The following is a 57,671-nucleotide window of genomic DNA, read 5'->3' as shown; positions in this document are numbered from 1 at the left end:
AGGGCGAGCCGGATGTGCCGATACGATCGTCATGCCGTTCATGGCCGCCGCAAGACACACCGTCATGGCCCGGGCCTGCGGCCATTCAGCTCAGGATCGCGGCGGCGACGCCGGCGTCTTTCCTCGAGCCAGGCGAACACGGCCCCGCGGGGCTCATCGACGCCCGTGACGACATAGCGAAGCGTATAGGGGTTATGCAGAGTCGCCTCGAGCATCGGCTCTACCCAATACACGCCGCAGAAGAGTAACTCGTCGCCAACCGCGAGCGAGAAATCCCTGTCCGGCAACATGATCGACTGGCCTTCCCGGCGAACGGCGAGCACTTCACTCGGCAGCGCTTCCGGGAAGGCGCGCGCGTCGCGGCACAGCTCGCCGAGCGTGATCTCGCCGCCATTGTCCAGATAGCGGGTTACGGCAGGGGCGCCCCCCGGGTTCAGCCTCACCGACCACAGATGGGGGGGTTCCGAGCCTACGACCGTTTGCAGACGGGCCACCAAGGCTTCCGTGCAAGACGGTTCGCGCTCGGCGAGCCAGTCGATCAATTCCTGGACCAGGGGCGAGATCAGCAGCTTCAGGATGCGACGGGCCGTGGTCAGGCTGTGCTGGAGGACCAGGTCGGCGCGCGCGGCATCGAATGCGACCTGATTTTCATGACTGTTCTGGCGCACGATGCGAAACGCCGCCGGATTGAGCTCGGTCACCGACAACAGCGTACTGAGATTGTCGGCATCACAATCCGTCGCGGCGACGACCCCGGCCGCATCGTCGATGCCCGCTTTCACCAGGGCCGCATGATCGGCGTGCGCCTGGACCAGGCGGGTATCCTCCCCGGCCTCCTTGGCCTCCACGTCGGGATCGATGATACGCAAGCCGACGCCATGGCTGCCGAAATAGCGATGGATCCAGTGCCCCATGCGTCCGTAGCCGCACAGAATCCAGCTGCCCCGCGGCACCTTTACCGGGGCGCCGAGTTTCACGCCACGCGCCCCCACGAACCACGCATTGAGGTTATGCAGTTCGGAACGTGAAATCGCCCAGTAGAGAAGCTGAGCGAAGATCTCGAACGGGTCGACGACCCTGACATTGTCCAGCGCACGCAGGTTGGCCTCGTGGCGGGCCGAGGTCGAGCGACAGATCACCTGAAGTCGCGGGTTGAGGTGGCGTGCCATGACCGCGATCTTGAGGTTGACGTCGTTATTGTTGGTCAGCGCCACCAGGGCCTGGCAGGCGGGGTGCTCCAGCCCCGCAGCCAGCAGATACTTCGGCGCGCTGGCATCGGCGTGGAGTCCCGGCATGGGAACCGTGTAATCGCGCACGCCGAGAGCCTTGATACGTTCGGGATCGGAATCGAGTATCACCGCGCGCATACGGTGGTCGCTCAGCCCTCGAGCGAGCAGACTGCCGGCATCACCGAAACCGCAGATAATGACGAAGGGTTCCGCATTGCGCTTGACCTTGCGCGCAAACCGAAACCCGTCCATGGCCTGGATGAAATACGGATTCTGCACAAGGTTGATCAGCGAACCGATCGCATAGAACCAGGCGATGACGCCGGTATATAGGCAGAAGATCGTCCACAGCCGTTGCTCCTCGCTGAAGCCGTTGGGCAATTCGCCAAAACCGGTGGTGGTCGCCGTGTAGGTGAAGAAATAGAAGGCGTGGAAGAGGTTCATGCGGGTCGTCTCACCGTCGACGACCTGGCCCGGCATCAGGGCCATGCCGACGATGCCCAGCGAATACACGAACAGCAGCGCGAAGAGCGGCCGGCGCATGTAGCGCAGGACGATCATCGCCACACGATCGAGATCGGACGTCGGCGTCGTCACGTGTTAGCTCCTCCCTCTGCCCGTCGCAGATCTCGAGTGCGACGCTGAGCCGCCGTGCGCTGCGTGCTAGCGCCGCGACAGCAGCGTATCGCCGACCAGTATCAGCGTGGCGATGATATTGGCGATCAGCGCGCCCGTCGCGATCGAGACGATGTCGGCCATTTCGCCAGGCCCCGGTCCCTCCCCGCTACCGGGGTCCGCAATGATCCAGACAACCCGCGCGGTGATCAGCAGAAGGCCGGCCACCAGCCCGGACGCCAGCAGCAGCGCCCCGGTCTGTGAGCGATCCCCCAGCTTGAGGCCGATCGCAACCAGGTTGACGATGATCGTGAAGGTGAGGATCCACACGTTGTGGTGCGAGACCGTCTCGACACTACCCGCGACGAACGCGACATTGAGGCTCAGGGTGAGGATGACGAAAAAACCGAAGACGACGCGTTCGAGATTCATGGACCTGCTCCTGGCCGGGACGCCGTCAGTATAGGCACGAGCCGCCAATGCCCGCGAACGCCACCACCGCAAGACGTGCCTTGTCACGCGGCCACCGATCGCCACACTGGGCTCCGACACGGATATCGGCGTAATCCCGATATTCAAGAACACCGTTCACAAAATAGCGAAACTGGGCTTTAATATTGGGCAGAAAGACCCGACATCTGTAACAATGAGCTTATAACTTTCTGATTCACCATGAGGTCCGGTGATGGCACGCCCCCTCTGCCTGCTCTTCGATTGCGACGGCACCCTCGTCGACAGCGAGCCCCTGCTCGCCGACGAGATGTCGTCCAGCCTGACCGACGCCGGCCTGCCCTTCCAGCCCAGCGATTACATGGGAGAGTTCCGCGGGGCGCGCTTCCGCCATATCGTTGCCGAACTGGAGCGCCGCTACGGCAGCGTGGACCCGGATCGGCTGGATCCCCTCGAGAATCGCATGCGCGCCAATCTCAACCGACGCCTGGCCAGCGAGTTGATCCCCATTGATGGTGCCACCGAGGCCCTTGCCGCCCTCGCCGGCCATCCCATGGGAGTGGTCTCCAACGGCCCGGAGAACAAGATTCGCACCTCACTCGAGGCCACCGGCCTCAGCGAGGTATTCGGTAACCGTCTGTTCAGCGCCTATACGGCCAACTGCTGGAAGCCCGATCCCTGCCTGTTTCGCCACGCCGCCAGCCTGATGGGCTTCACGCCCGAGGAGTGCGTGGTCATCGACGATGCCCTGGTCGGCGTCAGAGGGGCGCTGGCCGCGGGAATGACGGTGATCCATCTCAACCGCTTCCCCGATGCCGAGGAGACGCCGGAAGGGGCCATCATGATCAGCAACATGTTCCAGTTGCCCACCGTCATCAGCCATCTCGAAAGCGGCCGCGCGCTGGCTGCCTACGCCTGATATCCACACCCGCCTCTCGCCACCGCCTGTGGACAAGCTCCGCGGATGCAGAGCGCCCGTCGCGGGATTATCATCGGCCGGAAACTCTCCAACGCGAGGAGGCCGACATGGCATCCCTGAAGGACCAGCTCGGCGGACTGGTCTACTCCACCGAAAAAGGCGACACCTGCCCGGCGTGTCGTCGCCCCCTGGCCGAGTGCGAGTGTAACGAGCAGGCCGAGCAGGCACGGCTGGCCGAACTCGACGGCATCGTGCGTATCCGCCGCGAGACCAGCGGCCGCAAGGGCAAGGGCGTGACCACCCTCGAGGGCATCCCGCTGCCCGCCGCCGAGCTCAAGACCCTGGCCAAGGAACTCAAGAAGCGCTGCGGTACCGGCGGCGCCATCAAGGAGGGCGTTGTCGAGATTCAGGGCGACCACCGCGAGCTGCTCAAGGGCGAACTGGAGAAGCGCGGCTACCGGGTCAAGCTGGCCGGCGGCTGAGTCCCGACAGTGAGCCGCCGTCCAGAAGACCGCACAGCGAGACCAGCGCCTCGGCGGAGGCCTCGACCTTCAGCGCATAGAGGTCATCGGCCCGGGTGCGGCCGAGGTTGAGACAGGCGATGGGCTGGCCATCGCGGGCCGCCGCCCGAGCGAAACGAAAGCCGGAAAAGACCATCAGCGACGACCCTACCACCAGCAGCGCATCGCTCTCGGCCTGCAGGGCGAAGGCGGCCTCCACGGTGGCACGCGGCACGCTGTCGCCGAAGAACACCACGTCGGGCTTGTAGATGCCGTCACCGCAGCGCGTGCAGTCGGGCACCCGGAATGCCGAGAAATCGGCCTCCAGATCGGCATCACCATCGGGGCCCGCGCGAGCGCCGGCCCCTTGCCACTGAGGATTGCGGGCGGCCAGCTCGGCATGCAGATCATGGCGCATGCGGCGGGCGCCGCAGCCCATGCAGCGCACGATGTCGGCACGGCCGTGGAGGTCGATCACACGCCGCGAGCCGGCCCGCTGGTGCAGGCCATCGACGTTCTGCGTGATCACGCCGCTGACATGGCCCAGCGCCTCGAGCTGCGCCAGAGCCTGATGCGCCGCATTGGGCCGGGCGTCCTGCAGGGTCCGAAAGCCCACCAGGGCCCGCGCCCAGTAGCGCTGGCGGGCCGCGTGGCTGGACATGAACACCTGGTGCTGCATGGGCGGTGGACGCTTCCAGTCGCCGCGGTCGTCGCGGTAGTCGGGGATGCCGCTGGCCGTGCTGATACCGGCGCCGGTGAGCACCGCCAGACGCGGGTGCTGCGAGATGAAGGCGGCAAGCGCCTCGAGATCATGGACCTTTGTCGCCGCTGTCGCCTGTCTCACGCCTGTCTCCTCGTTTCCTGGCAGGTGTCACGACGAAAGAGCATGGCCCCGCGAGGGGGAGGTTGTCTAGAATGAACGCTTTCCCTCAGGGCAAGGAATCCCGATGGCCTGGCTGGAATACCTGCTCCCGCTGATCTTCCTGTTCCCGCTGGCGGCTACCGCGGTGATCGTGGTGGCGCTGCGCAACCTTCACGATGCCCGGGTGCGCTCACCCTTCGATGCCCATCCCCTGCGCGAGCCAGGACAGGCGCTGCGCGACCGCCTCGACCGCGCCTTCGCCACGCTCTTCCTCGACGGCGCCCTGGGCCCCATCGTCACCCTGGCGCCGCTGGTCTACGGCATGGGCCGCATGCTCTTTTCGAGCGAGCAGGACTGGATCGAGTGGGCGCTCTACGGCGCGCTCTGCACCCTGCTGGCGCTGGTGTTCTGCTTCCTGCTGATCCGCGACTTCCAGCGTATCCGCCGGCTCAAGCTGGGGCTGGCCTGCGAACTCGCCGTGGGCCAGGAGCTCGAGCGGCTGATCCGCCCCGAGGCGCACCCTTACTACGTCTTTCATGATGTGCCCGGCGATGGCTACACCATCGACCATGTGGCGGTCACCCCCCACGGCATCTTCGTGGTCGAGACCCGCGCTCGCACCCCCGCCATCACCCCCGGCGGCCGCGAGGTCAACCTGGTCGCCGTGGAGCCGGACCGCCTGCGCTTTCCGGGCTGGAACGAGCGTCGGCCGCTGCGCAAGACGCGCCAGGCCACGCGCTGGCTGACCGGCTGGCTCGAGTACCAGGTCGGCGGCCCGGTCCCGGTCAAGGGCGTACTCGCCCTGCCCGGCTGGGAGATTGATGCCGACCAGGCACCGGACGATCTGCTGGTGGTCGGCGGCGGCGACCTGGCCAGGCGACTCACCGCAACCCGGCTGGGCGAGGTCGACGACGCCACCCACGACGCCGTGATCACCGCTCTGCGCCATCGCGCCAGCCTGCTGGACCTTCCGCCCCTGGAGGGCCCCTCGGTCTGATCAGTCGAAGGTGGCGATGCGCACCCGGGTCGCACAGCGGCCACGCTCCTGGTGCACCAGGCTCTCGGCCGCGGGAAAGTCTGCCAGGCGAGCGGCATCAATGCTGATACGCGCTTCAGTGAGCAGGCGATTGCCGCGCCCGTGGCACTCCAGGCGCAAGGCACGCCCCGTGCCCTCACCGAAAGCCGCCTCGAAGGCATTGATCAGCGCATTGCGTCCCACCTCGCCGCCCTGATTGAGGGTCACGAAGGCCGCGAAGGCACTGGCGTTGACCCTCTCCAGCAGCGCCACCGAGGCGGAAAAGTACGCCGCCTCGGGCAGCGCCAGGCAGGCGGCATGCTTGGCATACTGGTAGCGTCCCAGGCAGCTGGCACGCCCCGGCATGGCGACATCCAGCGCCTCCCCCAGTGCCGCCGGCAAGTCGAGGGGCGGATGGGCGCGGCAGAAGCTGCCGTCGGGCCGCGGCGTCTCGAGGAAACAGCCTTCGCGCCACCAGCGGCGCCGGTCGACGCCCCCTTCGGCGAAGCGCTCGGGCAGCGAGGGCCACAGGCCGTGCAGCACGAAGCCCTGCTCGCGCAGGTCCGGTTCACGGCACTCCCGGGGCGGGCGCGAGCGGCTGGCGCAGAAGCCGGGGTGCCAGGTCAGCGCCAGGGTATAGTGGCCGAAGCCCTCTCCCTCGAGGCGCTCGAGAGGCCCCTCGGCCAGCGACGGCAAGGCCGCCAGCAGCAGCGCCAGACCTGCCAGCGCACTCCGCCAGCCACCCCCTGTGGTTCGTCGATGCGCCATCTCAGTCGCCCCGCAGCCGGCCGCCCATCTCCTGGGCCAGGTCCACGGCATAGTGGTCGGTCATGCCGCCGATAAAGTCGAGCATGCGCCGGTAGCTGTCGTAGAGCGTCCAGGAGGGGCGCGGCGTGTTCTCGCCGATCAGCGCCAGCACGCGCTGGTGCTTGAAGGTGGAGCGCCCATGATGATGCAGCTCATGGGCGGCGCCGATAAAGGCCTCGAGCAGGATACCCAGGGTGGTGTAGGCCCCGATCTCCAGCTTGGCCTTGCGCTCGTTCTGGAAGATCCGCTCGCGGGCCAGCTGCTTGGCCGCCTTGACGCCCCAGCCCAGGTCCGGGTGACACAGCTCCAGCAGGTCGTCCTTAAGACGCCCGCTGAGCAGTTCGGCCTCGTGCTGCACAAACACCGCGCCCACGTCGTTCACCGCACGCTCCATGGCCGCGCCGCGCAAGGCGGCGATGCGCCGCCGCTGGGAAACCCCGTGGCGCTGCATGGCAGCATAGTCGGCGGGTTCACCGCCGGCGATCTGGATCAGAATACCGGCGACCTCCTCGTAGCGCAGGATCCCCATCTCCAGGCCATCCTCGAGGTCGAGCAGCGCATAGCAGATGTCGTCGGCGGCCTCCACCAGCCAGGCCAGCGGATGGCGGCACCAGCGTCCCTCGCCGCGGGGCAGCAGGCCCAGCCGCTCGGCTACCTCGGCCAGCAGCTCACGCTCGCTCTGGTAGCAGCCGAACTTGCCCGCCGCCCCACCGTGCTCCACGGTCCAGGGATACTTGAGCAGGGTGCCGAGCGTCGCCGTGGTCAGGCGCATGCCGCCACGGAACTGGTTGTACTCCACCTGGGTGACGATACGAAAACCCTGGGCGTTGCCCTCGTAGGTCAGCAGGTCCTGGCGCTCGAGTGCCGAGAGCCCCTCCAGCAGGCCGCTGCCATCGGCCTCGGCGCGGGCAAACCAGTCACGAATGGCGTACTCGCCGGCATGGCCAAAGGGCGGGTTGCCGATGTCGTGACCCAGGCAGGCCGCCTGGACGATCACGCCCAGGTCCGCCGGGGTGATCCAGCCGGGCAGCCGGCCACTCAGCCGCTCGCCGACGATCATGCCCAGCGAGCGCCCCACGCAGCCCACCTCCAGGGAATGGGTCAGCCGAGTGTGGATATGGTCGTTGTCGGTCAACGGGTGGACCTGGGTCTTGCGACCCAGGCGCCGGAAGGAACCGGCGAAGACGATGCGGTCATGGTCCTTGTGGAAGGGGCTGCGGCCGATCTCGTCGCGACCGCCGCCGGGGCGCTCGCCGCGCCGGTCGTGCAGGCGCCGCGGGTCGAGCAGCCGTTCCCAGCTCATCTGCGTCATGGGCGTTCTCTCCTTGGATGGCCCATTCTGGCAGCCCCGGGCGCCGGCGCACAGCCTGACCGGCCGGCTTGCCTAGGCGAGGCGACCCCGAATCATCCAGGAGTAGACCAGCCCGGCCACAATCAGGGTCACGGCGAAGAGGTAGATGCCCACCGAGATGCCGCTGTTCCACAGGATGCTCCAGTCGCCGCCGGAGATCGACATGGCACGGCGCAGGTTGAACTCCATCTGTCCGCCCAGCAGCAGGCCCAGTACCACCGGCACCGTGGGGATCTCCAGCTTGCGCAGCGCGTAGCCCAGCACCCCGAAGCCCAGCATCATGTAGAGATCGAAGGCGCTGTTGTTGAGCGAATAAACGCCGACGAAGGCCACCATCACCACCATCGGCATCAGGAACCAGCCCGGCGCCTGCAGCACCTTGGCGAACAGGCTCACCAGCGGCACGTTGAGCACCAGCAGCACGAAGTTGCCGATCACCAGCGCCGCCACCAGCCCCCACACCATCTCCGGCTGCTGTTCGAAAAGCAGCGGCCCCGGGGTGATATTCATCGACAGCAGCAGCGCCAGCAGTATCGCCGTGGTCCCGCTGCCGGGGATGCCCAGCGACAGCATGGGAATCAGCGCCCCGCCCGCGGCAGCGTTGTTGCCGGCCTCGGGCGCCGCCACGCCGCGCGGGTCGCCCTGGCCAAAGCGGCCGCCGCGCCCGACCCAGCGTTTTTCGAGCATGTAGGCGAGGAAGCTGCCCAGCGCCGCGCCGGCGCCGGGCAGCACCCCGGCCACGAAGCCGATCAGCGAGCCGCGTGCGATGGTCGGCGCACAGCGGCCGGCAGTGCGCACACCGGGGACCGCCGACCCGAGGGTCAGAGTAGGGCGGCTAGTGCCGCGAATGTCCTCCAGGTAGAGCAGGCACTCGGAAATGGCGAACAGCCCCACCAGGGCGACGATGAAGTCGATGCCGTCGTAGAGTTCGTAAAGTCCGAAGGTGTAGCGCGGCACCCCGCTCACGGCATCGATGCCGACGCTTCCCAGCAGCAGCCCCAGGAAGGCGGCGATGAAGCTCTTTACCAGGCTGCCGCCGGTCACCCCGCCGATGGTGGCGAAGGCCAGCACGAAGAGGGCGAAGTACTCCGCCGGGCCGAAGCGGATGGCAAACTGCACCAACAAGGGCGCGAACAGCGCCAGTCCCAGGGTGGCCACCCCGGCGCCGACGAAGGAGGCCACCGCGGAGAGCCCCAGCGCCTCACCGCCACGCCCCTGCCGGGCCATCGGATAGCCGTCCAGGGTGGTCATCATGGCCGGCTCGTCACCGGGGATATTGAGCACGATGGAACTGATGCGTCCGCCATACATGCAGCCGTAGTAGACGCTGACCAGCAGGATCAGCGCCCCCGTGGCCGGCAGGCTGAAATTGAAGGAGAGCGGAATCATCAGCGCCACGCCGTTGACCGGCCCCAGGCCGGGGAGTGCCCCGATCAGGGTACCGATGACGCAGCCGATAAACGCCAGGAAGAGGTTCTGGGGCTCCAGGGCCACGGCAAAGCCCTGAGCGAGGAAGGCGAGAATATCCATGTCGCGGCGTTACCCGTCCAGGCCCGGCATGTCGGGAAGCGGAATACCGAGGGCGAATTCAAACAGCGCGTAGAGGGCCAGTGCGAGCACGGCGCCACTGACCAAGGCAGGCTTCCAGGCGGCCCCGAACAGGCGAACCAGCAGCACCGCCGTCACCAGCGAGACCGGCAGGAAGCCGAGCGGCTTGACCAGGCCGGCGAAGCTGGCCAGCACCAGCAGAGTCAACGCCTGGCGCAGCAGGGCGGCGCGTCCCGGCCAGCGCTGGTTGAAGCCGGGACGCAGGATCAGCAGCAGCGACAGCCCCGCCAGGGGCAGGCTGATCAGGCGCGGGTATTCACCCGGCCCGATGGGCTGCATGAAGCCCGACTCGAGGTCGTGAGAGAGCCACCAGGCGCCCACCGCCAGCACCAGCAACAGGGCCCCGGCGATGCGGTCGCCGATGACGCCGGGCACTCGCCCGGCATCGTCCTGCAGGGGATCATTCACTGGATGACCCCGATCTCCCGGGAAATGGTCTCGACCTCATCGATGGACTCGCGGACGAAGGCATCGAACGCGTCACCGCCACGCCACAGCGGCACCAGGCCGTTCTGCTGGGCGACGTCCTTCCACTCGTCGCTGTCGTAGAGCGTCTTGAGGTCCTCCACCATGGCGGCGTAGTTCTCGTCGGACACCTCACCACCGGTGTAGAACCCCCGCCAGTTGTAACCCGCCACGTCGTAGCCCTGAGACGCGGCCGTGGGCAGGTCGGCGAAGGGCTCGGGCAGCGGCTCTTCCGAGAGCACCGCCAGCACGCGCACGTCGCCCGACTCGATGAAGCCGGCAATCTCCCCCAGGTCGGTGGAGACCACATCCACATGGCCGCCCATCATCTGGGTCACGGCGGGCCCGCCTCCGTCGAACTGCACCCAGCGCAGGCTGCCGATCTGGTCATCGGGCATGCCGGCTTCCTTGGCCAACATCAGCGCACGGATGTGATCCCAGCCGCCGGCACCGCTGGAGCCGGCAACGGCCAGGGCACCCGGGTCCTCGACCACGGTATCGAGCAGCTGCTCGAGGCTCTGGTACTCGCTGTCGTCATCGACCAGGATGACGCCCACGTCGGTACCCAGCATGGCCAGCCAGCGCATGGTGTCGGCGCCACCGGGATACCTGCCCTGGGCAATCTGGGTGATCCCCACGGTGCTGGTGGCGACGATCAGGTCGCTGTCATCGGCACGGTTGCTCTCGACGTTGGCAAAGGCCACAGCGCCCACCCCGCCCGGCATGTTGGTGACCTGGACGGGGCTATCCACCAGTTCCAGGTCGAGCAGCAGCTTGCCCACCGAGCGGCAGGTGAAGTCCCAGCCACCGCCGGGATCCGCCGGGGCGATGCACTCGCTGATGGGCAGGGCATGGCCGGGCATGCTGGTGGCCAGGCCGAGGCCCAGCAGGGCCGAGGCGGCAAGCCCCCGGGTGGCGTGCTTGATGGTTGGCATCTCGTTGATCCTCCGATTGTTATTGTGACGACTGCGGTTGTGGCCTCGAGCCCCACCGGACCCGGGACCTCTGCAGGGTAGGTTCAAACGACGCCCTGTGCCTCCAGGGCCTTCAACTCCTCATCATCGAGGCCGAGCTCCGCCAGGACCTCACGGGTGTGCTCGCCAAGACGGGGCACGGGATGGTGCACCGCCGCCGGCGCCTCCTGCATCTTGACCGGAAAGCCGGTCACGGGAATGCGGCCGAGCTCCCCCTGGTCGAGCTCGAGTCGCATCTGCTGCGCCTGGACCTGTGGATCCGCAAAGGTCTCGCGCAGGTCGTGGACGCGCCCGCAGGGCACCCCGGCGCGGTTGAGGTGGTCGATCCAGGCCTCGACGCTGCGCGTCTCGGTCACTGCCGTCAGGCACTCGCGCAATGCCTCCCGGTTGGCCATGCGCCGGGCATTGTCGGCAAAGCGCTCGTCGTCGAGCAGGTGCAGCAGACCCAGGGCCCTGAGCAGGCGCTCAACCATGGTGTCGTTGCTGGGGGCGATGGCCACCTCGCCATCGCTGGCCCGGAACAGGCCGTAGGGATAGAGCATCGGGTGGTCGTTGCCGGTTCGCGCGGGCACGCGGTCGGTGGCAAAGAACTCCGCGGCCAGGTAGCCCATCATGCCGATCAGGCCGTTGGTCAGGGCGGTCTCGACGATGTCCCCCTGGCCGCTACGCTCGCGGCGGACCAGGGCGGCACAGATGCCGAACGCCAGGTTCTGGCTGGCCACCATGTCGCTGATGGGTGGGGCCGCCCGCATGGGCTCACCGTCGGCCGGGCCATTGACGCCCATGAAGCCGCTCATGGCCTGGGCGATGAAGTCATAGGCCGGACGGTCGCGATAGGGGCCGGTGGAGCCGAAGCCATTGATGCGCCCGACCACCAGCCGCGGGTACTGGGCCCGCAGGGTCTCGTCATCAAGGCCCATCTTCGCCAGCACGCCGGGCCGGAAGTTCTCCACCAGCACATCGGCCTCCTCGAGCAGCCGGTGAAGCACCGCCTTGCCCGCCTCCTGGCGCAGGTCCAGCGTCATGGAGCGCTTGTTGCGGTTGAACTGGGCAAAGTACCAGCTGAAGCCGTTGACCATGTTGCCCTGGTCGCGCACGACATCGCCGCGTCCCGGCGATTCGACCTTGATCACCTCGGCACCGTGGTCGCCCAGGATCTGGGTGCAGAAGGGGCCGGAGATCACCCGCGTCAGGTCGATGACGCGAATGCCCGCAAGGGAGCCGGTGGCTGGGGGGTGCGGGTCGGACATCCTCAACCTCCTGCAGAGGGAACAGCAACGCGACCGTCAGGGACCAGGCGAGGACCGACCTCGGGGACCGGACAAGCGCCGGAATAGAGACGGGAGCGCCTGGGCTCGGGGCATTTGCTGGATGAAGGAATACTTATGAACTGACGCTACGGCAGGGGCGTCATGTGCAACAATGCGCCTTTCGTCCTAGGTCCGAAGGGATCGCCCCGCCAGCGTCCAGCAAGGCCCTCACATGTGCATGAGCCGGTGCCATGCCTGCCACTGGGTGCGACACCAGGCTGATTGGTGCCCACTTATTCCCCCTCCGCCAGCGCGGGCAGCAGCGTCTTCAACTTGCGCGTCAGCGTGTTGCGTCCCCAGCCCAGCAGCTCGGCGGCTTCGCCCTTGCGCCCGCCGGTGTGCTTGAGTGCCGTCTCGATCAGGATACGCTCGAAATCCGGCACGGCCTCCTCGAGCAAGTGGGTGTGGCCGGCGGCCAGCGCCCGGTCGGCCCAGTCGCGAAAGGCGACCCGCCAGTCGCCGGTGTTGCCCTGGGTGGCGCCGGGCTCGCGCAGCTCCTGCGGCAGATCCTCGACGAGCACCTCACGGCCCGAGGCCATGACCGTCAGCCAGCGGCAGGTGTTCTCCAACTGGCGAACGTTGCCCGGCCAAGGCAGCCGGGTGAAGTGCGTCTCGGCCTCGGGGGTCAGCACCTTGATATCGGTGGCGAGTTCCTTGGCCGCCTCGGCCAGGAAGTGGCGCGCCAGCCGCGGGATATCCTCGCGGCGCTCGGAAAGCCGAGGCAGATGCACGCGGATCACGTTAAGGCGGTGGAAGAGGTCCTCGCGGAAGCGCCCGTCCTCCACCAGGGTCTCCAGATTCTGGTGGGTCGCGGCGATGATCCGCACGTCCACCTTCACCGATGTGTGCCCCCCCACGCGGTAGAACTCGCCGTCGGCCAGCACCCGCAGCAGGCGGGTCTGAGTTTCGGCGGGCATGTCGCCGATCTCGTCGAGAAACAGGGTACCGCCGTCGGCCTGCTCGAAGCGCCCCTGGCGCTGGGCGGTCGCACCGGTAAAGGCGCCCTTCTCGTGGCCGAACAGCTCCGACTCGATCAGGTCCTTGGGGATCGCCGCCATGTTCAGGGCGATGAACGGCTTGCCGGCACGCGGGCTGTGCTGGTGCAGCGCCCGGGCCACCCGCTCCTTGCCGGTCCCCGACTCGCCATTGATCAGCACCGTGATGTGCGAATGCGACAGCCGGCCGATGGCGCGGAATACCTCCTGCATGGCCGGGGCCTCGCCGATGATCTCGGCGTCCAGCCCCTCGGGCACGCTGACCGGACGACGCCGCTCGCGGGCATGGGCCACGGCGCGACGCACCAGGGACAGCGCCTCATCGACGTCGAAGGGCTTGGGCAGGTACTCGAAGGCGCCGCCCTGGTAGGAGGCCACGGCGCTATCGAGATCGGAATGGGCCGTCATCACGATCACCGGCAGCTCCGGATGGACCTCGCGGACCTTGGCCATCAGGTCCAGGCCGTCGATCCCCGGCATGCGAATATCGGTAACCAGCACGTCCGGCGGCGCCTCGAGCAGGCGCTCCAGGGCGCGATCGGCCCGATCAACGGTCTCTACCTCGAGGTCGGGCTGGGCCAGGGCACGCTCCAGCACCCAACGAATGGCGCGATCGTCATCGACGACCACGACGCGTGCGACATCAGTCATGGCGCTTCTCCATCGGAATCAGCAGTCGGAATTGGGTATGGCCGGGCTCGGACTCACACTCGATCAGCCCCTGGTGCTGGTGCAGGATCGACTGCGCGATGGAGAGCCCCAGGCCGCTGCCCTCGGCGCGGCCGGACACCATGGGGTAGAAGAGGGTCTCGCGCAGCGACGCGGGAATGCCCGGGCCGTTGTCGATGATCGCTACCTCGCAGACCAGCCGGTGTCGCTCGGCACCCAGGGTGAACTGGCGACGGGCCCGAGTGCGCAGCGTCAGCTGGGGCGAGGCGACACCGGCCTCGGTCATCGCCTCCACGGCATTGCGCGCCACGTTGAGCACGGCCTGGATGAGCTGGGACTCGTCCCCGGAGAGGTCCGGCAGGCTGGGATCGTAGTCGCGCTCGATCCACACCTTCGGCTGCTCGACGATCAGCAGCGAGCGGACCCGCTCCAGCACCTTGTGGATATTGAGCGGCTCGTGACGAATCACTCGGTTAGGCCCCAGCATGGAGTCGACCAGGTCACGCAGTCGGTCGACCTCCTCGATGATGATGCGGGTGAACTCTTGCAGGCCGGGATCGTCGAGGTCGCGCCCTAACAGCTGGGCCGCACCGCGGATGCCGCCCAGGGGATTCTTGACCTCGTGGGCGAGCCCGCGGGCCAGCACCTTGATGGTCTCCTGGCGGGTCTGCAGCGCCTCTTCCCGCGAAATGCGCAGCAGCCGGTCGCGAGGCTCCACCTCGAGCAGCAGCTCGTCGGCAGAGAGCGGCGAGACCGTGTAGTCCACGGTCAGCATCTCGCCGGTCACCAGCGTCAGGCGCGCCTCACGCTGTGTGAAGGGGTGAAACTCGTCGCGGGCCTTGGCCAGCAACTCACCAACCTCTGCCCCACCGCCCACCAGGGAGGGCAGGGGCAAGCCCTTGAGACGACTCAGGCTGATCGCCAGCAGCGCCTCGGCGGCCGGATTCATCCAGCTCAACCGCAGCTCGCCATCCAGCAGCAGCACCGCCGTGGTGAGGTGTTCCATCAAGCGTTGGTACATGGGGAGATCCCGCTCGGTCCAATGGTGGCCCCCTTTGGGAGGCGCTTTCAGGAGCTATTGCAAGGAGCTATTGCAAGAAGTTCTTGTACGAAGCTATTGAGAGAAATTCTTGCAAGAAGCGCGCCATCTCATGGGGCACGGGATAGCGCCGTGTCGGGGCAGGATCGCATCCGCGCATCGCACCATTTTAGTGCATAGCAGCACCGGGCGCCCCATGTCGTGCAGCGGGATAAAACCTCGCGCTAGGGCGCTCAGCGCTCGTCTTCAGGCGGGAGGCGCCGGGCAGGATGACGATGGGACGGATCTGCCGGCCACTGCCTTTCGTCATCGGCGCCACGCGGGGCATCGTTGTCGCGCAATCGCTCCAGGTAATCGAAGGCGCGGCCCTCGCTCACCCGGTCAGCATGATCGAAGGCATCGACAGGCCCCTCTTCACGAGAGGGAGGGTCACGAGACGGGGGCTCGTGACAAGGCCAGGGGGTGCCGTCCGGACACAGTGGCCGGTGTGGCCGGCGAGGGGGGAGCTAATTGTTGGGGTTCTGGGGCAGGTTGACGCTGGCCCGCTGCACGTACAGGGTCACCGGCGAGGTGCGGTGGCGCACAGCACCGCTGGCATCCAGCAGTTCGGCTTGCAGCACATGCTCGCCGCGAACCAGGTTGTTGAGCATGAAGGTATCGGTGTGCATGGCCGTCTGGCTGACCTGGCCATCCACCAGGAGTCGTACCCGATGATCCTCGCGCAGATCCGGCTGAATGCCCAGGGTCACCTGGACGTTACCGGCGGCCCCGGTGGGTAGTGTCTCTTCCTGACGCGGCGAGAGAATGCCAAAGCTGTCGTAAGGCATGAAGGGCTGCCCCGGATTGGCAGAGGCTGTACCGCCATTGCCGTTGCCGCCACCGTCGATCATGGCCGGCGCCCCGGCACGCTCATCGCTCCGCCCCGGCACCACGGTCAGCGGCTTGAGGTCGACCTTCTCCCCGCGCTCGGGGTTATCGGTGAACACCACGTTGCCCTGCGCATCGGTGGTGCGATAGATGTTCTGGGCGCCGACTGTCAGGCTTACCGACAGCCCCAGCGCCAGAATCACGAGTGCCTTGTTCATGCCTACCCCCTGCGTCGTCGCCGCCGCCTGACGGCAACGGCCATGAGAGATTGCATCATCACCTTGTTGGATAGTGTATGAAAGAAAGGGGTTCCGCCATCGCAGAACCCCTTCTTCGCTCAACGCGCGTGGCGGCGAGCCGCGCCGGACCGATCGGTCCTTACGGTCGGCCGCCCGCCATCAGCAGCTGTAGTACATGTCGAACTCGATCGGGTGCGTGGTCATGCGCAGACGCTCGACGTCCTCGCTGAGCAGCTCGATATAGGCATCGATCATCTCGTCGGTGAACACGCCACCTTCAGTCAGGAAGCTGCGATCGGCATCGAGTGCTTCCAGGGCCTGATCGAGGCTATGCGCCACGGTCGGCACGGCCTTGCCCTCTTCCGGCGGCAGGTCGTAGAGGTTCTTGTCCATGGCATCGCCGGGATGGATCTTGTTCTTGATGCCGTCGATGCCGGCCATCAGCATCGCCGCGAAGGCCAGGTAAGGGTTGGCGGTCGGATCCGGGAAACGGGTCTCGACACGCTTGCCCTTGGGGCTCGCCGTATAGGGGATGCGCAGCGAGGCGGAGCGGTTGCGGGCGCTGTAGGCCAGCATCACCGGGGCCTCGAAGCCCGGCACCAGGCGCTTGTAGGAGTTGGTCGAGGCGTTGGTGAAGGCGTTCAGGGCACGGGCGTGCTTGATGATGCCGCCGATGTAATAGAGCGCCATCTCGGAGAGGCCAGCGTACTCGTCACCGGCGAACTGGTTGACGCCGTCTTTCCAGAAGGACTGGTGGACGTGCATGCCGCTGCCATTGTCGCCGACCAGCGGCTTGGGCATGAAGGTGGCCGTCTTGCCGTAGGCGTGGGCCACGTTGTGGACCACATACTTCATCTCCTGAAGCTCATCAGCCTTCTTGACCAGGGTGTTGAACTTCACACCGATCTCGTTCTGACCGGCGTTGGACACCTCATGGTGGTGCACCTCGACGGACTGACCGATAGCTTCCAGGGTGTTGCACATGGCGCCGCGGATATCGTGGAAGCTGTCCACCGGGGGAACCGGGAAATAGCCACCCTTGACCCGCGGGCGGTGGCCCAGGTTGCCACCCTCGACCTGACGATCGGTGGACCAGGCACCCTCCTCGGAAGTGATCTTGTACATGGCCCCTTCGATATCGGCCTTCCAGTGCACCTCGTCGAAGATGAAGAACTCGGGCTCGGGGCCGAAGAAGGCGGTGTCGCCCAGGCCGCTGGACTGCAGGTAGGCCTCGGCACGCTTGGCGATGGAGCGCGGATCACGCTCGTAGCCCTGCATGGTGGCCGGCTCGATGATGTCACAGCGCAGCACCAGGGTCGCATCCTCGGTGAAGGGGTCGAGGAAAGCAGTGCCGTCCTCCGGGCGCAGGATCATGTCCGACTCGTTGATGCCCTTCCAGCCAGAGATAGAGGAACCATCGAACATCTGACCGTTCTCGAAAAACTCCTCGTCAACGTCGCGCGCCGGAATGGTGACGTGCTGCTCCTTACCGCGAGTGTCGGTAAAGCGCAGGTCAACCCACTTGATGTCATGGTCTTCGATCAGGGCGAGAGTCTTGGCAGACATGATGTCCTCCACTGTGAGCTAGGCTCTAAGGTTGGCTGAGGTAATGCAAAGGCGCTGACGATTCCAGCACGTGTTGTAGCATGCCGCGGCAGTGCTGCCCACGACTGCCATGCGCGAACATGGCACTGACCAGAAGAATGCAGCTAGCGTGCCAATCTTGCACCGTTCTACGGCACTGCATAAATATCTTTTTGATTCAAAAGAGTTTTAATACCAACCCTCCAATACACCTTGCACCAGCATCGGCAGGCTAACGCGAAAATCCGAGCTGCCACAGCCGTCAGTGCACCAAATAAGTTCAATAAAGACCCCTTATGCACCATCTTGAAACGTCCGATCCGCACTTTGCCCGCTGATGGCGCGGCTCATGCCCGACATCGCTGGAAGGTCATGGTTAGCGCTCGGCAATATCAGTCCGCCGGCGGATTGATACATTTCACAAATAATCACTACACTCTTTTACATGGCAGCGCCGACTGGGAAGAGTGCGGGTTCTGACGGTGACGCCATATCCGCTCGATCCGCGCATTACCCACCACGGGAGCCGGCGCCAGCATGATCGTCTGCACCATCCTCCTCGATGCCCGTTCCGCGGGTGCCGGCCTGCCCCGTTACCTGGCAGCTCTCCGGCCGCTCCGCCAGCGGCGCGACCTGCACCTGGAGGTGATGCTGGCCAACGACACCGAAACCCCCCGCCTACGTCGCCTGGCGAGCGAATATGATGCGCGCCTCGTGACCACCGAAGGAACCCCGCTGGGAGACCGCCTCAACATGGCCATGGCGCACAGCCAGGGACAGGCACTGCTGTTCCCGGCGGCAAGATATGCCATCCCCGCCGCCTGGCTCGCAACGGCACTCAAGGACATCGAACAGCATCGCCGGGACGCCGTGGTATTGACCTCCTCGCCCCCCGGCCGGCTGAAACAGTTCTGGCAACGCCTGCGCCACGAGATACCTGCAGAGACGCTTTGCGTTTCACGGGCCTGGTTCGAGCTGATCGGTGGCTGTGACCCGGCCCTCGACGCCGACGCCCTGCCCGACCTGATCGCGCGCTTGCGTGCCTGCCAGGCAAGGATCGCCGCCGTGGTGGCCTGAGCAATCGGCCTTTTTGAGGGCCCAGCGGAGACCTCCAAGCCACTGATATCCCGTGGCAGCACAAGATTCACGGCGACAATGCTGGTAGCCGTCATCGCCCTGCCCCTATAATGCGCCCCCAATTTTGTCAGCAGGATCCCGTCGTGATCGAGAATCTTCGCAACATCGCCATCATCGCTCACGTCGACCATGGCAAGACCACCCTGGTCGACAAACTGCTCAGCCAGTCCGGCACGCTCGACCGCAAGGCCGAGGGGCAGGAGCGCATCATGGACTCCAATGACCAGGAGAAGGAGCGCGGCATCACCATCCTGGCCAAGAACACGGCGATCAGCTGGCAGGCTCCCGACGACAAGACCTATCACATCAACATCGTCGACACGCCCGGACACGCCGACTTCGGCGGCGAGGTCGAGCGCGTCATGTCCATGGTCGACTCCGTGCTGCTGCTGGTGGACGCGGTCGACGGCCCCATGCCGCAGACCCGCTTCGTCACCCAGAAGGCCTTCGATCAGGGCCTCAAGCCCATTCTGGTCGTCAACAAGATCGACCGTCCCGGTGCCCGCCCGGACTGGGTCATCGACCAGATCTTCGACCTCTTCGACAACCTCGGCGCCAGCGACGACCAGCTCGACTTCCCGATCATCTACTGCTCGGCGCTCAACGGTATCGCCGGGCCGGATCCCGACGAGTTGGCCGAGGACATGACGCCCATGTTCCAGTCCATCGTCGACATCGTCGAGCCGCCCAAGGTCGAGCTCAACGGCCCCTTCCAGATGCAGATCTCCGCACTGGACTACAACAGCTATGTCGGCGTCATCGGCCTGGGCCGCATCACCCGCGGCTCGGTGAAGCCCAACCAGCAGGTCAGCATCATCACCAAGGAAGGCAACGCCCGCAAAGGCAAGATCGGCCAGGTGATGACCCACCTGGGCCTGGAACGCGTGCAGACCGACGAGGCCACGGCCGGCGACATCGTCTGCGTCACCGGCATCGATAACCTGGCGATCTCCGACACCCTGTGCGACCCGTCCGCCGTCGAGGCGCTGCCGGCGCTCACCGTGGACGAGCCCACCGTCTCGATGAGCTTCCAGGTCAACGATTCGCCCTTCGCCGGCAAGGATGGCAAGTTCGTCACCAGCCGCAACATCAAGGATCGCCTCGAGCAGGAGCTGATCCATAACGTGGCGCTGCGCGTCGAGCAGGGCGAAACCCCGGAAAAGTTCAAGGTCTCCGGCCGCGGCGAGCTGCACCTCTCGGTGCTGATCGAGAGCATGCGCCGAGAGGGCTTCGAGCTTGCCGTGGGGCGTCCCGAGGTGATCATCCGCGAGATCGACGGGGAGAAGCAGGAGCCCTACGAGGAAGTGATCATCGACTGCGAGGAGCAGCACCAGGGCGCCATCATGGAAGAGCTCGGCTATCGCAAGGGCGAGCTGATCAACATGAACCCGGACGGCAAGGGCCGCGTGCGCCTGGACTTCATGATCCCCGCCCGCGGGCTGATCGGCTTCCGCGGCCAGTTCCTGACGCTGACCTCGGGCACCGGCATCCTGACCAGCCGCTTCGACCACTACGGCCCGCTCAAGCCCGACGCCTCGATCGAGCGCCGCAACGGCGTGCTGGTCTCGATGGTCTCCGGCAAGGCGCTGGCCTACGCCCTCTATGCCCTTCAGGAGCGCGGCAAGCTGATCATCGATCACGGCACCGAGGTCTACGAAGGCATGCTGGTGGGTATCAACAATCGCGCCAACGACATGGTGGTCAACCCCACCAAGGGCAAGAAACTCGACAACATGCGCGCCTCGGGCAACGACGAGAACATCGTGCTCACGCCGCCGGTGAAGTTCAGCCTCGAGCAGGCCATCGAGTTCCTCGATGACGACGAACTGGTCGAGATCACGCCGCACCATATCCGTCTGCGCAAGAAGCACCTGACCGAGAACGAACGCAAGCGCGCCGGCAAGAAGTAACACGGCCCACCATCGACAGAGCCCGCCCATCCGGCGGGCTCTGTTATTTCCCCCCAGGTGGGCTGCCGTTCCCGGCGTCGGCGGCTATGCTGGAGGCTGACTTTTCGCTACCTGCTTTTCGCTACCTGAGGAGACCCGACATGCACAAGCACGTGGAGTGGGAGGACCCCGGCCGCGACAGCGTGCTGGAACACTTCGCCGACCGCCCCGAGCAGCTCATCGAGCCGCGGCCCGGCGACATCCTCTCGGCGCGTTACGCGGGCGCTACCGTCCGGGTGAAGGTGGAGGCCTACGTAGACGGCACCAGCATCGGCGAGGTCGCGGCGATCATCGCCATCGACAACGGCCGGCGCCTGAAATCCCACGGCAAGCTCGCCCTCGGCGATACCGTGCGCCTGCCGGATGCCTGCCGCGCCCTGGAGCCCGAGCCCAGCGACCCGGAAGACAACAGAACGTGATTGCACACGCGGATACCATCGCCACCGCCAACGGCCCCTAAACGCAGATCGACTAGCCAGGAAGGGGCCTTGTGCCGCAAAGTTGAGGCACAGGCCCACAAGGCCAATCAAGGTAATCCTGGATCCCCATGAGCACGCACAACGTCTGGACCCACAAAGGCACGTTCCTGCTGGCGGCCGTCGGCTCGGCCGTCGGGCTCGGCAATCTGTGGCGCTTCCCCTACCTGACCGGCGAAAACGGCGGCGGGGCCTTCATCCTAGTCTACGCCCTGACCATCTTCGCGGTGGGCATTCCCATCCTGATCGCCGAGATCATGCTCGGCCGCAACAGCCGCCGCAGCCCGATCATGGGCATGCGCTTTCTGACCCGGACCCACAACACCTCGCGCGCCTGGGAGTCGATCGGTTGGCTAGGCGCCACCTCGGCCTTCCTGATCCTGAGTTTCTACTCGGTCATCGCCGGCTGGGCGATCCACTACACCGGGCTGATGTTTACCGGATCGATGATGGAGGTGAGCGCCGCCGACGTCAGCCAGCACTTCGATAGGCTGCTCGCCTCACCGGCGCTGCTGACCCTCTATCACACGCTATTCATCGCCGCCTCGGCGCTGATCGTCGGCCTGGGTATCCACAAGGGCATCGAGGCGGGACTGCGCGTGCTGATGCCCTCGCTGTTCGTCATCCTGCTGGTGGTGCTGGGCTACGGCGCCCTTATCGGCGACCTCGGCGCCGCCGCCGACTTCCTGTTCACCTTCAACCTCGCCGACCTCAGCCTGGAGGGCTGGTTGCAGGCCATGGGCCAGTCGTTCTTCACCCTGAGCCTGGGCATGGGGGCGATCATGGCCTACGGGGCCTACATGTCCGGCTCGGCCTCGCTGACCCGCACCGCCTTCGCCATCGCGGTGGTCGACACCGCAGTGGCGATGGTCGCCGGCCTAGCGATCTTTGCGCTGGTCTTCGGCGCCGGGCTCGACCCCGCTGAAGGCCCGGGCCTGATGTTCGTCACCCTGCCGCTGGCCTTTGCCGAGATGCCCGGTGGCGCACTGGTCGGCGGGGCCTTCTTCATCCTGGTGCTGGGGGCGGCCATCAGCTCCTCGATCTCGCTGATCGAGCCGGTGGCGGCCTTCCTGGTCGAGCGTTTCGACATGACCCGGCCCCAGGCCGTGACGATCATGGTCATCGCCAGCTGGGCGCTGGGGCTGCTCACCGTGCTCAGCTTCAACCTCTGGGCCGAAGGCACGATCTTCCACGCCCTCTTCGGCCGCAGCGCCTTCGACTTCATCGAGCTGCTGACCAACATCTTCATGCCGCTGGGGGGCCTGCTGATTGCGCTCTTCGCCGGCTGGGCACTGACCCACAGCGAAGTCATGAAGGAGATGCGCACCAACGAGCGCTGGTTCCACATCTGGCGTTTTCTGGTGCGCTTCGTGGCGCCAGCGGCGGTCGCCTTCGTCTTCCTGCGCAGCATTCCCCAGGTGGAGGGCTACCTGATCCCGGCGATTGGCGCCGGGGTGATCGTCGGCGCCTTCGCTGCCGGCCGCACCTTCCTGGCCGATGAAAGCCAGGAACTGTAGAACAACAACCGACGGAATCCGACATGGCAGCCATTATCGACGTCCAGCACGTCCACAAGGCCTTCGGTGGCCTCAAGGTCATCAATGACTGCTCGATCCAGGTGGAGCAGGGCTCGATCACCGGCCTGATCGGCCCCAACGGCGCCGGCAAGTCGACGCTGTTCAACATCATCGCCGGGGCCCTGCCGCTGGACAGCGGTCGCATCCTGCTCGATGGCGAGGAGATCACCAACCGCCCCGCCAACGAGCTGTTCCACAAGGGGCTCCTGCGCACCTTCCAGATCGCCCACGAGTTCTCGCACATGACGGCGCTGGAAAACCTGATGATGGTGCCGCCGGATCAGGCGGGCGAGAGCCTGTTCGATGCGTGGTTCAAGCCCTCGCGGGTCAACCATCAGGAAGCCGAGGTACGCCGCCGTGCGCTGGAGGTGATCGACTTCATCGGCCTGCACCATGTGCGCAACGAACTGGCCGGCAACCTCTCCGGCGGCCAGAAGAAACTGCTGGAGCTCGGTCGCACCATGATGACCGACGCCCGGGTTGTGCTGCTCGACGAGATCGCCGCCGGGGTCAACCGCACCCTGCTTGGCGACCTGGTGACCAATATCGAGCGGCTCAACCGCGAGATGGGCTACACCTTCCTGGTCATCGAGCACGACATGGACATGATCGCGCGGCTCTGCGACCCGGTGATCGTGCTGGCCCAGGGCAGCGTGATGGTCGAAGGCAGCATCGAGGAGATCCAGAACAATCCCCAGGTCATCGAGGCCTACTTCGGCGCCGCGTCCTGACCGGAGAGCCGCCTCCTTAAGGCGGGCTCCGGCCAGCGCATTCCAGCGCTTTCCAACAACGAGAACGAACGCAGAGAACGTCTGACAATGCCATTACTCGACGCACGCGACGTGCATGGTGGCTACGGCGGCATGAACATCCTCAACGGGGTGGACATGGCCATCGAGGCCGACGAGATCGGCGTGATTGTCGGCCCCAACGGCGCCGGCAAGTCCACCATGCTCAAGGCCATCTTCGGCCTGCTCCACGTCAACCAGGGCGAGATCCTGCTGCGTGGCGAACCGATCCACAACCTGCCGCCCAACAAGCTGGTGCAGAAGGGCATGGGCTTCGTGCCCCAGGAGAAGAACGTCTTCCCGAGCCTCACGGTGAAGGAAAACCTGGAGATGGGCGCCTTCCTAAAGCCAGGCAACGTCAAGCGCATGCTCGACCGCATCTACAACTTCTTCCCGCCGCTCTATGACAAGCGCCACCAGCCCGCCGGCGAGCTCTCCGGCGGCCAGCGTCAGATGGTGGCCATGGGCCGCGCCTTGATGGCCGAGCCCAGCCTGCTGCTGCTCGACGAGCCCACTGCCGGCCTCTCGCCGCTCTACATGAACGAGATCTTCGAGCAGGTGAAGCTGGTCAACTCGGCCGGTGTGGGCATCCTGATGGTCGAGCAGAATGCCAAGCAAGCCCTGGCCATCGCCGACCGGGGCTTCGTGCTGGCCGCCGGCCAGAACCGTTTTACCGATACCGGTGCCGCCCTGCTGGCCGACCCGGAAGTCGCCAAGAGCTTCCTCGGTGGCTAGTCCCCGGAGCCAGTACTGGAGAATCATTACGTGAACGAACTCGTCTTCTTCATCAACAACGTGGTGATCGCCGGCAGCGTGTCCGGCTCGATCTATGCCATCGGCGCGGTAGGCGTGACGCTGATCTTCAGCATCATGCGCTTCGCCCACTTCGCCCATGGCGACATGATGACCTTCGGCGCCTTCATGGTGCTGCTGCTGACCACGGCCTTCCCCGGGGCGGGTGCCGCCTTCGGCGTGCCCGCCGCGCTGGTCCTGCTGCCGCTGGCCATGGTGCTCACCGCACTGCTCGCGGTGAGCATCGACAAGGCGTTCTACAAGCCGCTGCGCGCCCACGGCGTCAAGCCGATCGTGATGGTCATCGGCTCGCTGGGGGTGACACTGATGCTCCAGGGCCTGATCCGGCTGTTTGCGGGCACCAGCGGTCAAAGCCTCTACGTCGATGATCGCAAGGAGATCTTCCGCCTCGCCCTGCCCTTCGAGGGCGTGCGGGCGCCGGTGGTGATCACCGAACCGCAGCTCTATCTCTTCGTGATCACGCTGCTCGCGGTGGTCGGCCTGCATCTCTTCCTCAACCGCTCACGGCTGGGCAAGGCGATGCGTGCCATGTCCGACAACCCCGACCTGGCCCAGGCCTCGGGCATCAACACCAACACCATCGTCGCCGTGACCTGGGTGATCGCCGGAGGGCTGGCCGCCATCGCCGGCACCCTGCTGTCGCTGGACGTGACCTTCAAGCCCGACCTCAGCTTCTTCCTGCTGCTGCCGATCTTTGCCGCCGCCATTGTCGGCGGCGTGGGCCACCCCTATGGCGCCGTCGCCGGCGGCTTCGTGGTCGGCTTCGCCGAGACCTTGGCGGTGTTCAACTGGAGTGTGATGCTGCGGCCCTTCCGCGACAGCCTGCCGGAGTGGCTGACCCAATCCGGCAACCTGGCCTTCGTCGGCACCGAGTACAAGATCGTGGTGCCCTTCTTCATCCTGGTCGTCATTCTGGTGTGGCGTCCCACCGGCATCTTCAAGGGCAAGGTGATCTGATGGATACCAAACGCGCCGATACCGTCGCCACGCCGCGCCGCTTCCCGCTGCGCGAAGTCATTCTCTTCGCTGCCGTGCTGGTCGCCGTACTGGGCGTCTATGCCGCCATGGGGCCGGCCTACAGCACCCGCATGCTGGTGGAGGCCGCCTGCTACGCCATCCTGGCGCTGGGCCTGACCATCCAGTGGGGCTATGCCGGCCAGTTCAACGCCGGGGTGATGGGCTTCGTGGCCCTGGGCGGCTTCTGTGCCATGCTCTTCAGCTTTCCGGTCAATCCAGACTTCTGGGAGAGCGAGCTGCCCGGTGAGCTGGGCCTGGCATTGTTCTATATGGTCGCCGCCGTGCTGGTGGTGGTCGGCGCCACCCGGCTCGACCGGCTCGGCGTGCCGAAAAAGCTGCGCACCGTCATCGCCATCGTCCTCGGGGTGGTGCTCTACCTGGTGGTGGTCAATGCCTTCCGCGGCGTGACCGATCAGATCGAGTCCCGCGCCGGCTTCATCGGCGGCCTGGGCCTGCCGGTCGGCGTCGGCTGGATTGTCGGTGGGGCGCTGGCCGGAGGCGTCGGCTACTTCATTGGCCGCGTCTGCCTGGGGCTGCGCAGCGACTATCTGGCCATCGCCACCCTGGGCATCGCCGAGATCATCAAGGCCTTCTTCAAGAACTCCGACTGGCTGACCCGCGGCACCGCCACCGTCTCGCCGCTGCCCTGGCCGGTACCGGGGCCGGCCGAGGTCGGCTTCACCCTGGCTCGTGCCCTCTACTTCTCGGTCACCGCGGTGATGATCGCGGTCATCTTCTTCCTGCTGAGCCGCGCCTACCACGCGCCCTGGGGGCGGATGATCCGCGCCATCCGCGACAACGAGATCTCCGCTGCCGCCATGGGCAAGGACATCAACAAGCGCCGTCTGGAGATCTTCGTGCTGGGCTGCATCCTGATGGGCATCGGCGGGGCGGCCCTGGCCAGCTTCAACAGCATGTTCGACCCCCAGGGGTACCTGCCGCTCAACCACACCTTCCTGGTGCTGGTGATGGTCATCCTCGGCGGGCCCGGCAACAATCTCGGCACCATCTTTGGTGCGGTGGCGGTGTACATCATCTGGATCATGTCTGGGCCACTGGCCCTGTTCCTGATGGAACTGGTCGTCACCTTCGGCGAGGGCGCCTTCGGCTGGGAAGCACCCACCAACATGGACAGCCGAGCCCTGCAGGCACGCGTGTTCGTGATCGGCCTGCTGATCACCCTGGTGCTGCGCTATGCGCCCAAGGGGCTGCTGCCGGAGAAGGTCCGTCACCACGGCTGAGAAACATCACGGCCAGGGGTCTCTGCGTCACACGAACGAGACCCTGTAACGAACGAGGCCCCGGCGGTTGCCCGCCGGGGCCTCGTGATTTCGGCACTGGTGCCTTAGCTCTCGTCGGCCTCGAGCTCGCCGACCTGAACGAACTCGCCGTCCTCGACGGTCATCTCGACCACGATGCCCGGCACGTCGCCATTCTCGTTGAACTCGTGGGTGCCGGAGGCGCCCTGATAGTCGATCTCGGTACCGGCAGCGATCAGCTCCACCGCCTTCTCCCACTCACCGGGCAGGATCACCTCACCGGGGGCCGTGGCGACGCTGCGCAGCGCCTCGGAGAGGCCTTCACGCTCGGCGTTGCCGTTCTGCTCGATGGCCAGCGCCAGCAGGAAGGCGGCGTCGTAGGCCTGAGCGGCGAAGACCGCCTCCGGGTCGACGCCAGCCTCGCGAGCCTGCTCCTGGAACATCTCGGTGCCGGGCAAGTCGGGGCTGCCCGGCCGAGTGGCGATCATGCCCTCAAGCACATCGGCGCCCACGGCATCCACCAGGCTGTTGCCGACCATGCCGTCGGCTCCCACGTACTGGGTGAACATGCCGCTCTCATAGGCCTGGCGCAGTACCGTCTGACCGGAGGTGTCGGCATAGGCCAGCACGACGAGGGTCGGCACGCCGGTGGAGGAGAGGGTGCCGAGCTCGGAACGGTAGTCGGCACGGTTATCCTCGTGAGCCAGGTTCGCGGCAATCGTGCCACCCTCGGCCTCGAAGGTCTCGGCGAAGGCGTCCGACAGGCCCTGACCGTAGTCGTTGTTGACGTAGGTGACCGCCACCTCGTCGATGCCCTTCTCGATCAGCAGCTTGGCCAGCATCTCACCCTGGAAGGCGTCAGAGGGCACGGTGCGGAACACCAGGTCGTTGTCATCCAGCTCGCTGACCGCCGGCGCCGTGGAGGCCGGCGAGACCATCACCACCCCACCGGGAATGGCAGCGTTGTTGGCTGCCGCGATGGTAGCGCCGGTACACAGGGCGCCGACAATGGCCGTGACCTGCTCGGTGTTGACCATGCGGTCGGCCGCGTTGGAGGCCGCCGAGGCATCGGAGCAGGTCGTGTCACCGGTGGGCATCTCGATCATCTGCCCGCCCAGCAGGCCGCCGTGCTCGTTGATCTGGTTCACCGCCAGTTGAGCACCATCGAAGATCGGTGGCGTCAGACTCTCGATCCCGCCGGTAAAGCCACCCAGGAAACCGATCTTGACCTCGGCCTGGGCCACGCCCGAAAGGGCCACCGTGGACGCGGCGATTGCCATCGCCAGTACGCGTTTTTTCATGATTGTTCGTCTCGCTCAGGTTGCTCGGGTAACACACCCTGACAATCTGGAACCCTTCGCCGCAGAACACAAGCCCGCTTCGCCAACGCTCAGTGAGACGAGGCCTATACTGACTGGCGTCCACCAACCCTGGAGACACACCATGATCCATCCGCTGCATGCCACCCTGACCCTGGCCGCGACTCTGGGCCTCGCCGCCGGTAGCGCCTTGGCCTTCGAGCCCGCCGGCCAGGACCTCACCTATGAGGTGGGCGACGAGGCCTTCGCGGGGTATCTCGCCACCGCCGAGGGTGAAGCTCGCGGGTCCGTGCTGGTCATCCACGACTGGGACGGCCTCGACGACTACGAGCGTCAGCGCGCCGACATGCTCGCCGCGCAGGGCTATGACGCCTTTGCCGTCGACCTCTACGGCCAGGGCAACCGGCCGGTCGAGACGGACGCCAAGAAAGCCGAGACCGCACGCCTCTATGAGGACCGTGAACGCATGCGCCGCCTGACCCTGGCCGGCCTGGCCGAGGCCCGCGAGCAGGGCGCCGCACAGCCCACCGTGCTCATGGGCTACTGCTTCGGTGGCGCCGTGGTGCTGGAGCTCGCCCGCTCCGGCGAGGCGGAGGACGTGGCCGGCTACGCCACCTTCCACGGCGGCCTGTCGACGCCCGAGGGACAATCCTACGACGCCGATACCGCCCCGATCCTGGTCGCCCACGGCGGCGCGGACCAGTCGATCACCCTGGATGACGTTGCCACCCTCGGCAAGGAGCTCGAGGCCGCCGGCGTTACCTACGAGATCGAGATCTACTCCGGCGCGCCCCACGCCTTCACCGTCTTCGGCAGTGACCGCTACCAGCAACGGGCCGACGAGAAGTCCTGGGCCGCCTTCCAGGAGCTGCTCGACGAGGTGCTGTAACGCCCGGCGCACGTCACCGACTCACGCGCCGCCATCCATCAGGATGGCGGCGTTTTTATGAAAGCCTTCCTCGCTTTTCTTCTGTAGAATCTCGCGCCTTCATTGATATCCACCATGCTATTACCGATATGCAGGAAGGAGTTCCACCGTGAGCGATAAATCATCAACAACGACACTATGGGGGCGCATCCCGCTCTGGCAGAAGATCCTGGCCGGCCTTGCCTTGGGTATCCTGGCAGGCGCGCTGATGGGCGAGGACGCCAGCGTCTTCAAACCCATCGGCGATATCTTCATCAGCGCCATCAAGATGCTGATCGTGCCGCTGGTCTTCTCGACCCTGGTGGTCGGCATTACCGCCATGCGCGACCCACAGAAGATGGGCCGCATCGGCGCGCGGACCATCGTCCTCTACCTCATCACCACCGCCTTCGCGATTTCCATCGGCCTGCTCGCCTCCTGGATCTTCCAGCCCGGCGTCGGCCTGGACATGAGCTTCGAGTCCGGTATGGAAGCCAAAGAGGCTCCCAGCCTGGTGGAGATCCTGGTCGGCCTGGTGCCCCAGAACCCGATCGATGCCCTGGCCAGCGGTAACATCCTGCAGATCATTGTCTTCGCCATCGGCCTGGGCATCTCGCTGACCCTGATCGGCGAGAAGGGCGAGCCGGTCGTGCGGATCTTCGAGAGCTTCGCCGAGGCCATGTACAAGCTCACCAGCATCGTCATGGCGTTCGCACCGTTCGGCGTATTCGGCCTGATCGCCCACGTCGCCGGCAGCTACGGGCTCGAGGTGCTGCTGCCGCTGGCCAAGGTGATCGGCGTGGCCTATCTCGCCAGCATCCTGCATGTGCTGGTGGTCTACACGGGCCTGCTGGCGCTGATCGGCAAGCTCAACCCGCTGCGCTACCTGCAGGGCATCCTCGACGCGCTGGTGGTGGCCTACTCTTCGGCCTCCTCCTCGGGCACCCTGCCGGTCTCCATCCGCTGCGCCCAGAAGAACCTTGGCGTCTCCGAGGGTGTCGCCGGCTTCGTGCTGCCCGTGGGTGCGACCATCAACATGGACGGCACCGCTATCTATCAGGGCGTGGTCGCAGTCTTCATCGCCCAGCTGCTCGGCGTCGACCTCAGCCTGATGGACTACGGCATGATCATCGTCACCGGCACGCTGGCCTCCATCGGCACCGCCGGCGTACCCGGCGCCGGGCTGGTCATGCTCTCCATTGTCATGGCCCAGATCGGCCTGCCCCTGGAAGCCATCGCAGTGATCGCCGGCATTGACCGCATCCTCGACATGGCACGTACCAGCGTTAACGTGGCCGGCGATCTGATGGTCACCACCCTGGTCGGCAAGAGTGAAGGCGAACTGGACGAGACGATCTACAACGCGCCTGGCAAGAGCTGACGCCCGTCGGCAGTGCCGGCAAGGATCCGGTGCTGCCGCGCCCCACAGCCTGCTAAAGTGACCCTGACCAGCCCCCGCGTCATGAGGTCACCATGCATATCACTCCTCTCTCAGGCAGCCGCCGCGAGATCGGCGAGGCCCACGGACGGGCCCATGCCGAGCTGATCAGCCACAGTCTCGAGGTCTACGACCGGCTTTTTCAGGACTTCGTGGCACTCGACTGGGCCGGGGCGCGTCGAACGGCCGAGCGCTTCCTGCCGATGATCGAGCGCGGCTTCCCGGCGATCCTCGAGGAGATGGACGGCATCGCCCGCGGTGCCGGACTCGACTTCGAGGACATCCTCACCCTCAACTGTCGCAGCGAAATCTCGCTGACCCAGGCCAGCGGCGGCTGCTCTGCGTTCGCCCTGAACCGCCACGGCACCCAATGGCTGGCCCAGAACTGGGACTGGCGAACCGACCAGCTGCACAACGTGGTGGCCCTCGAGATCAACGGCCTCGACGCCCCCGCTCTGATCAGCATCGGCGAGGCCGGCATGGTGGCCAAGATCGGCATGAACGAGCACGGCATCGGGGTCTGCCTCAACGCCATTCGCTCGCGTACCTGCGGCGAGGGCCTGCCCATTCACGTCGCGTTGCGCAAGATCCTCGAGAGCGCCGACCTGGACGCCGCCGTGGCCGTGGCCAGCCGAGATCGCGTCTGCTCGCCCGCCCATTTCCTGATCGCCAGCGCCGAGGGCACCGCCGCCGGTCTGGAGGTTCACCCCGGCGAGCCGGGCCGACTGACGCCGGAGGACGGCAAGGTCACCCACACCAACCATTTCTATGCGCGTACCGCCACCGGCCAGGTAGAGGACTTCCCGCGCCAGGACTCCCGCCCGCGCCTGGCGCGGCTGGATAGCCTGCTGCGCGAACGGCTGCCCGCCGAGGAGACAATCGGCGAAGCAAAGCTGTTCGAAATTCTCAGCGACCACCACGGTGAGCCGCTCTCCATCTGCCGCCACCTCAATCCTGCCCAGCCCCCCGAAGAGCGCATGGAGACGCTGTTCGGGGTGGTCATGAACCTCACCCAGCGCCGCCTGACCCTGCGCCATGGCAAGCCTTGCGAGAGCGACGAGAGCCTCACCGTACAGTTCGGTCCTGAGCCGGAGCGCCACGACGACTGAGCTCCGGCAGTTCAGTTCAGGTCGACGGCACAGCGCTTGAGATCCCCCAGGCGACACTGCTCGAGAGCCGCCTGATGGGTACCCTGCAGCACGACGCGAGGCGCCTTCCCGGCATCGAAGGCGTCCTGCCAGCGCCCGGCACAGAGACACCAGCGGTCTCCCGGCTTGAGTCCCGGAAAGCCGAACTCGGGGCGAGGCGTCGAGAGATCGTTCCCCTGGCCGCGCGTGAAGGCCAGGAACTCGGCCGTCATCTCGGCACAGACCGCGTGGATGCCCAGGTCTTCAGGCCCCACCCGACAGCAGCCATCACGGTAGAAGCCCGTCACGGGATCCTGGCCGCAGGGGACGAGTGGCTGGCCCAGCACATTGAGGGATTCGGTTTTCGCTTGCATGGCACTGCCTCCTGTCACGCATCGTTTTCGGCAGCCGAAACCGGACATGCCGAGGTAGCAGGGTCCGCGCCGGCTGTTCGTCGCAACAGCATAAGCTCCACACGGGGACATGCACGATACCGGCAAGCGCGACCGCGCCTTGAGAGGCGCTGCAACGGTGCCACCCCGCTGATGGTGAATCGCTCGCCGGACAGCGCGCAGCCCCTGCGCCATGGCAAGCCCTGCGAGAGCGACGAAAGCCTCGCCGTGCAGTTCAGTCCCGAGTGATCGCAGGCCACCCCTGACGCAGGTCAAATGCAACAAAGATGCAGATGGTAATTCTTGTCACTAATGGTGGAGGGTGATAGCGTCTTTCATGCGATCAATTCTCATTCCTATGAAGGATGCCACCATGAAGAAGCTGATGCTTGCCGCCCTCTGCAGCGGCCTGCTGGCCACCACCGCCCAGGCCGAAGAGCGCCCCGACCACTTCGAGGGCGAAGCCGCCGATAGCCTCGCCGAGGCCGTGACCCAGTTTTCCGAAACCAACCGCCTGCTGGCCGAGTTGCTCGCCCAGGACGAGCTGAGCAACGCCGATCTCGGCACGGTCCACCGGCTCTCCTACACTCTGGAGAATGCGCTGGCGATGTTCGATGCGCAGTTCGACACCATGGCCGTGGACCTGGAAGAAGTGCACCTGGGCTCTGAGAGCGTCGAACGCGAGCGCGTGCGCACCCACGGTGAGGCCTACCTCGAGGCCGCCCAGACGCTGGTGCCCTGAACTCACTCTCCTGGCGGGCCACTGCTCGCCTGAACAGCGCGGGCGGGCCCTGTCGACAGGGTCCGCCCGCCTGCGTTCTCGCCCGGCTCGATGCGGATATCGAACTGGTCAGCATCCGATATGTGTCAACGAACGGTAGCCAACGGCCGGCTATGATGGGAGGCTATATTTGCTGCATTGCAGTAATCACTACTGGAGCTGGCGATATGGATGCACCAAACGACGACCGCTATATCGAGAACCGCACCTTCGACGAGATCCAGGTAGGCGACGAGGCCCACCTCGAGAAGCGCCTGACCCTGGATGACATCAAGCTGTTCGCCATCATGTCCGGGGACGTCAACCCCTCCCATGTGGACGACGATTTCGCGCGCAGCTCACGTTTCCAGGAGGTCATCGCCCACGGCATGTGGGGCGGTGCGCTGATCTCCACGGTGCTGGGCACCCAGCTGCCCGGTCCCGGCACCCTTTACCTGGGGCAGACGCTGAGTTTCCGGGCGCCGGTCTCGCTGGGCGACGTGCTCAAGGTGAGCGTCCGCGTCAAAACCAAGGACGAAGCGCGCACGCAGCTGATCCTGGACTGCCGCTGCGAGAACCAGAAGGGCAAGGTGGTCATCGAGGGCGAGGCGCGGGTACTCGCGCCCAAGGAGAAGGTCCGCCGGCACCGCACCGTACTGCCCACGGTGCGCCTGGCCGAGCGTGGCCGCCTGCATGAGATTCTCTCCGCGGCCGACCATCCGCCCGCCATTCCGGTAGCCGTGGTGCACCCGGTGGATGACGTCTCGCTGACCGGCGCCGTGGCCGCCGCCCATCACGGCCTGATCATTCCCCTGCTGGTCGGCCCGGAGGCCAAGATCCGCGCCGCCGCCGAGCAAGCCGAACTCGACATCAGCGAGTTCGAACTGATCGACGTCCCGCACAGCCATGCCGCCGCGGAGCGCGCCGTGGCGCTGGTACGGGAAGGACGCGCCGAAGCCCTCATGAAGGGTGCCCTGCACACCGATGAGCTGATGCGCGAGGTCCTCAAGCGCGATGGCGGCCTGCGCACCGAGCGCTGCATCAGCCACGTCATGGCCTTCGACGTGCCGACCTATCCCCGGCCGCTATTCATCACCGACGCCGCCATCAATATCACGCCCAACCTCGACCAGAAGCGCGACATCGTTCGCAACGCCATCGGGCTGGCCCACGCCCTGGGCAACGACGACCCCAAGGTCGCCATTCTTGCCGCGGTGGAAACGGTCAACCCCAAGATGCCCTCGACGCTGGATGCCGCCGCCCTGTGCAAGATGGCCGATCGTGGCCAGATCAAGGGCGGCACCCTCGACGGCCCGCTGGCCTTCGACAACGCCATCTCCGAGGACGCGGCACGCACCAAGGGCATCGACTCACTGGTCGCCGGCCGCGCCGACATCCTGGTCGCGCCGGACCTGGAAGCGGCCAACATGCTGATGAAGCAGCTGAACTACCTGGCCGACGCCACCGGTGCCGGCCTGGTGCTGGGCGCCCGGGTGCCGATCATCCTGACCAGCCGCGCCGACGAAGCCATCACCCGCATGGCGTCCTGCGCCCTGGCCCTGCTCGCGGCCGACCACCAGAAGCGCAAGGGCCCACCCGGCCAGGCAGACTGAGACAAAGGAGTCCGACATGCGCCACATCCTCACCCTCAACAGCGGCTCCTCCAGCCTCAAGTTTGCCCTTTATCCGCTGGAAGGCGCCGCATCGCTCGACACCCTGACGCCCCGCTATCGCGGCAAGTATGCCGGGCTCAATGGCGGCACGCCGCGGTTGACGCTGCGCGACGGCGAGGGCCAAGCCGTGGACACGGACACGGCGGCGTTGCCCGAGAAGCTCGACCTGCCCGGCGCCCTCGAGCGCCTGTTGCACTGGCTCGACGCGTTCTCCGACCTCTCGCTCGCCGTGGTGGGGCACCGCGTGGTCCACGGCGGCCGCGACTACCATCGCCCCGTGACACTCACGTCCGAGATCACCGCGGAACTCAAGGAACTCGAACCGCTGGCGCCGCTGCACCAGCCCTTCTGCCTGGCGCCGGTCGACCCGCTCGCCGAACGCTACCCCGAGCTGCCCCAGGTCGCCTGCTTCGACACCGCCTTCCATGCCGAACAGCCTGAGGTGGCCCGTCAGTTCGCCCTTCCCCGTGAGATGACGGCGCGCGGCCTGATCCGCTACGGCTTCCACGGCCTCTCCTACGACTACATCAATCGGGTGCTGCCCGAGTCGCTGGGCGAGGCGCCAGGCGAGCGGGTGATCGTCGCTCATCTGGGCAACGGCTCCAGCCTGTGCGCCATTCACAAAGGCACCAGCGTGGCCTCCACCATGGGCTTCACCGCCATGGAAGGCATGCCCATGGGCACCCGCAGCGGCCGCCTCGACCCGGGGCTGGTACTGCACCTGATCCAGCAGGAAGGCATGAGCGCCGAGGAGGTCAGCGAGATGCTCTACAAGCGCTCCGGCCTGCTCGGGGTGTCCGGCATCAGCGGCGACATGCGCGAACTGCTCGAAAGCCCTGCCCCCGAGGCACGCGAAGCGGTGGACCTCTACGCCTATCGTGCCGTGCGCGAGATCGGCAGCCTGGCCAGTGCCTTGGGCGGACTCGACCAGCTGGTCTTCACCGCCGGCATCGGCGAGGGCGCCGGCCCGGTGCGTGAGGCCATCTGCCGCGGCTGCGAGTGGCTGGGCATTGAACTCGACGCCGACGCCAACCGCCGCGATGCGCGACGCATCAGTACCGCCGAGAGCCGCGTCGGCGCCTGGGTGATTCCCACCGACGAAGAGCGGATGATCGCCTGGTACAGCGCCCGGGTAGCAGGCCTGGCGTAACGGAGGTCGCGGTGACGGTGCCGCAGCAGTCAACCGTCAGCGTCTCGCCGGGGTGCTGGCCCTAGCCCGCCAGCGCCTCCTCCACCAGCGCGCGCGCCTCGGCCGTCATGGGCAGCTCCAGCGCCAGGGCATGGGCCGGCGGTGACATCTTCTTCCAGGTCATCTGGACGATGCGGATCAGGTGGTCGTGATCGATCTGCTTCGAGAAATCGCCGAAGTAGTTCTCCAGGAACACCAGGCAGGCGCAATCCTCCACGGCCTGGGTGCCCGGCTCACGCCCGAGCCCCTGCTTGCGGATCATCCGCGCCACGGCCTCGGCTGATGCGTCGTCAAAGCCGGCCTCGCGCATCAGGCGAGCGGTGGTTTCGCCGGCGCGGCGGCCCTGGTCGCGCCGCCAGGTGAGGTAGCCCACTCGGCCCTCGGGATAGTCACTGCGCGGCACCTCCCAGCGCTGCAGGTGCTGGCCGCGCACCGCCAGCTGCATCAGCGCGTCGGGGCGCTCGTGCAACTGTTCCAGCCAGGCACTCATGCGTCCGGCATGCCACAGCTCCTGAGGCACCGGCTCGCCGTTTACCGCCACACGACGCGGGTCCTCGGCGTGCAGGGCATCCAGGGCGGCAAGGGTCTGATCGAGGGGGGAAAGGGGCATCGGTCTAGCCTCCGTGCTGAACAAGCTGGCCGGCCCGACAGCCGCTACGCTGAAGGGCCAGCAGGACAGACTGTTCTGACGCAAAAGCCGAGGCAGGTCAACCTTCCGCGTCGTCGCCCGACGCCTCTGGCGCCAGCCCCCAGCCTGCCGGCACCTTCGGCGCCTCCAGCCCCTCGAAGCGGTCGCTGACGTAGGCGCTATGACACGCCACGCAGGACTCGGTCATGCGTGCGAAGAGTTCCACCTGGCGAGGGGTATCTTCGGCGCGGCCGGCCTCAGCCAGTGACGCCGAGAGCTCATGCAGATAGGCATCCATCTGCAGGAAGGCCGGCGGCACGGCGGCCTTGAGATCCCGACGATCCGCCTCGGTCAGCGACTGCGCGAGAATGAAGCTGTCGTGAATCGACTGCCCCTTCTCGGCCACTACCGCGTGTCGCCCCTGGACGATCGCGCTGTAGACCGCCTGCATCGCCTGCTCGACCTGGATCATCTCCTGCTTCAGCAGGCCCTGCAGCTTGGGCGTCAGATCCGGCCTGACGGGCTCGGCGGCGAGGCTGACCGCACTGGCACCCAGCGCAACGGCGCCGGCCAGGCCAACGATAAAACGACGACTACCGTGGCGGGTAGCCGAATGGCGCGATGGGGGCAACAACATGGCAGGCTCCTCTTGATGCATTTTCAGGGCATGTTCTGAAAAGCATAGACGCCAGCCAGCCGGGGTCGCCTTGAGGCAGATCAGTGCTTCATGGCTCACGTCAGGGTCAGGGGATAAGCTATACGATGCTCAGTGATGCTGACGGGGGGGTCGGGCAGGAGGTCGCGGCGGAAGCCGGGTTCCGCCGCGGTGGGGGTTATGCCATGTCGTTGAAGGCCGCGTCGGTTCTTGCGGCAAGGACGAAATCGTTCTTGTGCAGGCCGCCGATCTCATGGCTCCACCAGCTCACGGCAACCTTGCCATATTCCAGCACGATAACCGGGTGATGATCTTCGGCTTCGGCGAGATCCCCCACCTTGTTGGTGAATTCCAGCGCCTTGGCGAAATTCTTGAGCTTGAAGAGCCGGTGAAGCTGCTCTTCACCGTCAACCACCCGGATTTCCCAATCCGGAACATCCTTGTGCAACTGCTGCTTTTCTTCCGCGCTCGCCTTGGGCGCGTCCGGGCTGCAGGCTTCACAGCTGTGTTCTTTCAGGTCGCTCATCTCAACCTCCAGGGTTGTTGGCTGTACTCCCAAGGGTGGGGTGTACCCTTCGCAATATCAACACCCCGGGAATCCTGCCGGCGTCAGAAGGTAGCACTCGGCTTGGATCGCCTTGAGGCTGAACAGTCCTGCCTCGCTGTTTACCCCTTCTCGCCACACAGCAGGCCACTGCGGCGAATCTCGCCCAGTCGCCCGCCGCCGATCCCAGAGATCCGGGTGAGCTCGCTGGGCCTCTGCCACGGCCGGCCAGCAATGATGTCCTCGGCGCGCGCCGGCCCCACATGGGGCAGCTCGGCCAAGCGGTTGGCGCTGCTGTCGTTGAGATCGATGCAGCTCGCCATCCGCTGGCTCGCTACCAGCTCACCACTGGTGGCATGGGTCGCCACGAGTGCCGCGCCGTTCAGGCTCAGGTAGACCGGCGCATGATCCGAGACCCGGTCGCGTGCCGCCTGGTGGGCCAGGGGCAGCAGTTCAGGAAAGTTCAGGATGCCCTGGCTATCAGGGGCCAGCTGACTGGCGTCGTACCAGAGGTTGTCGTAGAGATTGGCGTACTGGCCCGCCGTGGTCGCCAGGGTGGAGCGCCCCTCGCTGATCGCCGGCCGCGCACCCCGCTCGCGCAGCGCCTGCCAGGCCGGATGGTCGGGCGCCAGGTTGAAATCGCCCGCCAGCAGCCGCGGCGTCTGAGGATGGGCCTCGTCCAGCCACTGCCAGTAGTCGGCCAGCGCCTCGATCTCCGGCAGGCGGTCGCTCACGCTGTCGCCATAGACCACATGCACCGTCGCCAGCGTGAACAGATCGCCGGTGTCCACATCGCGGAAGCGCGCCGAATAGGGCTGCCGCGAGAAGACGTCGCCATGGTCGATGAACACCACGGCCCCATCCTCGTAGGCCACCTCGCTCTCGCGCCACAGGAAGGCGTAGTGCTCCTCATAGGAGCTGCGCCCCAGGGCATGGCTGGCCATGGCGGACCAGGGCTCTCCCGAGATCTCCTCCAGGCTCGCTTCGAGCCGCTCCAGCGCCGTGGGATCCATGAGCTCCTGCACCGCCAGCAGATCGAAATGATTGGCCACGTGTGCCACCTGCGGGATGGCCTTGTCGTTGTTCCAGCCCAGGTGCTTGATGTTCCAGCTGCCGACGATCACATCGGCCTGAGCGAACAGGGGTGTCAGGGCCAGCAGCCCTGCCAGCAGATCACGACGCATGATGTCTCCACGCAAAAAGGCGCCATGCTGGCGGCCGCGTGAAAGATCATCAAGCCCTTATCAAGAAACAGGCGGAGCCGTTGGCGACAAGCCCGAGGACCCAGCGATCACCCGTGAGGGCCAAGCCGGACGCGGCGTGGATCGGCGAGTTCGACGTTGCTGGCACGAAAGGGGCTTATCTACAGAGCGCCACGTAGGCCCGGTAAGCGCCAGCGCCCCGGGCGTGGAGAGGACGGCAGCCCCGTGCAGAGGGTCAGTGCGTGCTGCGTCCCGGAGTAGCGCCAGGCAGCATATCGATGCAGTGGCTTTTTATCCGCGCGGCTTGGGCGCTCCATGAGTCGCCGTGTCAACGAACGCCCTATGCCGTAAGCTGAGGTAACAAGCTCCCGCCCCGCCATCGACGCGCAAGGATGCTGCCATGGACAAGAAGGCCCTCAGCGAACGGGATATCTGCACGAAGTTCATCACGCCGGCGCTGGAGCGCGCCGGCTGGGATATCCAGACTCAGGTGCGCGAGGAGGTCTCGTTCACCAATGGCCGCATCATCGTTCGGGGTAGGCTGCACACCCGCGGCAAGCGGCGTCGTGCCGACTACGTGCTCAGCTTCCAGAAGAACCAGCCCATCGCGGTGATCGAGGCCAAGGACAACCAACACGGCCTGGGCGACGGCATGCAGCAGGGGCTCGCCTACAGCGATGCCCTGGACGTGCCCTTCGTGTTCTCCAGCAACGGCGACGGCTTCCTGTTCCACGACCGCACCGGGCTTGGCAGCCAGACCGAGACCCTGCTCGGCCTCGACGATTTCCCTTCGCCTGAGCTGCTCTGGGAACGCTACTGCCAGCACAAGGGCATCGGCCCGGCCGCACGCCCGGTGGTGGAGCAACCCTTCTTCGATGACGGCAGCGGGCGTACCCCGCGCTACTACCAGACGGTGGCCATCAACCGCACCGTGGAGGCGGTGGCTCGCGGCCAGGACCGTATCCTGCTGGTGATGGCCACCGGCACCGGCAAGACCTTTACCGCCTTCCAGATCATCTGGCGGCTGTGGAAGGCCAAGCAGAAGAAACGCATCCTCTTCCTCGCCGACCGCAATATCCTGGTCGACCAGACCAAGAACAACGACTTCAAGCCGTTCGGCCAGGCGATGACCAAGGTCACCAATCGCACGGTGGATCCGTCCTACGAGATCTACCTCTCGCTCTACCAGGCAGTGACCGGCAGTGAGGACGAGAAGAACATCTACAAGCAGTTCTCGCCGGACTTCTTCGACCTGGTGGTGATCGATGAATGCCACCGCGGCAGCGCCGCCGTGGACTCCGCCTGGCGAGCGATCCTCGAGTACTTCTCCGCGGCCACCCATATCGGCCTGACCGCCACACCCAAGGAGACCAGGGAGGTCTCCAACATCGACTACTTCGGCGAGCCGGTCTACACCTACTCGCTCAAGCAGGGCATCGAGGATGGCTTCCTCGCCCCCTACAAGGTGGTCCGGGTGGATATCGACCGCGACCTGCAGGGCTGGCGGCCAAGCAAGGGACAGCTCGATGCCCTCGGCCAGGAGATCGAGGACCGCATCTACAACCAGAAGGACTTCGACAGGCACCTGGTGCTCAAGAAGCGCACCGAGCTGGTGGCCCGCAGGATCACGGAGTTCCTGGAGAACAGCGACCCCCACCAGAAGACCATCGTCTTCTGCGAGGACATCGACCACGCCGAGCGCATGCGCCAGGCGCTGGTGAACATGAACCCGAAGCGGGTCGCCGAGAACCGCAAGTACGTGATGCGCATCACCGGCGACGAGAGCGAGGGCAAGGCCGAACTCGACAACTTCATCAATCCCGAGGCGCGCTATCCCGTCATCGCTACCACCAGCAAGCTGATGACCACCGGCGTCGACGCCCAGACCTGCAAGCTGATCGTGCTCGACCAGCGCATCCAGTCGATGACCGAGTTCAAGCAGATCATCGGCCGCGGCACCCGCATCAACGACGACTACCACAAGCACTGGTTCACCATCCTCGACTTCAAGAAGGCCACCGAGCTGTTCGCCGACCCCGACTTCGACGGCGAGCCGGTCAAGGTCTATGAGCCCAAGGGCGACGACGCCTCCATCGTGCCGGATGACGAGATCGTCAACGACGAGCCTGCCAGTGGGGTCAACGAGGCGGAAGGCGGCTACGAGATCGAGCCCGGCGAGACCTGGCAGACCGACGACCCCTTCACCGCTACCGGCCTTGCCGAAGACGAGAATGCCAGCAAGCGGGTGAAGTACGTGGTCGACGACGTCGAGGTCAGCGTGGTGGCCGAGCGGGTGCAGTATCTGGGCCCGGACGGCAAGCTGATCACCGAGAGCCTGCGCGACTACACCCGCAAGAAGGTGAAGGAGCAGTTCGCTTCTCTGGATGACTTCCTGCGGCGCTGGCAGGATGCCGAGCGCAAGCAGGCGATTCTCGAGGAATTGGAGGAGAACGGCGTCTTCTGGGAGGACCTGACCAAGGAGCTGGGCGACAGGCTCGGCGACGAGCCCGACCCCTTCGACGTGATCTGCCATATCGCCTTCGACCGCCCCGCCCTGACCCGCCGCGAACGCGCCGCGCAGGTGAGGAAGCGTGATATCTTCACCCGCTACGAGGGTCAGGCCCGCCAGGTGCTGGAATCCCTGGTCGACAAGTATGCCGATGCCGGCATCGGACCCATCGAGGACCCCAAGGTGCTCACCCTGGCGCCCTTCAGCGAGATCGGCGCGCCCATGGAGCTGGCCCAGGCCTTCGGCGGCATGCCCGGCTATACCCGCGCGGTCCACGAGCTCGAAGACGCCCTCTACCAGTCCGGCAGCTGATCGCGGCTACGTTATTCACACCCTGATGCCGGCCACCCCCTGTGGATGCGCCGGCGTCATCGCACCAGACACCAAGGAAGCTCACGACTCATGGCCATCAGCACCACCATCAAATCCATCCAGGACATCATGCGCAAGGACGTCGGCGTGGACGGCGATGCACAGCGCATTGGCCAGCTGGTCTGGATGCTGTTCCTCAAGATCTTCGACGACCGGGAGCAGGAGTGGGAGATGTTCAATGAGGACTACCGCTCGCCGATTCCCGAACCGCTGCGCTGGCGCCACTGGGCTGCCGACCCGGAGGGCATGACCGGCGACGAGCTCAAGGCGTTCGTAGATAACGATCTCTTTCCAGGCCTGCAACAGCTCCAGGCCCGTGGCGACGACTATCGCGGCGTGGTGATCCGCAACGTCTTCGAGGACGCCTACAACTATATGAAGTCCGGCCAGCTGATGCGCCAGGTCATCAACAAGCTGCAGGACGGCGTGAACTTCAACAAGGCCAGCGAGCGCCACGAGCTGGGCGACATGTACGAGCAGATCCTCAAGGACCTGCAGAGCGCCGGTAACGCCGGGGAGTTCTATACCCCGCGGGCAGTGACCCGGTTCATGGTGGACCGGGTCGACCCCAGGCTGGACGAGACCGTGATGGACCCGGCCTGCGGCACCGGCGGCTTCCTCACCTGCACCATCGATCACAAGCGCAAGCACTACGTGACGACGCCGCAGGACGAGCAGACACTGCAGCGCACCATCCATGGGGTGGAGAAGAAGCCGCTGCCCCACCTGCTGGCCACCACCAACCTGATCCTTCACGGCATCGAGGTGCCCGACCAGGTCAAGCACGACAACACCCTGGCGCGCCCGCTGATCAGCTGGGGCCCCAAGGAACGGGTGGATGTCATCGTCGCCAACCCGCCCTTCGGCGGCATGTAGGAGGACGGCATCGAGACCAACTTCCCCCAGGCCTTCCGCACCCGCGAGACCGCCGACCTCTTCATGACGCTGTTCATCCACCTGCTCAAGGACGGCGGCCGCGCCGCCGTGGTACTGCCCGACGGCTTCCTGTTCGGCGAGGGCATGAAGACCCGCCTCAAGGAGAAACTGCTTACCGAGTGCAACCTGCACACCATCGTCCGGCTGCCCAATGGCGTGTTCAATCCCTACACCGGCATCAAGACCAACCTGCTGTTCTTCACCAAGGGCCAGCCCACCGAGGCGGTGTGGTACTACGAGCATCCCTACCCCGAGGGCGTGAAAAACTACAGCAAGACCCGCCCCATGAAGGTCGAGGAATTCCAGACTGAAATCGACTGGTGGGGCGACGAGGCCGATGGCTTCGCCGGCCGAGAGGAAACTCACCAGACCTGGCGGGTGCCCATCGAGGAGATCCAGGCGCGCCACTTCAACCTGGATATCAAGAACCCCTACCAGGGCGAGCAGGTCAGCCACGACCCCGACGAACTGCTGGCGCAATACGCCCAGCAGCAATCAGAGATCCAGGAGCTGCGGGACCAGCTCAAGCAGATCCTCGGCGATGCGCTAAGCCATACCGGCCACGACAGCAACGCCGAGACAAGCCGCGAGACGCAGGAGGGCGAGGCGTGAGCGCACGAGAGCTGATCACCGAGCACCTCGACCTCTGGACCGGCGCGGTCACCCACAAGAGCACCGCCGGACGCGGTCGCAATGGGAAGATCGAGCTTACCGGTATCAAGAAGCTTCGCGAGCTGATCCTGGAACTCGCCGTGCGCGGAAAGCTGGTGGATCAGTACCCCAGCGACGAGCCCGCCAGTGTGCTGCTGGAGCGCATCGCCGAGGAGAAGGCGCGGTTGGTCAGGGAAGGGAAAGTCAGGAAGCCAAAGAGTCAGCCTGCCATTGAGCTAGATGAAGAAGACTTTGAACTACCCAGCAACTGGCTCTGGGTTCGTCTTGGCTCTGTCGGGCAAGTCATAGGTGGAGGAACTCCGAAGTCAGGTGAGCCGACCTTCTGGGCAGAAAAGGAAATTGCTTGGCTAACCCCTGCTGACCTATACGGACTAAACGAAAAATATATTGCGTCTGGCAAGCGAGATATATCTAGGCTTGGCTTGGAGAAATCCTCCGCACAGCTACTGCCAGAAGGTTCTGTGTTGTTTTCTAGCAGAGCACCGATTGGTTATGTGGCTATTTCGATTAGCGAGCTGGCGACTAATCAAGGATTCAAGTCTTGCGTGCCTTATATTCGCGAGGTGAACCAGTTCTTGTACTATTTTTTGAAAAGTTCTGCCCGGAATATCGATGCAAGTGCTAGCGGAACAACTTTCAAAGAGGTCTCAGGTTCAAAGGTTGCCTCCATACCAATGCCGTTACCCCCTCTGGAAGAGCAACTGCGTATCGTCGAGAAAGTCGATGAGCTGATGGCTCTCTGCGACCGGCTAGAGCAGCAGGTCGGTGACCAGCTGGAAGCCCATGAAGTGCTGGTCGACACCCTTCTCGACGCACTTACCCGCTCCGCCGATGCCTCGGGAGTGGCCGAGAACTGGGCCCGCATCGCCGAGCATTTCGATACCCTCTTTACCACCGAAGCCAGTATCGACAAGCTCGAGCAGACCATCCTTCAGCTGGCGGTGATGGGGCGACTGGTGGAGCAGGACCCCAACGATGAGCCGGCTGAGTCATTGCTGACTCGCTTGGCATCCGAGCGTCAACAATGGCTAGAAAGTCACAAAGACGAAAACCCTGAATGCGCAACAATGTTGCGAAAACTGAAAAAGCTTCGTACCGCAAAGCCCCCTTTCGCGCTTCCCACAGGGTGGAGCAGCGCACATTTGATACAGTTATCTAGAGTGCTAGTGGATTGCCACAACAAGACCGCCCCCTATGTTGAAGAAGGCATCCCTATCATCCGGACTTCAAATATTAGAGAAAGACACTTCAGGTTTGACGACCTGAAACATGTGAGCCAAGAAACCTACCAATACTGGTCGCGGCGATGCCCTCCAGAGCCAAAGGACATTATCTTTACCCGAGAAGCCCCGATGGGCGAGGCGGCAATAATACCGGAAGGAGCAAAATGGTGCCTAGGCCAGAGAACTATGCTGATCCGGCCAATGCTTGAGTATATTAATGAAGAGTACTTGCTATTGGCGCTAACCGAGCCTCACCTCTTGGAGCGCGCTTCGGAAAAAGCTATTGGCTCTACAGTAAAGCATTTAAGAGTAGGCGATGTGGAAAGGCTTTCTATACCGCTTCCCCCCTTAGAAGAGCAGCAGCGAATCGTTGAGAAAATCGACGAGCTAATGGCTCTCTGCGACCAGCTAAAGGCCCGCCTCGGCGAGGCCGGCGAGACACGTGTTCACCTTGCCGAGGCGGTGGTGGAAGGAGGTTTGAATTAAAGGCGTGCAGTGGCTATGGAAACTCTCCACCAGCAACTAAAATTGCTCCAGTCGGGAACCATGAAAGTGGTTGGAAAAAAGGGCTGTTCTAAAAAAATGTATTATGCAGGTTATGCTGAACGTAAGGATGCCAAGATATGACCGACACAGCCCACTTGAAAAAAGGCGTCCTGAGCGTTTTCGAACTGCTCAGCGAAAACTGTTTGGAAATCCCCGTCTACCAGCGTCCTTACAAGTGGACAGAAAAAAATATCAACCAGCTTTTTTCCGATATTGCGCTTCATAAATACAAAACCGCCTATCGTCTGGGCACCGTGGTCTTTCATCGGGAAGAGGAAGACCAATGCCCTAAGAATGTCAAACTCAATATTGTAGATGGCCAGCAGCGAACGCTGAGCCTGATGCTGGCAGCACGCGCGTTGATTAATGAGCGCACGGGGCCCAAGGCCACAAACCCCATTGTCCGTAAAGATTTACAGAAAATGCTGGAGCAATTAGACCAGGGTATGAAAGACCCCCGCTTCAGCAACAGGCTTTCTCAGACCAACCTGCATAACAATTACCTGGCCGTCAGCCGTATTGTGTCGCGCCCAGACTTTACCGAAGAGATGGTCCACTTCCTTCTGAACCAATGTGAACTGGTTTTTTTTGAGCTGAAAGATATATCCGAGGCTTTTCAGTTTTTTGACTCCCAGAATGCCCGGGGGCGAGACCTTGAACCGCACGACCTGCTAAAAGCTTTCCATCTTCGCGAGTTCACAGAAGAGGATGAACACCTAAAATCTAAGGTTGTTAGTCATTGGGAAAGCAGCGATAGCGAAAGGCTGGCCAAGCTGTTTTCAAACTACCTGTTCCGTATCCGAAATTGGTCACGCGGAGAGTCAGCGCGTTATTTTGGGAAGGAGCACACCCACCTATTCAAAGGTGTCAATATCAACAGCATTGATAGCTATCCCTATGTTGAGCAGCTACGTATGGCGCATCACTTTGTTGATGAGTATAACCAGCATTACCAGCGTCGCATTGATGGTCAGTATTTACCTTTTCCGTTTCATCTGGATCAGATCATTATCAATGGTCGCCGATTCTTTGAAATGATCGGGCATTACCATCAGGAAATAGATAAACTTCAACAGACGTTTTACCCCGGAAAGGGCTCGGCTCTCATAAGTGATCATCAGGTCGCCCCTGATCTGGAAGAGCTTGCTTCCCGAATACTGAGGGTGTTGAGTACTTATGAAGGCAGGTGGCGTACGGGAGATCGCTATGTCCGCTCACTTTTTGACTGTTTGCTGATCGCCTACGTAGACAAGTTTGGCATGGTGGAAATATCCCGCGCTATTGAGAAGGTGTTTATCTGGGCCTACAGCCTGCGGCTAAAAATGCAGGTGGTGCAACTGGCCAGCATGGATAACCATGCTTTAGCGAACAATCTCTTTCTGTTGCTCAAGGAGGCAACTCAGCCCGCGGATTTTCTGAGTTTGGAGTTGCCTGTTCTGGCAGAAGTCAAAGCCAGTAAGACCGACGACATTGAGCGGTTGTTCAAGGAGATGCGTTTCTATGAATCTAAAAAATGATGGAATAAGTCAGCTTTCTGTCCAGGACTTACTCGGTGCCGGCAAGCTAAATACTTCGGCCAACTACCTGATTCCCATGTATCAGCGCAACTACGCTTGGGGTGAAGGAGAAATCACCCAGCTGATTCAGGATGTCTTGGATGAAATGCTCAAACCCTCCGCATTCAGCGAGCAGAGCAACCCTTATTACATCGGCACCTTGGTGGTGTTCAATAAGAATAGTGAAACGGAGCAGCCGTTATATGAAGTGATTGATGGTCAGCAGCGGTTGACCACGCTTTTTTTGCTGGCATCTTTTTTCCGGAACAAGATGAGCATCGACGGGGAATCTTTAGCAAGCTGGTTTCAACACCCTTCTGTACGGTTTGAAAATCGGCCTCGCTCTTCAAAGTCGCTGGACGCAATATTTCACGGTTACGCCGAAAACTCCGACACTGAGAGCCTTCACACTAAAGATTACAATCGCGATATTCTCAACGGGTACGAGTTGATTCAGCGATTGGTGCCGAAGCTATGTAAAGACAACGGTTCTTATCAGAAAGATTTTTCAGATTACCTTTTCCATTGCGTACAGATCATGCGCGTACAGGTTCCGGCTGATACAGATTTGAATCATTACTTCGAAGTCATGAACAACAGGGGTGAACAGCTTGAAAAGCATGAAGTGCTTAAGTCCAAGATGATGAGCACGCTGGAAAAGGCCGATTACGCTGTCTTACAAAGTGTGTGGGAGGCGTGCTCTAACATGGAGCGTTACGTCCAGATGGGCTTTACCAGGACCCAGCGCGACAGATTATTTGGCCAGCAGGACTGGGGGGTATTGAAACCTAGCAACTATTCGGAATTGCAAGGAATGCTGGCTGAAGACATCTTTCAAGATGATACGACACAAGCCCTCCCTTTAAGCCATTTGATTTGCAAGCCACCATCAGCAAAAGACCAGAAGATTGACAAACAGAACCAAGGCGAAAGGAGTGAAGAAACGCCAGAGCGGTTTAACTCTGTCATTAACTTCCCCAACTTTCTATTACAGGTACTAAGGGTTACTACTGGCCAGGATATTCCTCTGGATGACAAGAGGCTGATTACTTCCTTCCAGACGCATCTACTTAGCAGCGCGGATGCAGCTGAACGTGTGAGGCGCTTCACCTACAACCTGCTTAAATGCAAGCTATTACTCGATCACTATGTGATCAAACGTGAATACACTGGTAACACCGATGACTGGAGCCTGAAGCGTCTGAAATGGCAGGCTTCCAACGGAAGCAGTGATTACGTCAATACTTTCGGAGCTGAAGACAGTGACAGCGACACCAATCGCAGGGTGTTGATGCTGCTATCAGCGTTACATGTTTCTACACCTACTATGGTGTACAAGCACTGGCTCAGCGCTGCGCTGCACTTCCTTTTTAGATCCGAAAAAGTAGAAGCTCAGCCGTACCTGTGTCATCTCGAGTCTGTTTCCCGTTGCTTTGTATATGATCGGTTTTTAGCCTACGGTGATGGCGCAGAATACTATGACATCATCTTTCGGCGCGAAGGAAAACTGTCATCCAGAAGATGGAGTGACATCGATGAGAAAAAACTTAGATTCGGAAATATCGAAAACAACTTTGTGTTCAACTATCTTGATTACCTTTTATGGTGCAAATATTACAGAAACAATCCCGGCCTAAGGAAGTATTCATTCAGCTTCCGAAGCTCGGTAGAGCACTATTATCCTCAAAATCCGATGCCAGGTATTGATAAGCTTGACCAAGACATTGTGAACTCCTTTGGCAACCTATGCTTGATTAGTCATAGTAAAAACTCACGACTAAGCAACTTCAGCCCAAAGTCAAAAGAAGAATATTATTCTAAAGGTGAAATAGACAGTATTAAGCAATGGCTGATGATGAATGCGAACACGCCATGGGAAGCGGGTGAAATACAGCAGCACAATGACGAGATGATTGAGGTTTTTAAGAGGGACCTTGAAAGTGGCCTCAATCCGATATGCAACCACAACATCCGAATGTAGCGAGTTATCATGGCTATTGAGCAAGGTATCTGGAAGCTGGCGGGCAGTGCCGGCGAGCCGCCGCGCAAGCTGCGCCCCGCAGGACTTGCCGACGAGGGGCTGCTGGAAGAGCAGATCATGCAGGACGTGGCGATCCTCAACCGCGACTGGCTGCTGATCGGCCGCCAGGTGCGCACCGCCTTCGACAAGCTGGTCGACCTGCTGGCGCTCGATGCCAACGGCAACGTCATCATCATCGAGCTCAAGCGCGACAAGACCCCGCGCGACGTGGTAGCCCAGGCCATCGACTACGCCTCCTGGGTGGTCACCCTAGCGGACTACCAGCTGATCGACATCTACCGGGATTTCGCCGAGCGCTACGGCCGGCCAGATGCCACGCTGGGCGAGGCCTTCGAAGCCAAGTTCGGTGTCCCGCTGGATGGCATCCCGCTTAACCAGGAGCACCAACTGGTGGTGGTCGCCACCCGGCTCGATGCCAGTAGCGAGCGGATCATCACCTACCTTAACGAGCACGCCCAGCTGTCGATCAACGCCATGTTCTTCGCTGCCTTCGAGGACGGTGGCAACCGCTACCTCAGCCGAGCCTGGATGATCGATCCTGACGAGCCCGTCCAGCCCGTTTCCCGCAAGGCCAAGAAGGAACCATGGAACGGCGAGTTCTACACCTCCTTCGGCGACGACCGCCCCTGGGAGCTCGCGCGCCGATACGGCTTCATCGCCGGTGGTGGTGCGGCTTGGTACTCCAAAACGCTCTCCATGCTTTCCGAAGGTGATCGTGTCTGGGTCAATATCCCCAAGACCGGCTACGTAGGCGTCGGCGAAGTGATCGGTGAGCGCTGCCGTGCGGATGAGTATCGCTTTGACACCGAGGAAGGCAGCAAGAGCCTGCTTGAGCTGACCTCCCGGGAAGACTACTTCCATCTATACCGCAACGAGGGTGGTGACGAAGATGACGCCGAGTACCTGGTGCCGGTGCGTTGGTTGCATACCGTCAGCCGCGATCAGGCCTTCAGCGAGGTCGGCCTGTTCGGCAACCAGAACACCGTCTGCAAGCCCACCACGCCCAAATGGTCCCACACCGTGGAGCGCCTAAAGCAGGTATGGCGCATCAAAGATGAATCTGCATAAGAACCCCCGCATAAGCTCCTGGGAGCCAAGAGGCGGGGGCCGTGTTGCCAAGCAATATACCAGCGCCTCACCCCGTCGGCGCCGCTTTCGCTTCGGCATCCAGCCGCTGGGCGGTTCGGTCCACACGGCGCAGCCAGACCAGCAGCACCGCGCCCAGGGCAACGAAGCCTCCGGCCAGCCATAGCCCGGTGTCATAGTGGCCGGTGGCCTCGGCGAGCATGCCGGTGAGCGCCGGGGCGACGATCTGCGCCGCGCCGTAGGCCAGCGTCATGCGCCCCATCAGCCGCGCCGGGCTCTGCGGGTAGAGCCGCCCGGCCATGGTCAGCACCAGGCTCACGCAGCCCAGGAAGGTGCCGCCGTAGAGCACCGCGCTGAGCAGCACGCCGGCCAGGCTGGTGGTCAGCGCCGGCAGCACGATGCCCACCACCTGCAGGGCCATGGCACCGATCAGCGCGCCCAGGTAGCCGATGCGCCGGGCGATCAGGTCCCACAGCATTACCGCAGGCGCGGCGGCCAGCCCCACCAGGGCGAAGGTCCAGTTGCCGGCGCCGGCCAGCAGCGGCTCGCGTTCGACAATGGCGACAATGAAGGTGGCGCTGATCACGTAGCCGTAGCCGGCACAGAAATAGGCGGCGAGCATCAGCCGCATAAAGGTGCGCGACGGCGGAGAGGGGGTTGGTTTACGGCGGCCACCGCTTCCCTCGGCCGGCTTCGCGGGTCGCGGCAGCCAGCGCCAGGCGGGCACCAGCAGCACCACGGCCAGGAGGGTGAACCCCCACCACTGAGCCTGCCACTGCATCGCCAGGTGCCGCATCAGCTCCACCGCCAGGGCAGCCACCAGGATTCCCACGCCCAGGCCGGCGAAGTGGATGCCCAGCTCGCCACGCTGCCGGTGCTGGATCAGCCAGTGCAGTATCAGTCCCGAGGCCAGCAGCATCGCGCCGCTGCTCGAGAAGCCGGCCACGAAACGCATGCCCGCCCACAGCCAGAAGCTCTCGGCCAGTGCCATGCCGGCGGTGGAGAGCACTGCCAGCAGCAGGGTAAGGCGGTAGAGGGTGTCCTTGAGCCGGATGCTGTGGAGCGAGGCCGCCACCAGCGCCCCCAGCATGTACCCGGCGTAGTTGAGCGCGGCCAGCCAGCCGCCCTGGGCATCGCTCAGCCAGGTCTGCTGCTGCATCACCGGCAGCAGCGGCGTATAGGCAAAACGTGCCACGCCGATACATAGAATCTGACTGAACACGCCGGCCAGCAGCACGCGGTAGCGCGGAGAGAGAAAAGCGGGGTTGGCCATACCTGGCACTCCATAGGTCCCTGTCATGCTTGCGGTCGGCTATCATAGCGCACGCCCGCGGCCACGCCGGTCGCGTGCGACCAAAGGGGGGCGGCGCGCGCCCCTGCTGGCGTTCAATGCCCATCCATGCCGAGAAGGAGTCCTCATGTCCCCCCTGACCTCTCGCCTGAAAGCCATCGACGCACCTTCCATCGGCCTGGGCTGCATGAATCTCTCCCACGGCTACGGCAGCCCGCTCCCCGAGCGCGAGGCGCTACGTGCGCTGGCGGCGGCCTTCGAGATGGGCTATAGCCACTTCGATACCGCCACCCTCTACGGCGCCACGGCCAACGAGCAGCTGCTGGGCAAGGCGCTTGCCGGCAAGCGCAGCGAGATTCTGCTGGCCAGCAAGTGCGGCATGGCCATCGACCCGGCACTCGGCCGCAAGGTGATCGACGGGCGCCCGGACACCCTGCGCCGCCAGTGCGAGGCGAGCCTGCAGCGGCTGAACACCGATCATCTGGACCTCTACTACCTGCACCGCTGGGACAGGAACGTGCCCATCGAGGAGAGCGTCGGCGCGCTGGGCCGGCTGGTGGAGCAAGGCAAGGTGGGCGCCATCGGGCTCTCCGAAGTGTCCGCGGCCACCCTGCGGCGCGCCAGGGCCGAACAGCCCATCGCGGCGGTGCAGTCCGAGTATTCGCTGTGGACCCGCAACCCCGAGATCGGCCTGATCGAGGCCTGTCGTGAGGCCGGCACGGCACTGGTCGCCTTCAGCCCACTGGGCCGCGGCTTCCTGGCGGGAGCCGTCAGAGATCCCGCGCGCCTCGAGGAGAACGACATGCGCCGGGGCATGCCGCGCTTCAGCGTCGAGAACCATGCCCGCAACCTGCGTCTGCTCGAGGCGTTCACGGCACTGGCGGAGGAGCTGGACATGACGCCAGGCCAGCTGGCCCTGGCCTGGCTACGCGCCAAGGGCGACGACATCCTGCCGATTCCCGGTTCGCGCTCCCTTGATCACATGCGCGAGAACCTGGCGGCGGCGTCCCTCTCGCTGTCACCGGAAACATTGGAGCGGCTGAACGCCATGATGACCCCGGACCAAGTGGCGGGGGCGCGTTACGGCGAGGCCCAGCAGGCGGAAGTCGACACCGAGGAATTCGACCGGTCAGACGCACAACCCCCCGCCTAAGCGCAAGGCGCCCAGAGGCGGGAGAATTCGTCTGCTGCGTGCCGTGTGGTATCCGCTCAAGAACGTCCGCTCAGCCAGGCGTCAGTTGTGGTCGACCAGCCCGGCCTCCCCGGCCGCTTCAGCACAGTGGGCACAGCAATAGATCGTATCGCTGTGCTGAACGCCGTGGCCCACCACTCGGCAGCCGCACCGAGCACATGACGGCGCCAGCTTGTGGATGGCGCATTCGAAGGAGTCGAAATCGAAACTCTGGCCATCCTTGTTGACCGTGAAGGTGTTGCCGTATTCATTACCGCAGGTTGCACAGATACTCATCACACACCTCCTGGTACGTGTTCCACGATGAATGTGCCCGTTGGCCGGCCGGCCACCAACAGCTCGCGTCGGAGCAGCGCCATGCTGGCACCGGAGGCGTCGATGACCAGCCGGCCGGGGCGTCTCGACGACGTCTCGTCTGACTACCCTCAACGTAGCAGAATCCCGGCGCCCCTCTCGAACTGGCGGGCGACATGCAAGGTACTATCGAGCATCGCTAACGCCGCTAGGCATCGTTCCCCTTCCGGCGCGCCCGGCGCTTATCGCCCAGTCGCGAGAAGGCGCGGCGTACCGGGCGCCATAGCCGGCTGAGCAGCCACAGCACGGGCAGACCGATCACCAGCCAGGGGGTGAGGAACACCACCACCAGAATTACCTGGCCCACCGATTCGAAGAACAGCGACAGGCTGCGATCCAGCGCCCGCCACAGCGGCGCCAGCACGCCGTGCTGGCGAGGCTCTACCCAGCGCTGCTGCTGAAAGTTGGCGGTGATCGCCACACTCTCGGTCACCCGGGCGAGATGGCGTTGCTGGCCCTGCATGGACTCGATCTCGCCCTGCACTCTGGCCAGCTCACGCTCGACCTGCAGCAGATCCTGGATGCGTCGCTCGCTGAAGCCCCGCCCCTGCTGGGCAAGCTCCTTGAGGCGCTCGCGCAACACCACCTGCTGGGCCAGCCGGGCCTCGGTATCGATGAACTGCTGGGTGCGATCGTGGCGAGTGATCTCCACGCCACTCAGCGCCGGCGACTCGGCGACCAGCCTGACCGGCTCGGCGGTCTCCACCCGGTCGCGGGCCACGCGCAACGCCAGATAACCGCTGGCCAGGCCATTCCGCGGCGTCTGCAGGCGCCCCTGCTCTACTCGGCAGTGCTCGCTCGCCACGCAGGCCTCATGAGTCTCGCGATAGGCGGCCACCAGCGCGTCGGCCTCGTCGAACTGCAGGTTGAAATTGCGCCGCTCCTCGATGCGGGCATCGGGCGCCTCACCCGCCCCGTTGGCCGCGCGCGAGGCACTGGCAACATCGGCCTGGCCCACCATCGCCTCGCCGGAGAAGCGGCTATCCGGCTCGCTCGGCCGCGGCGGCGTGGTATCGCGGCCGGGGCCGTCGCAGCCGGCGAGGCCGAGGGTCGCGGCCAGCAGCAGGAGCGACAGGAGAAAGCGATGGGAACAGCGCAAGGCGGGCATGGCGGCGATCATCCGTGACGGGTGAGGAGTCTCAAGCGTAGCACCGCGCACCCCGCAGACGCCGCTCCTGGCGCTTGGTATTCTTGATGGCTATATCCATAGCAACGTACGGGAAGCTGCCATGTGGGATGAACGCTACGCGACCGACGATTATGTCTACGGCACCGAGCCCAACGATTTCCTGCGCGAGCAGGTGGGGCTGATCGGCGAGCCCCCGAAAAAGGTGCTGTGCCTGGCCGACGGAGAGGGCCGAAACGGGGTTTACCTGGCCAAGCTCGGCCATCGGGTGCTCTCCGTGGATGCCTCGCCGGTCGGGCTGCGTAAGGCGACTCGGCTGGCCGAGCGGGAGAATGTGCCGCTCGAGACGCTGGTCGCCGACCTCACCGAGCATACCTTTGCCGCCGGGGCCTTCGATGCGGTGGTGTCGATCTTCTGCCATGTGGCCGAGGCGGGGCGCCCGCACCTGCATCGCCAGGTGGCGCGCACCCTCAAGCCCGGCGGGATGTTGATCCTCGAGGCCTATACCCCGGCCCAGGTGCCGCGGGACACCGGCGGGCCCGACACCCCGGATCGTACCCCCACGGCCGCGGAGCTCGAGGCGGCCTTCGCCGACTTCGAGATCCTCTCGAGCCGCGAGTTCGACCGCCAGGTGATCGAGGGTCGCGGCCACAGCGGCCTGGGCGCCGTGGTGCAGTTCATCGCCCGCAAGCCCTGACGACGCCAAGGATCGCTGCACTCGCCGCGTCTACTGGAGCAGCAGCTCGCTGGACTGCTCGAGCAGCTGTTTCAGCAGCGGCGACTCGAAGCGCCGGCGGATGGTGATGGCGTAGAACTCCTCGAACACACCGGGCAGGGCGCCGAAGTCGGTCAAGGTGCCGGCGCGCAGCTCGTCGCGCACCACCACCGGCGGCATCACCGCCAGGTGGGCGGTATCCCGGGCCAGCAGACGCATCAGGGCCATGTCGTCCACCTCGGCAATGATCGTCGGCGACAGGCGATGAACCTCGCAGAGCCGGTCGAACGCGTGGCGCACGCTACTCTCCGGCCCCGGCACGATCAGGCCGCGGCCGGCGACCCCCTCGGGGAAGGGCGCCAGCGGGCCCAGGCGCGTCGCCCCGATGATGCTCACCGGCTGGCGCGCCAGACGCTGGGAGCGCCAGGGGTGCTGGTCGTCGCCGCGTACCGACTGGTTGGCCAGCACCACGTCCAGACGGTGGGCCGACAGACGTCGCAGTAGCTCGTCAAGCCCGCCGCTCTGCAGGCCCAGTTCCAGATCCTCGCGGTCGAGCAGCGGGCGCAGGAACTCCTCCTGAAAATTGCGCGACAGCGTCGCCACCGCTCCTACCCGGATTACCTCGCGATGCGCGTGGCCGCCCTCGGCGAACAGCGCGGTCAATTCCTCTCCCTGGCGGAAGATGGCGTCGGCGTAGTCGAACGCCAGCCGCCCCGCCTCGGAGAGGCGCAGCTGGCGCCCCTCGCGCACGAAAAGCGGCTGGCCCAGGCGCTCCTCCAACTGGCGGATCTGGTGGGAGAGCGCCGACTGGGAGATGTGCAGCGTCTCGGCGGTCCGGGTCAAGTGTCCCGACCTGGCGACCTGCCAGAAGTGGTAGAGGTGGTGATAATTGAGTTTCATGGCCGCGCTCCGGGCGGTGGCGATGATTGTTCTTTTTTAGCGAACGTTAGCTTCTCGATAAACCATTTTTTTGCAACAAGTCGCAGGCGGCATAGTACGGGCATCCCCTCTCCCACCGGAGCCCTACCATGACGACCCTGCTTGATGCGGCGATCCATGCATCGCTGGCGGTATGGCTGGCCCTGCCGGTCGCGCTGCTGCTGCTCGCCGGCTGGTCCAGCCGCCAGACCTCTCCCGATCGCCAGCGGCGCTGCTGGCGGGTCGGCCAGGCACTGATGGCCGGCAGCTTCCTGGCCAGTGCGCTGATCGGCGCCCTGCTGATGGCGAATGCCGCCGGCCTTTCGACCGGACTCCCGGGCGTCGCCGCTCCGCTGGGCCTCTATCCCGACGGCCTGGCAGTGTGGATGGCGCTGCTGATCAGCTTCCTCGGCGTGGTGCTGCTGCGCTTCGCCGACGGCTACCTGGAAGGCGATAGCGGGCGCACCCGCTTCCTGCCCTGGTGTCTGGTGGTGCTGGCCAGCGTGCTGCTGCTGGTGTTCACCCGCCACCTGCTGGTGATGCTCGTGGCCTGGATAGGTGTCAGCCTGGCATTACACCACCTGCTGGTCCTCTACCCCGAGCGCCGCGAGGCACGGCGCGCCGCCTGGCAGAAGTTCGCCGTCAGTCGCCTCGGCGATCTCGCCCTGGTGGCCGCGGTGGGCCTGCTTTTCTATCACTACGGCAGCTTCGAGTTGCCGGTGCTGCTCGCCGCCGCGTCCAGCAACACCGGCGAGGGGTGGGCGCTGCCGGCCGCCTCGGTGGCCCTGGCGCTGGCGGCGCTCTGCAAGTGCGGCCAGCTGCCGTTGCACGGCTGGCTGATGAAGGTGATGGAGGCGCCCACGCCGGTCTCGGCGCTGCTCCACGCCGGGGTGATCAATCTCGGCGGCTACGTCTGGCTGCGCCTCTACCCGCTGTTCGACGGCCTTTCCCTTGGCCACCTGCTGCTGATCGCCATCGGTGGCACCACCGCCATCGTCGCGGTGCTGACCATGCTCACCCAGGCCTCGGTCAAGCACGCCCTGGCCTGGTCCACCTGCGCCCAGATGGGCTTCATGCTGCTGGAGATCGGCCTGGGCGCCTACGCCCTGGCGCTGGTGCACCTGCTTGCCCACTCCCTCTACAAGGCCCACTCCTTCCTCGCCAGCGGTCGCACGGTAAGCGCAGCACGCTGCTCACGGCTGCCACTGGCCCCGCTGCACGAGCGTCTGACGACGGCCGGCCTCACCGCCGCAGTGGCGGCAAGTCTGCTACTGGCCTGGCCTGCACTGGTCAGCCACAACCCGCTACTCGGCGTTCTGCTGACCCTGGCGGTAGGCGGCGCTCTGCTGGGCATGCCGGTGGGCCTAGGCCGCGCCCGGCACTTCACCCTGGCGGCCATGGCCCTGGCTCTGGTGCCACTCTATGCGCTGCTCCACGCCCTGGTGGCGCCGGCACTGCCACGCGCTGCCGACCCGCTGACCCTGGCCGCCGGCCTGCTCGGCGCCGCGCTGCTGGCGGCACTGGTCGGCCTGGCCCTGGCGGTCATGCTGCGCCCCCGGCATCCCGTGGTGGCACGCTGGCGGATCCACTTCCGCCAGGGTCTCTACGCCCATCTGCCGCTGGAGCGCAGCATCGATCGCCTGATGCGTCAGCGCCAGCCCGAATCAACCCGGCTCGATCCCGTCACCACCACAGGAGAGGCGTCATGACTGCCTTCGCTGCCACCGCCGCCACGACCCGGCGCGTCACCGCCGAGCACCACCAGGCCCTGGCCCGCGCCGGTGAGCGCATCGCCCCTACCTGGCCGCTGGATCGCTGGATCGCCGTCAACCCCTGGTGGGGGCTGCGCGACCTGCCCATCGAGCAGGCCGAGGCGCTGCTCGCCCGGCGCGGCGGAGGCCGCCTGACCCTCGCCCCCGAGTTCTATCGCCGGGCGTGGGAGAGTGGGCGCATCCGCCCTGAGGCGCTTCGCGAGGCGATTGCCCTGTGCGACTCGTCACTGGATGAGGCCGCCCTGCTGACGCGGCTGGAACGATCCGAGGCACCGCCCCGGGGGCCAGCGAGCGCCTGGGAGGAGGCCGACGAGGCGGGCGCGACGCACCAGGATCCCTTCGGCCCGGTGGCGGAGTGCTGCGCCGGCTACTTCGACCACCATCAGCAGCGCTGGGAGAACGCCCGAGACGAGCCCCTCTACGCCTGGTGGCACGCCGAGAGCCGCCACGACCGTCGCCTGAGCGCTACCCAGCGCCGGCACCTGGCCACGCTGCCCGCCGAGGCTACGGACGCTCGCGAGCAGCTGCTCGAAGAGCTCGCGCTGTCGCCCGAGGCGTTGGAAGCCCTGGCCCATGCCCTGCTACTGCGGGTCAACGGCTGGGCTTCCTGGTGCCAGGGCCTGGCCTGGCACACTCCCACAGCGGCCGGCCACGCCGGCATCGCGCAATTGCTGGTGGTGCTGCTGGCCTGGGAGTGGCTGGGCCTCGCCGGTCGAAATACCGCCGAGCGCGAGCGCTGGGCGGCGCAGTGGGAGGCGGCGGCGACACCCCCCGAACAGGATCGCGAGGCCCTGTGGTGCTGGCAGTGCGCCTTCGAGCTCGACTACCAGCGCCGCCTGGCGGTAACACTAACCGCGCCCCCGGTGGCGCGCCCGACGCACAAGGTGCAGGCGGCCTTCTGCATCGACGTGCGTTCCGAGCCGCTGCGGCGCCACCTCGAGGCCGCCTGGGAAGAGGTCGCCACGCTGGGCGTGGCGGGCTTCTTCGGTATGCCGATCACCCACGCCAGCGCCG

General features: G+C 64.8%; 49 protein-coding genes and 1 pseudogene (1 of these 50 cut by a window edge). 27 read left to right on the top strand and 23 right to left on the bottom strand.

What is annotated here, in order from left to right; genetic code table 11:
• Window positions 1-62: 62 nt before the first annotated feature.
• Together FHR95_RS08425 and FHR95_RS08420 are read right to left on the bottom strand one after the other, a co-directional pair.
• A complete protein-coding gene (locus FHR95_RS08425; protein ID WP_183314069.1) occupies window positions 63-1,790 on the bottom strand; it encodes a potassium channel family protein in 1,728 nt (575 codons plus the stop codon).
• A gap of 102 nt (window positions 1,791-1,892) precedes the next feature.
• Complete coding sequence (locus FHR95_RS08420) at window positions 1,893-2,276, bottom strand: DUF6394 family protein (protein ID WP_040183222.1); 384 nt, start codon at window positions 2,274-2,276, stop codon at window positions 1,893-1,895.
• Between the two features lie 253 nt (window positions 2,277-2,529).
• Here FHR95_RS08420 and FHR95_RS08415 point away from each other — a divergent pair, with 253 nt between their 5' ends.
• Both FHR95_RS08415 and FHR95_RS08410 read left to right on the top strand, forming a co-directional pair.
• Window positions 2,530-3,213 carry an HAD family hydrolase gene (locus FHR95_RS08415; protein ID WP_040183223.1) on the top strand — a complete coding sequence of 228 codons (684 nt, stop codon included), beginning with the start codon at window positions 2,530-2,532 and terminating at the stop codon, window positions 3,211-3,213.
• Between the two features lie 107 nt (window positions 3,214-3,320).
• Entirely contained in the window at window positions 3,321-3,695 is a 375-nt protein-coding gene (locus FHR95_RS08410) for a translation initiation factor Sui1 (protein WP_183314068.1), read from the top strand.
• On the opposite strand, the gene FHR95_RS08405 is transcribed toward FHR95_RS08410, so the two are convergent.
• Entirely contained in the window at window positions 3,676-4,557 is an 882-nt protein-coding gene (locus FHR95_RS08405) for an NAD-dependent protein deacetylase (protein ID WP_183314067.1), read from the bottom strand. The genes FHR95_RS08410 and FHR95_RS08405 overlap by 20 nt on opposite strands.
• A gap of 103 nt (window positions 4,558-4,660) precedes the next feature.
• On the opposite strand from FHR95_RS08405, the gene FHR95_RS08400 reads away from it, so the two are divergent.
• Entirely contained in the window at window positions 4,661-5,572 is a 912-nt protein-coding gene (locus FHR95_RS08400; RefSeq protein ID WP_040183229.1) for a nuclease-related domain-containing protein, read from the top strand.
• Here FHR95_RS08400 and FHR95_RS08395 read toward each other — a convergent pair whose 3' ends face one another.
• From FHR95_RS08395 to glnA, 10 genes are all read right to left on the bottom strand, one after another.
• Window positions 5,573-6,358 (bottom strand): ribonuclease T2 family protein, encoded by a 786-nt coding sequence (locus FHR95_RS08395; RefSeq protein ID WP_183314066.1) that lies wholly within the window; start codon window positions 6,356-6,358, stop codon window positions 5,573-5,575.
• Window position 6,359: 1 nt separating this feature from the next.
• Window positions 6,360-7,709 (bottom strand): deoxyguanosinetriphosphate triphosphohydrolase, encoded by a 1,350-nt coding sequence (locus tag FHR95_RS08390; RefSeq protein WP_183314065.1) that lies wholly within the window; start codon window positions 7,707-7,709, stop codon window positions 6,360-6,362.
• Between the two features lie 72 nt (window positions 7,710-7,781).
• Entirely contained in the window at window positions 7,782-9,278 is a 1,497-nt protein-coding gene (locus tag FHR95_RS08385) for a tripartite tricarboxylate transporter permease (protein WP_183314064.1), read from the bottom strand.
• A 9-nt stretch (window positions 9,279-9,287) separates the two neighbouring features.
• A complete protein-coding gene (locus FHR95_RS08380; RefSeq protein ID WP_183314063.1) occupies window positions 9,288-9,764 on the bottom strand; it encodes a tripartite tricarboxylate transporter TctB family protein in 477 nt (158 codons plus the stop codon).
• Window positions 9,761-10,756 (bottom strand): Bug family tripartite tricarboxylate transporter substrate binding protein, encoded by a 996-nt coding sequence (locus tag FHR95_RS08375; protein ID WP_183314062.1) that lies wholly within the window; start codon window positions 10,754-10,756, stop codon window positions 9,761-9,763. The genes FHR95_RS08380 and FHR95_RS08375 overlap by 4 nt, the downstream gene beginning before the upstream one ends.
• Before the next feature lie 83 nt (window positions 10,757-10,839).
• A complete protein-coding gene (locus FHR95_RS08370; protein WP_183314061.1) occupies window positions 10,840-12,045 on the bottom strand; it encodes a CaiB/BaiF CoA transferase family protein in 1,206 nt (401 codons plus the stop codon).
• A gap of 293 nt (window positions 12,046-12,338) precedes the next feature.
• Window positions 12,339-13,751, bottom strand: a complete 1,413-nt coding sequence (gene glnG, locus FHR95_RS08365; RefSeq protein ID WP_040183245.1) for a nitrogen regulation protein NR(I) — start codon at window positions 13,749-13,751, stop codon at window positions 12,339-12,341.
• The gene (gene glnL / locus FHR95_RS08360) at window positions 13,744-14,790 is read right to left on the bottom strand and encodes a nitrogen regulation protein NR(II) (protein ID WP_183314060.1); all 1,047 of its coding nucleotides are present in this window, start codon (window positions 14,788-14,790) and stop codon (window positions 13,744-13,746) included. Before glnL ends, glnG begins: the two co-directional genes overlap by 8 nt.
• A 524-nt stretch (window positions 14,791-15,314) precedes the next feature.
• Window positions 15,315-15,893: a DUF4124 domain-containing protein gene (locus FHR95_RS08355; RefSeq protein ID WP_183314059.1), complete on the bottom strand. Its 579-nt coding sequence runs from the start codon at window positions 15,891-15,893 to the stop codon at window positions 15,315-15,317.
• A gap of 180 nt (window positions 15,894-16,073) precedes the next feature.
• The gene (gene glnA / locus FHR95_RS08350; protein ID WP_183314058.1) at window positions 16,074-17,480 is read right to left on the bottom strand and encodes a glutamate--ammonia ligase; all 1,407 of its coding nucleotides are present in this window, start codon (window positions 17,478-17,480) and stop codon (window positions 16,074-16,076) included.
• Window positions 17,481-18,035: 555 nt separating this feature from the next.
• Between glnA and FHR95_RS08345 the strand changes: the two genes are divergently transcribed.
• The 8 genes from FHR95_RS08345 (at window position 18,036) to FHR95_RS08310 (ending at window position 26,496) form a co-directional block, all read left to right on the top strand.
• Window positions 18,036-18,575 (top strand): glycosyltransferase, encoded by a 540-nt coding sequence (locus FHR95_RS08345; protein ID WP_183314057.1) that lies wholly within the window; start codon window positions 18,036-18,038, stop codon window positions 18,573-18,575.
• 143 nt (window positions 18,576-18,718) lie between these two features.
• A complete protein-coding gene (gene typA / locus FHR95_RS08340) occupies window positions 18,719-20,545 on the top strand; it encodes a translational GTPase TypA (protein ID WP_183314056.1) in 1,827 nt (608 codons plus the stop codon).
• 140 nt (window positions 20,546-20,685) lie between these two features.
• Complete coding sequence (locus tag FHR95_RS08335; protein ID WP_183314055.1) at window positions 20,686-21,003, top strand: hypothetical protein; 318 nt, start codon at window positions 20,686-20,688, stop codon at window positions 21,001-21,003.
• A 128-nt stretch (window positions 21,004-21,131) separates the two neighbouring features.
• The gene (locus FHR95_RS08330) at window positions 21,132-22,577 is read left to right on the top strand and encodes a sodium-dependent transporter (protein ID WP_183314054.1); all 1,446 of its coding nucleotides are present in this window, start codon (window positions 21,132-21,134) and stop codon (window positions 22,575-22,577) included.
• 23 nt (window positions 22,578-22,600) lie between these two features.
• Complete coding sequence (locus FHR95_RS08325; RefSeq protein ID WP_183314053.1) at window positions 22,601-23,368, top strand: ABC transporter ATP-binding protein; 768 nt, start codon at window positions 22,601-22,603, stop codon at window positions 23,366-23,368.
• A gap of 87 nt (window positions 23,369-23,455) precedes the next feature.
• A complete protein-coding gene (locus tag FHR95_RS08320; RefSeq protein ID WP_040183260.1) occupies window positions 23,456-24,160 on the top strand; it encodes an ABC transporter ATP-binding protein in 705 nt (234 codons plus the stop codon).
• Between the two features lie 30 nt (window positions 24,161-24,190).
• Window positions 24,191-25,195, top strand: a complete 1,005-nt coding sequence (locus FHR95_RS08315) for an ABC transporter permease subunit (protein ID WP_183314052.1) — start codon at window positions 24,191-24,193, stop codon at window positions 25,193-25,195.
• Window positions 25,195-26,496, top strand: a complete 1,302-nt coding sequence (locus FHR95_RS08310) for a branched-chain amino acid ABC transporter permease (RefSeq protein WP_040183263.1) — start codon at window positions 25,195-25,197, stop codon at window positions 26,494-26,496. The genes FHR95_RS08315 and FHR95_RS08310 overlap by 1 nt, the downstream gene beginning before the upstream one ends.
• Window positions 26,497-26,600: 104 nt before the next feature.
• Here FHR95_RS08310 and FHR95_RS08305 read toward each other — a convergent pair whose 3' ends face one another.
• The gene (locus FHR95_RS08305; RefSeq protein ID WP_040183264.1) at window positions 26,601-27,818 is read right to left on the bottom strand and encodes an ABC transporter substrate-binding protein; all 1,218 of its coding nucleotides are present in this window, start codon (window positions 27,816-27,818) and stop codon (window positions 26,601-26,603) included.
• Between the two features lie 139 nt (window positions 27,819-27,957).
• Between FHR95_RS08305 and FHR95_RS08300 the strand changes: the two genes are divergently transcribed.
• From FHR95_RS08300 to FHR95_RS08290, 3 genes are all read left to right on the top strand, one after another.
• Entirely contained in the window at window positions 27,958-28,722 is a 765-nt protein-coding gene (locus tag FHR95_RS08300; RefSeq protein ID WP_040183265.1) for a dienelactone hydrolase family protein, read from the top strand.
• A gap of 148 nt (window positions 28,723-28,870) precedes the next feature.
• Complete coding sequence (locus FHR95_RS08295; protein WP_040183267.1) at window positions 28,871-30,121, top strand: cation:dicarboxylate symporter family transporter; 1,251 nt, start codon at window positions 28,871-28,873, stop codon at window positions 30,119-30,121.
• Between the two features lie 92 nt (window positions 30,122-30,213).
• Complete coding sequence (locus FHR95_RS08290) at window positions 30,214-31,287, top strand: C45 family autoproteolytic acyltransferase/hydrolase (protein WP_183314051.1); 1,074 nt, start codon at window positions 30,214-30,216, stop codon at window positions 31,285-31,287.
• Between the two features lie 11 nt (window positions 31,288-31,298).
• Here the strand turns inward: FHR95_RS08290 and FHR95_RS08285 are convergent, their stop codons facing one another.
• Window positions 31,299-31,679, bottom strand: a complete 381-nt coding sequence (locus FHR95_RS08285; protein ID WP_183314050.1) for a DUF2237 family protein — start codon at window positions 31,677-31,679, stop codon at window positions 31,299-31,301.
• A 391-nt stretch (window positions 31,680-32,070) separates the two neighbouring features.
• Here FHR95_RS08285 and FHR95_RS08280 point away from each other — a divergent pair, with 391 nt between their 5' ends.
• The 3 genes from FHR95_RS08280 (at window position 32,071) to FHR95_RS08270 (ending at window position 35,280) form a co-directional block, all read left to right on the top strand.
• A complete protein-coding gene (locus FHR95_RS08280) occupies window positions 32,071-32,439 on the top strand; it encodes a DUF6746 family protein (RefSeq protein WP_183314049.1) in 369 nt (122 codons plus the stop codon).
• A 206-nt stretch (window positions 32,440-32,645) separates the two neighbouring features.
• A complete protein-coding gene (locus tag FHR95_RS08275) occupies window positions 32,646-34,070 on the top strand; it encodes a bifunctional enoyl-CoA hydratase/phosphate acetyltransferase (protein ID WP_183314048.1) in 1,425 nt (474 codons plus the stop codon).
• A gap of 16 nt (window positions 34,071-34,086) precedes the next feature.
• A complete protein-coding gene (locus tag FHR95_RS08270) occupies window positions 34,087-35,280 on the top strand; it encodes an acetate/propionate family kinase (protein ID WP_183314047.1) in 1,194 nt (397 codons plus the stop codon).
• A 61-nt stretch (window positions 35,281-35,341) separates the two neighbouring features.
• On the opposite strand, the gene FHR95_RS08265 is transcribed toward FHR95_RS08270, so the two are convergent.
• From FHR95_RS08265 to FHR95_RS08250, 4 genes are all read right to left on the bottom strand, one after another.
• Window positions 35,342-35,929 (bottom strand): DUF4202 domain-containing protein, encoded by a 588-nt coding sequence (locus FHR95_RS08265; RefSeq protein WP_040183275.1) that lies wholly within the window; start codon window positions 35,927-35,929, stop codon window positions 35,342-35,344.
• 97 nt (window positions 35,930-36,026) lie between these two features.
• Window positions 36,027-36,584 (bottom strand): hypothetical protein, encoded by a 558-nt coding sequence (locus tag FHR95_RS08260; protein ID WP_183314046.1) that lies wholly within the window; start codon window positions 36,582-36,584, stop codon window positions 36,027-36,029.
• A gap of 196 nt (window positions 36,585-36,780) precedes the next feature.
• Window positions 36,781-37,128 carry a 4a-hydroxytetrahydrobiopterin dehydratase gene (locus FHR95_RS08255; RefSeq protein WP_183314045.1) on the bottom strand — a complete coding sequence of 116 codons (348 nt, stop codon included), beginning with the start codon at window positions 37,126-37,128 and terminating at the stop codon, window positions 36,781-36,783.
• Window positions 37,129-37,268: 140 nt separating this feature from the next.
• Entirely contained in the window at window positions 37,269-38,330 is a 1,062-nt protein-coding gene (locus tag FHR95_RS08250) for an endonuclease/exonuclease/phosphatase family protein (protein WP_183314044.1), read from the bottom strand.
• A 418-nt stretch (window positions 38,331-38,748) separates the two neighbouring features.
• On the opposite strand from FHR95_RS08250, the gene hsdR reads away from it, so the two are divergent.
• The 6 genes and pseudogenes from hsdR (at window position 38,749) to FHR95_RS08220 (ending at window position 49,271) form a co-directional block, all read left to right on the top strand.
• Complete coding sequence (hsdR, locus tag FHR95_RS08245; RefSeq protein ID WP_183314043.1) at window positions 38,749-41,169, top strand: EcoAI/FtnUII family type I restriction enzme subunit R; 2,421 nt, start codon at window positions 38,749-38,751, stop codon at window positions 41,167-41,169.
• 45 nt (window positions 41,170-41,214) lie between these two features.
• A pseudogene (locus FHR95_RS08240) lies at window positions 41,215-42,777 on the top strand (type I restriction-modification system subunit M).
• A complete protein-coding gene (locus FHR95_RS08235) occupies window positions 42,774-44,546 on the top strand; it encodes a restriction endonuclease subunit S (protein WP_183314042.1) in 1,773 nt (590 codons plus the stop codon). Before FHR95_RS08240 ends, FHR95_RS08235 begins: the two are co-directional and overlap by 4 nt.
• A gap of 137 nt (window positions 44,547-44,683) precedes the next feature.
• Window positions 44,684-46,123, top strand: a complete 1,440-nt coding sequence (locus FHR95_RS08230; RefSeq protein ID WP_183314041.1) for a DUF262 domain-containing protein — start codon at window positions 44,684-44,686, stop codon at window positions 46,121-46,123.
• The gene (locus FHR95_RS08225) at window positions 46,107-48,143 is read left to right on the top strand and encodes a DUF262 domain-containing protein (RefSeq protein WP_183314040.1); all 2,037 of its coding nucleotides are present in this window, start codon (window positions 46,107-46,109) and stop codon (window positions 48,141-48,143) included. Before FHR95_RS08230 ends, FHR95_RS08225 begins: the two co-directional genes overlap by 17 nt.
• Window positions 48,144-48,152: 9 nt before the next feature.
• Window positions 48,153-49,271, top strand: a complete 1,119-nt coding sequence (locus tag FHR95_RS08220) for a PDDEXK family nuclease (protein ID WP_183314039.1) — start codon at window positions 48,153-48,155, stop codon at window positions 49,269-49,271.
• Window positions 49,272-49,338: 67 nt separating this feature from the next.
• Here the strand turns inward: FHR95_RS08220 and FHR95_RS08215 are convergent, their stop codons facing one another.
• Window positions 49,339-50,562 carry a YbfB/YjiJ family MFS transporter gene (locus FHR95_RS08215; protein ID WP_183314038.1) on the bottom strand — a complete coding sequence of 408 codons (1,224 nt, stop codon included), beginning with the start codon at window positions 50,560-50,562 and terminating at the stop codon, window positions 49,339-49,341.
• A gap of 145 nt (window positions 50,563-50,707) precedes the next feature.
• Here FHR95_RS08215 and FHR95_RS08210 point away from each other — a divergent pair, with 145 nt between their 5' ends.
• Window positions 50,708-51,733, top strand: coding sequence for an aldo/keto reductase (locus FHR95_RS08210; RefSeq protein ID WP_246378450.1), 1,026 nt, complete (start codon window positions 50,708-50,710; stop codon window positions 51,731-51,733).
• Window positions 51,734-51,814: 81 nt separating this feature from the next.
• Here FHR95_RS08210 and FHR95_RS08205 read toward each other — a convergent pair whose 3' ends face one another.
• The gene (locus FHR95_RS08205; RefSeq protein ID WP_040183290.1) at window positions 51,815-52,048 is read right to left on the bottom strand and encodes a hypothetical protein; all 234 of its coding nucleotides are present in this window, start codon (window positions 52,046-52,048) and stop codon (window positions 51,815-51,817) included.
• Between the two features lie 226 nt (window positions 52,049-52,274).
• On the bottom strand, window positions 52,275-53,234 hold the full coding sequence (locus FHR95_RS08200; protein WP_183314037.1) for a DUF4349 domain-containing protein: 960 nt from the start codon (window positions 53,232-53,234) through the stop codon (window positions 52,275-52,277).
• A 121-nt stretch (window positions 53,235-53,355) separates the two neighbouring features.
• On the opposite strand from FHR95_RS08200, the gene FHR95_RS08195 reads away from it, so the two are divergent.
• Window positions 53,356-53,949, top strand: a complete 594-nt coding sequence (locus FHR95_RS08195; RefSeq protein ID WP_183314036.1) for a class I SAM-dependent methyltransferase — start codon at window positions 53,356-53,358, stop codon at window positions 53,947-53,949.
• Between the two features lie 30 nt (window positions 53,950-53,979).
• Here FHR95_RS08195 and FHR95_RS08190 read toward each other — a convergent pair whose 3' ends face one another.
• Window positions 53,980-54,867, bottom strand: a complete 888-nt coding sequence (locus FHR95_RS08190; protein WP_183314035.1) for a LysR family transcriptional regulator — start codon at window positions 54,865-54,867, stop codon at window positions 53,980-53,982.
• 128 nt (window positions 54,868-54,995) lie between these two features.
• Here FHR95_RS08190 and FHR95_RS08185 point away from each other — a divergent pair, with 128 nt between their 5' ends.
• Window positions 54,996-56,594, top strand: a complete 1,599-nt coding sequence (locus FHR95_RS08185) for an NADH-quinone oxidoreductase subunit L (RefSeq protein WP_183314034.1) — start codon at window positions 54,996-54,998, stop codon at window positions 56,592-56,594.
• A protein-coding gene (locus FHR95_RS08180) for a putative inorganic carbon transporter subunit DabA (RefSeq protein WP_183314033.1) crosses the window boundary here: on the top strand, window positions 56,591-57,671 show its 5' portion. It continues 1,289 nt past the right edge of the window; the window shows 1,081 of its 2,370 coding nt (coding positions 1-1,081); its start codon is at window positions 56,591-56,593; the stop codon falls past the right edge of the window. Before FHR95_RS08185 ends, FHR95_RS08180 begins: the two co-directional genes overlap by 4 nt.

The sequence above is a fragment of the Halomonas fontilapidosi genome (assembly GCF_014192285.1).
Taxonomy (GTDB): Bacteria; Pseudomonadota; Gammaproteobacteria; order Pseudomonadales; family Halomonadaceae; genus Halomonas; species Halomonas fontilapidosi.
The sequence above is the reverse complement of the archived record's forward strand: the minus strand, read 5'-3'. Positions and strand labels throughout refer to the sequence as shown.

Excerpts from the sequence above, each read along its gene's own strand:
- FHR95_RS08285 (WP_183314050.1), bottom strand. The coding sequence starts at position 31,679 with ATGCAAGCGAAAACCGAATCCCTCAATGTGCTGGGCCAGCCACTCGTC.
- FHR95_RS08185 (WP_183314034.1), top strand. The coding sequence starts at position 54,996 with ATGACGACCCTGCTTGATGCGGCGATCCATGCATCGCTGGCGGTATGG.
- FHR95_RS08330 (WP_183314054.1), top strand. The coding sequence starts at position 21,132 with ATGAGCACGCACAACGTCTGGACCCACAAAGGCACGTTCCTGCTGGCG.
- FHR95_RS08190 (WP_183314035.1), bottom strand. The coding sequence starts at position 54,867 with ATGAAACTCAATTATCACCACCTCTACCACTTCTGGCAGGTCGCCAGG.
- FHR95_RS08205 (WP_040183290.1), bottom strand. The coding sequence starts at position 52,048 with ATGAGTATCTGTGCAACCTGCGGTAATGAATACGGCAACACCTTCACG.
- hsdR (WP_183314043.1), top strand. The coding sequence starts at position 38,749 with ATGGACAAGAAGGCCCTCAGCGAACGGGATATCTGCACGAAGTTCATC.
- FHR95_RS08415 (WP_040183223.1), top strand. The coding sequence starts at position 2,530 with ATGGCACGCCCCCTCTGCCTGCTCTTCGATTGCGACGGCACCCTCGTC.
- FHR95_RS08320 (WP_040183260.1), top strand. The coding sequence starts at position 23,456 with ATGCCATTACTCGACGCACGCGACGTGCATGGTGGCTACGGCGGCATG.
- FHR95_RS08400 (WP_040183229.1), top strand. The coding sequence starts at position 4,661 with ATGGCCTGGCTGGAATACCTGCTCCCGCTGATCTTCCTGTTCCCGCTG.
- glnL (WP_183314060.1), bottom strand. The coding sequence starts at position 14,790 with ATGTACCAACGCTTGATGGAACACCTCACCACGGCGGTGCTGCTGCTG.
- FHR95_RS08260 (WP_183314046.1), bottom strand. The coding sequence starts at position 36,584 with ATGTTGTTGCCCCCATCGCGCCATTCGGCTACCCGCCACGGTAGTCGT.
- FHR95_RS08210 (WP_246378450.1), top strand. The coding sequence starts at position 50,708 with ATGTCCCCCCTGACCTCTCGCCTGAAAGCCATCGACGCACCTTCCATC.
- FHR95_RS08290 (WP_183314051.1), top strand. The coding sequence starts at position 30,214 with ATGCATATCACTCCTCTCTCAGGCAGCCGCCGCGAGATCGGCGAGGCC.
- FHR95_RS08425 (WP_183314069.1), bottom strand. The coding sequence starts at position 1,790 with ATGATCGTCCTGCGCTACATGCGCCGGCCGCTCTTCGCGCTGCTGTTC.
- FHR95_RS08335 (WP_183314055.1), top strand. The coding sequence starts at position 20,686 with ATGCACAAGCACGTGGAGTGGGAGGACCCCGGCCGCGACAGCGTGCTG.
- FHR95_RS08200 (WP_183314037.1), bottom strand. The coding sequence starts at position 53,234 with ATGCCCGCCTTGCGCTGTTCCCATCGCTTTCTCCTGTCGCTCCTGCTG.
- FHR95_RS08230 (WP_183314041.1), top strand. The coding sequence starts at position 44,684 with ATGACCGACACAGCCCACTTGAAAAAAGGCGTCCTGAGCGTTTTCGAA.
- FHR95_RS08215 (WP_183314038.1), bottom strand. The coding sequence starts at position 50,562 with ATGGCCAACCCCGCTTTTCTCTCTCCGCGCTACCGCGTGCTGCTGGCC.
- FHR95_RS08395 (WP_183314066.1), bottom strand. The coding sequence starts at position 6,358 with ATGGCGCATCGACGAACCACAGGGGGTGGCTGGCGGAGTGCGCTGGCA.
- glnA (WP_183314058.1), bottom strand. The coding sequence starts at position 17,480 with ATGTCTGCCAAGACTCTCGCCCTGATCGAAGACCATGACATCAAGTGG.
- FHR95_RS08410 (WP_183314068.1), top strand. The coding sequence starts at position 3,321 with ATGGCATCCCTGAAGGACCAGCTCGGCGGACTGGTCTACTCCACCGAA.
- FHR95_RS08345 (WP_183314057.1), top strand. The coding sequence starts at position 18,036 with ATGATCGTCTGCACCATCCTCCTCGATGCCCGTTCCGCGGGTGCCGGC.
- FHR95_RS08325 (WP_183314053.1), top strand. The coding sequence starts at position 22,601 with ATGGCAGCCATTATCGACGTCCAGCACGTCCACAAGGCCTTCGGTGGC.
- FHR95_RS08225 (WP_183314040.1), top strand. The coding sequence starts at position 46,107 with ATGAATCTAAAAAATGATGGAATAAGTCAGCTTTCTGTCCAGGACTTA.
- FHR95_RS08195 (WP_183314036.1), top strand. The coding sequence starts at position 53,356 with ATGTGGGATGAACGCTACGCGACCGACGATTATGTCTACGGCACCGAG.
- FHR95_RS08220 (WP_183314039.1), top strand. The coding sequence starts at position 48,153 with ATGGCTATTGAGCAAGGTATCTGGAAGCTGGCGGGCAGTGCCGGCGAG.
- FHR95_RS08390 (WP_183314065.1), bottom strand. The coding sequence starts at position 7,709 with ATGACGCAGATGAGCTGGGAACGGCTGCTCGACCCGCGGCGCCTGCAC.
- FHR95_RS08385 (WP_183314064.1), bottom strand. The coding sequence starts at position 9,278 with ATGGATATTCTCGCCTTCCTCGCTCAGGGCTTTGCCGTGGCCCTGGAG.
- FHR95_RS08375 (WP_183314062.1), bottom strand. The coding sequence starts at position 10,756 with ATGCCAACCATCAAGCACGCCACCCGGGGGCTTGCCGCCTCGGCCCTG.
- FHR95_RS08420 (WP_040183222.1), bottom strand. The coding sequence starts at position 2,276 with ATGAATCTCGAACGCGTCGTCTTCGGTTTTTTCGTCATCCTCACCCTG.
- FHR95_RS08270 (WP_183314047.1), top strand. The coding sequence starts at position 34,087 with ATGCGCCACATCCTCACCCTCAACAGCGGCTCCTCCAGCCTCAAGTTT.
- FHR95_RS08355 (WP_183314059.1), bottom strand. The coding sequence starts at position 15,893 with ATGAACAAGGCACTCGTGATTCTGGCGCTGGGGCTGTCGGTAAGCCTG.
- FHR95_RS08255 (WP_183314045.1), bottom strand. The coding sequence starts at position 37,128 with ATGAGCGACCTGAAAGAACACAGCTGTGAAGCCTGCAGCCCGGACGCG.
- glnG (WP_040183245.1), bottom strand. The coding sequence starts at position 13,751 with ATGACTGATGTCGCACGCGTCGTGGTCGTCGATGACGATCGCGCCATT.
- FHR95_RS08370 (WP_183314061.1), bottom strand. The coding sequence starts at position 12,045 with ATGTCCGACCCGCACCCCCCAGCCACCGGCTCCCTTGCGGGCATTCGC.
- FHR95_RS08310 (WP_040183263.1), top strand. The coding sequence starts at position 25,195 with ATGGATACCAAACGCGCCGATACCGTCGCCACGCCGCGCCGCTTCCCG.
- FHR95_RS08280 (WP_183314049.1), top strand. The coding sequence starts at position 32,071 with ATGAAGAAGCTGATGCTTGCCGCCCTCTGCAGCGGCCTGCTGGCCACC.
- FHR95_RS08250 (WP_183314044.1), bottom strand. The coding sequence starts at position 38,330 with ATGCGTCGTGATCTGCTGGCAGGGCTGCTGGCCCTGACACCCCTGTTC.
- FHR95_RS08275 (WP_183314048.1), top strand. The coding sequence starts at position 32,646 with ATGGATGCACCAAACGACGACCGCTATATCGAGAACCGCACCTTCGAC.
- FHR95_RS08265 (WP_040183275.1), bottom strand. The coding sequence starts at position 35,929 with ATGCCCCTTTCCCCCCTCGATCAGACCCTTGCCGCCCTGGATGCCCTG.
- FHR95_RS08300 (WP_040183265.1), top strand. The coding sequence starts at position 27,958 with ATGATCCATCCGCTGCATGCCACCCTGACCCTGGCCGCGACTCTGGGC.